General features: G+C 62.3%; 44 protein-coding genes. 16 read left to right on the top strand and 28 right to left on the bottom strand.

Annotated features, from left to right (window positions below):
* Positions 1-3,618, top strand: a 3,618-nt coding sequence (locus GJ699_RS32030; RefSeq protein WP_154383477.1) for a beta strand repeat-containing protein, incomplete at its 5' end; no start/stop codon positions are given.
* Positions 3,619-3,662: 44 nt separating this feature from the next.
* Positions 3,663-4,151 carry a hypothetical protein gene (locus tag GJ699_RS32025; RefSeq protein ID WP_154383476.1) on the top strand — a complete coding sequence of 163 codons (489 nt, stop codon included), beginning with the start codon at positions 3,663-3,665 and terminating at the stop codon, positions 4,149-4,151.
* Here GJ699_RS32025 and GJ699_RS32020 read toward each other — a convergent pair.
* Complete coding sequence (locus GJ699_RS32020; protein ID WP_229262395.1) at positions 4,148-4,936, bottom strand: alpha/beta fold hydrolase; 789 nt, start codon at positions 4,934-4,936, stop codon at positions 4,148-4,150. The two genes, GJ699_RS32025 and GJ699_RS32020, sit on opposite strands and share 4 nt — an antisense overlap.
* A gap of 79 nt (positions 4,937-5,015) precedes the next feature.
* Between GJ699_RS32020 and GJ699_RS32015 the strand changes: the two genes are divergently transcribed.
* Together GJ699_RS32015 and GJ699_RS32010 are read left to right on the top strand one after the other, a co-directional pair.
* Positions 5,016-6,320 carry a M24 family metallopeptidase gene (locus tag GJ699_RS32015; RefSeq protein ID WP_154383475.1) on the top strand — a complete coding sequence of 435 codons (1,305 nt, stop codon included), beginning with the start codon at positions 5,016-5,018 and terminating at the stop codon, positions 6,318-6,320.
* A gap of 143 nt (positions 6,321-6,463) precedes the next feature.
* The gene (locus GJ699_RS32010; RefSeq protein WP_154383474.1) at positions 6,464-6,955 is read left to right on the top strand and encodes a phasin family protein; all 492 of its coding nucleotides are present in this window, start codon (positions 6,464-6,466) and stop codon (positions 6,953-6,955) included.
* A gap of 24 nt (positions 6,956-6,979) precedes the next feature.
* On the opposite strand, the gene GJ699_RS32005 is transcribed toward GJ699_RS32010, so the two are convergent.
* Positions 6,980-7,642 carry a glutathione S-transferase family protein gene (locus GJ699_RS32005; protein WP_154383473.1) on the bottom strand — a complete coding sequence of 221 codons (663 nt, stop codon included), beginning with the start codon at positions 7,640-7,642 and terminating at the stop codon, positions 6,980-6,982.
* Positions 7,643-7,773: 131 nt separating this feature from the next.
* Between GJ699_RS32005 and GJ699_RS32000 the strand changes: the two genes are divergently transcribed.
* The 7 genes from GJ699_RS32000 to GJ699_RS31970 are packed head-to-tail and all read left to right on the top strand — an operon-like array spanning position 7,774 to position 13,740.
* On the top strand, positions 7,774-8,550 hold the full coding sequence (locus GJ699_RS32000) for a MipA/OmpV family protein (protein ID WP_154383472.1): 777 nt from the start codon (positions 7,774-7,776) through the stop codon (positions 8,548-8,550).
* A 41-nt stretch (positions 8,551-8,591) separates the two neighbouring features.
* Positions 8,592-9,470 carry a CPBP family intramembrane glutamic endopeptidase gene (locus tag GJ699_RS31995; protein ID WP_154383471.1) on the top strand — a complete coding sequence of 293 codons (879 nt, stop codon included), beginning with the start codon at positions 8,592-8,594 and terminating at the stop codon, positions 9,468-9,470.
* Entirely contained in the window at positions 9,463-11,340 is a 1,878-nt protein-coding gene (locus tag GJ699_RS31990) for an AI-2E family transporter (protein WP_371867730.1), read from the top strand. The genes GJ699_RS31995 and GJ699_RS31990 overlap by 8 nt, the downstream gene beginning before the upstream one ends.
* Positions 11,337-12,560, top strand: a complete 1,224-nt coding sequence (gene aroQ, locus GJ699_RS35185; protein ID WP_371867729.1) for a gamma subclass chorismate mutase AroQ — start codon at positions 11,337-11,339, stop codon at positions 12,558-12,560. The genes GJ699_RS31990 and aroQ overlap by 4 nt, the downstream gene beginning before the upstream one ends.
* A gap of 46 nt (positions 12,561-12,606) precedes the next feature.
* Complete coding sequence (locus tag GJ699_RS31980) at positions 12,607-12,948, top strand: type II toxin-antitoxin system TacA family antitoxin (RefSeq protein ID WP_154383470.1); 342 nt, start codon at positions 12,607-12,609, stop codon at positions 12,946-12,948.
* Positions 12,936-13,469, top strand: a complete 534-nt coding sequence (locus GJ699_RS31975) for a GNAT family N-acetyltransferase (protein WP_154383469.1) — start codon at positions 12,936-12,938, stop codon at positions 13,467-13,469. Before GJ699_RS31980 ends, GJ699_RS31975 begins: the two co-directional genes overlap by 13 nt.
* 1 nt (position 13,470) lies before the next feature.
* The gene (locus tag GJ699_RS31970; RefSeq protein WP_371867728.1) at positions 13,471-13,740 is read left to right on the top strand and encodes an acylphosphatase; all 270 of its coding nucleotides are present in this window, start codon (positions 13,471-13,473) and stop codon (positions 13,738-13,740) included.
* 2 nt (positions 13,741-13,742) lie between these two features.
* On the opposite strand, the gene phoR is transcribed toward GJ699_RS31970, so the two are convergent.
* From phoR to pstS, 7 genes are all read right to left on the bottom strand, one after another.
* Positions 13,743-15,056 (bottom strand): phosphate regulon sensor histidine kinase PhoR, encoded by a 1,314-nt coding sequence (gene phoR, locus GJ699_RS31965; RefSeq protein ID WP_154383467.1) that lies wholly within the window; start codon positions 15,054-15,056, stop codon positions 13,743-13,745.
* Between the two features lie 7 nt (positions 15,057-15,063).
* Positions 15,064-15,756: a phosphate regulon transcriptional regulator PhoB gene (phoB, locus tag GJ699_RS31960; protein ID WP_154383466.1), complete on the bottom strand. Its 693-nt coding sequence runs from the start codon at positions 15,754-15,756 to the stop codon at positions 15,064-15,066.
* A gap of 8 nt (positions 15,757-15,764) precedes the next feature.
* The gene (gene phoU, locus GJ699_RS31955) at positions 15,765-16,472 is read right to left on the bottom strand and encodes a phosphate signaling complex protein PhoU (RefSeq protein ID WP_154383465.1); all 708 of its coding nucleotides are present in this window, start codon (positions 16,470-16,472) and stop codon (positions 15,765-15,767) included.
* A 36-nt stretch (positions 16,473-16,508) separates the two neighbouring features.
* Positions 16,509-17,312 (bottom strand): phosphate ABC transporter ATP-binding protein PstB, encoded by an 804-nt coding sequence (gene pstB, locus GJ699_RS31950; RefSeq protein ID WP_195763698.1) that lies wholly within the window; start codon positions 17,310-17,312, stop codon positions 16,509-16,511.
* Positions 17,313-17,334: 22 nt separating this feature from the next.
* Complete coding sequence (pstA, locus tag GJ699_RS31945) at positions 17,335-18,207, bottom strand: phosphate ABC transporter permease PstA (protein WP_154383464.1); 873 nt, start codon at positions 18,205-18,207, stop codon at positions 17,335-17,337.
* On the bottom strand, positions 18,207-19,205 hold the full coding sequence (gene pstC / locus GJ699_RS31940) for a phosphate ABC transporter permease subunit PstC (RefSeq protein WP_154383463.1): 999 nt from the start codon (positions 19,203-19,205) through the stop codon (positions 18,207-18,209). The genes pstA and pstC overlap by 1 nt, the downstream gene beginning before the upstream one ends.
* A gap of 150 nt (positions 19,206-19,355) precedes the next feature.
* Positions 19,356-20,402 carry a phosphate ABC transporter substrate-binding protein PstS gene (pstS, locus tag GJ699_RS31935; RefSeq protein WP_154383462.1) on the bottom strand — a complete coding sequence of 349 codons (1,047 nt, stop codon included), beginning with the start codon at positions 20,400-20,402 and terminating at the stop codon, positions 19,356-19,358.
* Positions 20,403-20,630: 228 nt separating this feature from the next.
* Between pstS and ppk1 the strand changes: the two genes are divergently transcribed.
* Both ppk1 and sixA read left to right on the top strand, forming a co-directional pair.
* Positions 20,631-22,778, top strand: a complete 2,148-nt coding sequence (ppk1, locus tag GJ699_RS31930) for a polyphosphate kinase 1 (protein WP_371867732.1) — start codon at positions 20,631-20,633, stop codon at positions 22,776-22,778.
* Between the two features lie 61 nt (positions 22,779-22,839).
* Positions 22,840-23,307 carry a phosphohistidine phosphatase SixA gene (gene sixA / locus GJ699_RS31925; protein ID WP_154383460.1) on the top strand — a complete coding sequence of 156 codons (468 nt, stop codon included), beginning with the start codon at positions 22,840-22,842 and terminating at the stop codon, positions 23,305-23,307.
* A gap of 268 nt (positions 23,308-23,575) precedes the next feature.
* On the opposite strand, the gene GJ699_RS31920 is transcribed toward sixA, so the two are convergent.
* The 14 genes from GJ699_RS31920 to GJ699_RS31855 form a co-directional block, all read right to left on the bottom strand.
* Positions 23,576-24,685 (bottom strand): polyamine ABC transporter substrate-binding protein, encoded by a 1,110-nt coding sequence (locus GJ699_RS31920; protein WP_154383459.1) that lies wholly within the window; start codon positions 24,683-24,685, stop codon positions 23,576-23,578.
* 83 nt (positions 24,686-24,768) lie between these two features.
* A complete protein-coding gene (gene fliD / locus GJ699_RS31915; RefSeq protein ID WP_154383458.1) occupies positions 24,769-26,145 on the bottom strand; it encodes a flagellar filament capping protein FliD in 1,377 nt (458 codons plus the stop codon).
* A gap of 79 nt (positions 26,146-26,224) precedes the next feature.
* Positions 26,225-26,554 carry a hypothetical protein gene (locus tag GJ699_RS31910; RefSeq protein WP_154383457.1) on the bottom strand — a complete coding sequence of 110 codons (330 nt, stop codon included), beginning with the start codon at positions 26,552-26,554 and terminating at the stop codon, positions 26,225-26,227.
* A 72-nt stretch (positions 26,555-26,626) separates the two neighbouring features.
* Positions 26,627-26,875, bottom strand: a complete 249-nt coding sequence (locus GJ699_RS31905; protein WP_154383456.1) for a hypothetical protein — start codon at positions 26,873-26,875, stop codon at positions 26,627-26,629.
* A 595-nt stretch (positions 26,876-27,470) separates the two neighbouring features.
* Positions 27,471-27,776 (bottom strand): hypothetical protein, encoded by a 306-nt coding sequence (locus GJ699_RS31900; RefSeq protein WP_154383455.1) that lies wholly within the window; start codon positions 27,774-27,776, stop codon positions 27,471-27,473.
* A 68-nt stretch (positions 27,777-27,844) separates the two neighbouring features.
* Positions 27,845-28,297: a hypothetical protein gene (locus GJ699_RS31895; RefSeq protein ID WP_154383454.1), complete on the bottom strand. Its 453-nt coding sequence runs from the start codon at positions 28,295-28,297 to the stop codon at positions 27,845-27,847.
* Positions 28,298-28,476: 179 nt separating this feature from the next.
* Positions 28,477-28,815 carry an immunity protein Imm33 domain-containing protein gene (locus GJ699_RS31890; RefSeq protein WP_229262394.1) on the bottom strand — a complete coding sequence of 113 codons (339 nt, stop codon included), beginning with the start codon at positions 28,813-28,815 and terminating at the stop codon, positions 28,477-28,479.
* A gap of 76 nt (positions 28,816-28,891) precedes the next feature.
* Entirely contained in the window at positions 28,892-29,224 is a 333-nt protein-coding gene (locus tag GJ699_RS31885; RefSeq protein WP_154383453.1) for a hypothetical protein, read from the bottom strand.
* 391 nt (positions 29,225-29,615) lie between these two features.
* Positions 29,616-30,164: a demethoxyubiquinone hydroxylase family protein gene (locus GJ699_RS31880; RefSeq protein ID WP_229262393.1), complete on the bottom strand. Its 549-nt coding sequence runs from the start codon at positions 30,162-30,164 to the stop codon at positions 29,616-29,618.
* A 250-nt stretch (positions 30,165-30,414) separates the two neighbouring features.
* Positions 30,415-31,038 (bottom strand): pyridoxamine 5'-phosphate oxidase family protein, encoded by a 624-nt coding sequence (locus GJ699_RS31875; protein WP_371867731.1) that lies wholly within the window; start codon positions 31,036-31,038, stop codon positions 30,415-30,417.
* Between the two features lie 200 nt (positions 31,039-31,238).
* Positions 31,239-31,904 (bottom strand): hypothetical protein, encoded by a 666-nt coding sequence (locus tag GJ699_RS31870; RefSeq protein WP_154383451.1) that lies wholly within the window; start codon positions 31,902-31,904, stop codon positions 31,239-31,241.
* Positions 31,905-31,984: 80 nt separating this feature from the next.
* Positions 31,985-32,311, bottom strand: a complete 327-nt coding sequence (locus tag GJ699_RS31865) for a hypothetical protein (protein WP_154383450.1) — start codon at positions 32,309-32,311, stop codon at positions 31,985-31,987.
* A 75-nt stretch (positions 32,312-32,386) separates the two neighbouring features.
* Positions 32,387-32,686, bottom strand: a complete 300-nt coding sequence (locus GJ699_RS31860; RefSeq protein ID WP_154383449.1) for a hypothetical protein — start codon at positions 32,684-32,686, stop codon at positions 32,387-32,389.
* 171 nt (positions 32,687-32,857) lie between these two features.
* Entirely contained in the window at positions 32,858-34,219 is a 1,362-nt protein-coding gene (locus GJ699_RS31855; protein WP_154383448.1) for a CoA transferase, read from the bottom strand.
* Positions 34,220-34,313: 94 nt separating this feature from the next.
* Between GJ699_RS31855 and GJ699_RS35060 the strand changes: the two genes are divergently transcribed.
* Positions 34,314-35,603 (top strand): citrate synthase family protein, encoded by a 1,290-nt coding sequence (locus GJ699_RS35060; protein WP_154383447.1) that lies wholly within the window; start codon positions 34,314-34,316, stop codon positions 35,601-35,603.
* On the opposite strand, the gene GJ699_RS31845 is transcribed toward GJ699_RS35060, so the two are convergent.
* From GJ699_RS31845 to alr, 3 genes are all read right to left on the bottom strand, one after another.
* Positions 35,584-35,904 carry a PilZ domain-containing protein gene (locus GJ699_RS31845; protein ID WP_371867727.1) on the bottom strand — a complete coding sequence of 107 codons (321 nt, stop codon included), beginning with the start codon at positions 35,902-35,904 and terminating at the stop codon, positions 35,584-35,586. The genes GJ699_RS35060 and GJ699_RS31845 overlap by 20 nt on opposite strands.
* Before the next feature lie 63 nt (positions 35,905-35,967).
* A complete protein-coding gene (gene radA / locus GJ699_RS31840) occupies positions 35,968-37,344 on the bottom strand; it encodes a DNA repair protein RadA (RefSeq protein ID WP_154383446.1) in 1,377 nt (458 codons plus the stop codon).
* Between the two features lie 3 nt (positions 37,345-37,347).
* Positions 37,348-38,439: an alanine racemase gene (alr, locus tag GJ699_RS31835; RefSeq protein WP_154383445.1), complete on the bottom strand. Its 1,092-nt coding sequence runs from the start codon at positions 38,437-38,439 to the stop codon at positions 37,348-37,350.
* 133 nt (positions 38,440-38,572) lie between these two features.
* Here alr and lplT point away from each other — a divergent pair, with 133 nt between their 5' ends.
* Both lplT and GJ699_RS31825 read left to right on the top strand, forming a co-directional pair.
* Positions 38,573-39,835 carry a lysophospholipid transporter LplT gene (gene lplT / locus GJ699_RS31830; protein WP_154383444.1) on the top strand — a complete coding sequence of 421 codons (1,263 nt, stop codon included), beginning with the start codon at positions 38,573-38,575 and terminating at the stop codon, positions 39,833-39,835.
* 2 nt (positions 39,836-39,837) lie between these two features.
* Entirely contained in the window at positions 39,838-40,047 is a 210-nt protein-coding gene (locus GJ699_RS31825) for a DUF6447 family protein (protein ID WP_154383443.1), read from the top strand.
* 10 nt (positions 40,048-40,057) lie between these two features.
* Here GJ699_RS31825 and GJ699_RS31820 read toward each other — a convergent pair whose 3' ends face one another.
* A complete protein-coding gene (locus tag GJ699_RS31820) occupies positions 40,058-41,002 on the bottom strand; it encodes a DUF1853 family protein (RefSeq protein WP_154383442.1) in 945 nt (314 codons plus the stop codon).
* A partial coding sequence (locus tag GJ699_RS31815; RefSeq protein ID WP_154383441.1) for a uracil-DNA glycosylase occupies positions 40,995-41,721 on the bottom strand: 727 nt, incomplete at its 5' end. The genes GJ699_RS31815 and GJ699_RS31820, both read right to left, overlap by 8 nt.

Raw genomic sequence — 41,721 nt, 5'->3', positions numbered from 1 at the left:
GGCAGCGCGGGCGCCGATGGCAGCGCCCTGGCCAGCGCCAGCAGCGGCGCCAACCTCGGCGCCACCAGTTACGGCTACGGCGGCCGTGGCGGTAACAATGCCGCCGGCGGCAACGGTAGCGCGCAAAGCTCGGCCGTGGTCAGCGGCGGCGCCAACGCGACGGCCACGGCCAACGCCTATGGCGGCGCCGGCGGCGATAGCGATGCCGGACACGGCTTCCAACTGGCGGCCGGCAATGGCGGCCAGGCCAGCGCCAGCGCCTGGGGCCAGTCCGACAGCGGCAATGTGACGGTGACGGCGACGCTGAGCGGCGGCGCCGGCGGTTACGGCAATCAAGACAATCAGGGGGGTGACGGCGCTCAGGCGCTGGCGCTGAATCTGGTTGGCGGCCACACCAGCGGCACGCTGACGCTGAGCCAGAGCGCCGTGGGTGGACGTGGCGGCGACAGCGCCAGCGGCCAGGGCGGACGCGGCGGCGATGCGCAGTCCAGCCTGACCCTGAGCGACGCGGACGCCAGCACGCTGAGCGCGGCGGTCTCCGCCACCGGCGGCAGCGGCGGCGCCACCGCGCTAGCCGGCCTGGGCAGCAATGTCGGCAACGCCAACAGTGAACTGGTGCTGGCGTCGACCCATGACGGTGCCAGCGTCTACGGCACCAGCCAGGCCACCGGCGGCAATGGCAAATATGGTTACAGCGGCGGCGTAGCGGCCGACGGCGGCACGGCCGACGCCAGGCTGCAACTGAGCGGCTTGGGCAATGTCTATGGCACGACCGTCGCGCGCGGCGGCCAGGCCAATGACTATAACTACTATGGCAATGCCAACGGCGGCAATGGCGGCAGCGCCAGCGCCAGCGGTGAAGCGCACGCCAGCGGGACCTACCAGGCCAGCCTCGGCGTGTCCGCCGCCGGCGGCGACGGCGGCAACTCTGGCACCACGCTGACTGCGGGCAATGGCGCCGCAGCCAGCGCCAGCGGCAGCGCCAGTTCCGACAGCGGCAGTGTGTATGTCGGCGTCAGCGTCAGAGGTGGCGCCGGTGGCACCAACAGCTATAACGACAGCGGGGCCAGCGGCGGCAACGGCGCCAGCATTGTGCTGACCAACGCCGTCCAGGGCAGCACCAGCGGCGCGCTCAGCCTGGAACAGCAGGCTACCGGCGGCGCCGCCGGCGCCAGCTACTACGGCAGCGCTGGCCTGGCCGGCAACGCCAGCTCGACGCTGACGCTCAGCGACAGCATCGCATCCAGCCTCAGCCTGACAGCCGGCGCCACCGGCGGCAGCGGCGGCAGCAGCTACTATGGTTATCAGGCCAGCGGCGGCGGCCAGGCGACGGCGTTGGCCGACGGCCAAAGCAGTGGCGCGGTCAGCATCTACAGCCGCGCCAGCGGCGGCGATGGCGGCAACGCCCTCACCAGCGGCACCGGCCAGGGCGGCGACGCCAGCAGCACCGCGCGCGGCAGCGGCGCCAATGTCAGTGTGAGCGCCTATGCCTACGGTGGCACCGGCGGCAGTTCAACCTATGGCAGCGGTGGCGCCGGCGGCGGCGCCACCGCGTCGGCCTACGGCAGTTCGCTGGCCGGCAGCGTCTACGTGCGGGCCGATATTACCGGCGGCAACGGTGGCTACGGCGCCAACGGCGATGGCGCGCCCGATGGCGTGGGCGCCGACGGCGCGGCGGCAACGCTGGTCAACGCGGTCGGCGGCAGCACCAGCGGCACGTTGTCGCTGACGCAAAGTGCGCGCGGCGGTAGTGGCGGCGGCGCCGGTTATCACGCCGCCGGCGACGGTGGCGCCGCCAGTTCCAGCCTGGTCGTGAATGACAGCCAGGCCAGCCAGTTGCAACTGACCGCCAGCGCCACCGGCGGCTATGGCGGCAGCATTACTTACGGCCAGGCCGGCCAGGGCGGCAACGCCACGCTGCTGCTGGATGGCACCGGCAGCGGCACGGTGCAGATCAGCGGCAGCGCCAGCGGCGGCTACGGCGGCTACGCCAGTGGCAGTGGCAGCAGCAGCGGCAACGGCGGCAATGCCAGCGGCACGGCGCGCGGCGCCAGCAGCGGCGTCAACAGCGTGGACGTGACGCTGAACGTCAGCGGTGGCGACGGCGGTGGCACGGTGCAAGCCGGCTACGGCGTGTTGCAGGCCGGCGCCGGCGGCCTGGTCGGCGACAGCAGCGCCTATGGCAGCTCGGACAGCGGCACGGTCACGGTGCACCTGACCCAGAGCGGCGGCAATGGCGCGGCCGGCTACTACGGCGCGGCCGGCGGCGATGGCGCCGATTCACTGCTCAACAATGCGGTCGGCGGCAGCACCCACGGCAGCCTGTCGCTGTTCCAGACCGCCAACGCCGGCAACGCCGGCAGCGTTTGGGGCGGTGACGCCGATACCGTCATGGGCCTGGCCGGCAATGCGCAGTCCTGGCTGGAACTGAATGACAGCAACGCCACCAGCGTGCAGGTGCAACTCAGCGCCAGCGGCGGCTCTGGTGGCGGGTCCTGGGGCGCCACCCTGCCCGGCGCCGGCGGCAGCGCCAACAGCCGCCTGATTCTGCAGGCGCTCGGCAGCGCCAGCGGCAGCGCCAACGCGAGCGGCGGCGCCGGCGGCTACGACCCGAGCAGCTATGGCCTGGGCGGCGACGCCAGCGCGCATGTGGAGGTCAGCGCGCCGACCTCGGCCAGCGCCAGCGCCACCGCCTACGGCGGCTACAGCAATTCAAGCTACGGCAATGCCGATGCCTATGCGCTGGCGCGCAGCAGCCAAGCCGGCAGCTATACCCAGGCTTACAGCCGGGCCGAGGGCCATGTGGTGACTTCGCTGGCGCGCGCCGAGGGGGTTGGCAACAGCACCATCTACGCATCGGCGGCGGCGCGCGGCGACAGCGGCAGCGCGCAGTCGGTCAGCAGCGCCAGCGGCGCCGGTGGCGCGCTCTCGACCGCCAGCGCCACGGCGCCGGTCAGCAACAGCAATTACTACAGCTATGCCAATACGCAAGCCAGCCACGGTGGCGCCACCGCGCAGGACTTGTGGACGCTGGGCACGCCGCAGGCGCTGTCGCGGGTCACCGGCGCGCCGGCCGACAGCGCCAGCTTGCTGGCCGCGACCACCAACGTGGCGGCAGCGTTTGCCGAGGGCGCGGTGTACGGCAGCGGCATCCAGGGCGCGTCGTATGCGGCCACCGGCGTCAGCCAGACCTTCCTTACCAGCGGCGAGTTCCAGTTCCAGACCACGCAGTCCGGCCATTTGATCGTGGGCTGGCTGTCCAGCTATGGCCTGGGCAGCGGTTTCGATGAATTCAGCCTCAGCATCAACAGCCACGGCACGCTGGTCTACACCCACACCTTCAGCACGCTGGGCGAGGCGCAAAGCTTCTTCAGCGATGGCGCGCTGGACCTGGGCGTATTCAGCGCCGGCACGCAAGACCTGGAAATCGCGGCGGCGCTGACCACCGATGGCACCGACAGCGGCGGCTTCGGCTTCCGCTACCTGGTCGGTACCGGCACGGTAACGGCGGTGCCGGAGCCGTCCACCTGGGCCATGAGCCTGGCCGGACTGATGCTGTTGTTGCTGCAGCGCCGCCGCAGCCAGCAGCGTAATTTTGACGCGCGGGAGGCCGCATGAACGCGCAGCTTGATGACACCCTCACTTATACGGGAGTAGCTGAGATGAAGATGGACACTCTGGAATTGCGGCCGGCGGTGCAGGTGCCGGTCTGGAAATCGTGGCAAGTGACGCTGGCCTTGGTGCTGGGCCTGGTGACAGCGGCGGCGCTGGCCGCGCTGGCGGTGGGCGATTGGCGCCGCAGCACGGACCAGGTGATCGTGCCGGGGCCGCTCGGCGGCCTGTACAGCGTGCAGCTGGTCAACGGCCAGGTCTATTACGGCGTGCTGCTGGAGGCGCGGCCGGCCTATCTGCGGCTTGGCGAGGTGTATTACATTCAGTCCTACCAGCAGCCCAACGGCCAACCGGGCAATCGCGTGGTCAGCCGCCGCAAGAATGACTGGCACGGCCCGGACACCCAGACCATCCCGGCCGACAAGATCCTGACGCTGGACGCGGTGGGGCCGCAATCGCAGCTGGCGCGCCTGATCCAGCAGGATCAGGCCGGCGCCGGCGCCGCAGCTGCCGGCAACCCGCTGGCCGGCCAGCGTTAAGCCGGGTCCAGGCAGGCTTCCAGGCTCAGTTCCAGCAGCGGGAAGTGGCCGGTTTCCACCGTGAAGAAGCTGGCCTGCGGGAACACGGTTTCCCACAGGGTGCGGTCCTTGTCGGCATCGATGATCGGATCGTACGTGCCGAACAGCACCGACACTGGCCCAGTGAACGGACTGGCCACGGGCGTATGATCGAGCGCCGCAAAGTCGTCCGAGATGGCGACCGAGCTGGGGCCGTCAAACGCGCCCGGTTGCTGGATCAGGGCGCGGAAGTCGCTGGCGGCCTGGGCGCCGCCGGTGGGGCCGAAGTACAGCTCGGTCACGTCCGGCAGCAGCGTCAGCGCGCCAAACACGTCCCAGAAGCGCGGCCGGCCCGGATCATGTTCGTACATCGAGAGCGCGGCGGCCAGCTTGCCGGCGTGGTGGTCGTGGCTGTGGACGCGGAAGGCGCGCCGCGCCAGCCGCAGCGAGGCGTCTTCCGGGTTATAGGTCGGCGCCAGCAGCACGATGTCCTTGACCAGTTGCGGCGCCTGGCGCGCCAGGTGCACCGCCAGGTGGGCGCCAAACGAGCTGGCCATCAGCGTCAGCGGCTGGCCGCCCTCGCCGGCCACGCGCTGCAACTCGGCAAGCGCGGCGTCCAGCAGGTCGCGATAGGGACGCTCGGCGCAAGGCTTGGCCAGCGGCTGGTGCCACCAGTGGATGTGGGTCGCTTCCGGATAACGGGCGCGCTCGAACACGGGCGCCAACGCCGGACCGCCGTGCAGATATAAAACCGTAGGTGCTGCCATGTGTTCTCCTTGGGGTGTGCAACAGCCATTATAAATATTGTTGGTTGACATTGCCAAAATCCCGGCCCAAGATCGCTGCATGAAAAAATTCCTGTTTGCCCTTTCCCTGCTGCTGGCCACCAGCGCTCAAGCCCAGGTTCTGTCGCTGCGCGATCAGGCCGTGGTCGTCAACCAATTGCTGGCCGAGCGTTTCGACACCGTGCTGCCGGACGCCATGGCGCAAACCGGCATCGATCTGTGGGTGCTGGTGTCGCGCGAATACAATGAAGACCCGGTGCTGAAAACCATGCTGCCGGCCGAATGGCTGAACGCGCGCCGCCGCACCATCCTGGTGTTTTACCGCGACGCGAAAAGCGGCAAGGTGGAGCGGCTGGCGGTGGCGCGCTACAACGTCGGCAACAGTATCAAGGCGGCGTGGGATATGCAGAAATTCCCCGACCAATGGCAGGCGCTGGTCGACATCATCAAGCAGCGCAATCCGAATAAAATCGCGCTGAATACCTCGCGCCACTTCGCGCATGCCGACGGCATCGATCACACCGAGTACGACGAGCTGCTGGCGGCGCTGCCGGCGGCACTGAAAAGCCGCGTGGTGTCGGCCGAGCCGCTGGCGCTGCGCTGGCTGGAAACCCGCACCGCGCGCGAGATGCAGATTTATCCGCAGCTGGTGGACGCCACCCACAAGATCATTGAGGAAGGTTTTTCCGAGCGCGTGATCACGCCCGGCATCACCAGCAGCGAGGATGTGGTGTGGTGGTTCCGCCAGAAGATCCGCGACCTCGGTTATGACACCTGGTTCCATCCGTCGGTGGAAATCCAGCGCGCCGGCAAGGGACTGGCCAATCCGGACATCATCGTGGCCGGCGACCTGCTGCACGTCGATATCGGCATCACCTATCTGCGCCTGAACACCGACATCCAGGAACACGCGTATGTGCTGCAGCCGGGCGAGACGGCGGCGCCGGCCGCGCTGAATCAGGCGTTCGCGGCCGCCAACCGCTTGCAGGACATCCTGACCGCCAACTTCGCGACTGGCCGCAGCGGCAACCAGGTGCTGGCGGCGTCGCTGCAACAAGCCAGGGCCGAGGGCATCCAGCCGACCATTTACACCCATCCGATCGGCTACCACGGCCACGCGGCCGGGCCGGCGATCGGCATGTGGGACATGCAGGGCGGCGTGCCGGGCAGCGGCGACGATGTGCTGCGGCCGCACACCGCCTATTCGATCGAGCTGAACGCGGCCGGCACGATTCCGGGCTGGAGCGAGCCGGTACGCATCATGCTGGAGGAGGATGCCTATTTTGATGCAAGTGGCGTGCGCTACATCGGCGGCCGCCAGAAATCGCTGTTCCTCCTGCCACGGCGGGCGCCTACTATTGAGTAGAGAAAACAAATAATTCCGGCAAGCTCTGGAGTGCCATAAAGCGGCGACATTTGCGATGATAGCGGGGTGGACGACAGGCCAAAGCGTCCCCTTCCGACTATCTGTTCGCCTCTTTTGGCCCTACCAAATCAGGAGCACGCAATATGAATTCGTTTGTGGAAACACTCTCCCCCGCCGCCCGCAACCATGCGGAAGCGCGCATCGATTACTACACCGACCTGAGTCAGGCCGTGCTGCGCTCGCTACGCGAGCTGTCCGACGTCAATCTGCAATTCAGCCGCGATCTGCTGGAGGATTCGACCAACGCGTTGCGCACCGCGCTGCTGACGCCGCCCAACGAACGCGACGCCAACGCCGCGCCACAGCGGGCCGAGGCGGTGACGCACAAGCTGCAGAGCTATCAGCAGAAGCTGGCGCAGGTGGCCAGCGATTTCCAGGCCGAGCTGACCCAGATCGCCCAGCAGCGCGTGCCGGAAGCGGCGCGCACCGCGTCCGAGCTGGCCGACGCCGGCCGCAAGGCCGCCGGCAAGCATCTGGTGGATGAGGCCAGCCGCTTCACCTCGCTGGCGCAGCAGAATCAAGCTTTCCCGCAAGCGGCCTCGATGCAGAGCGCCGACGAAGGCAACAAAAACTAAGGCTGACGGCCAGCGGCCAGCGCTCTACAGAAAGCGCTCGGGGATGTCGCTGGCGAACGGGTACATGCTGAAATACGGCTTGGCCTCTTCCAGTACGCGCTGCACCGATGGCCGCGCGATCAGGCGTTCAAAATAACTTTGCAGGTGGTGGTATTGCTCGGGGAACGGCACCAGCGTGGCGGCGTAGAACAACGCAGGCGCCGCCGCGCAATCGGCCATGCTGAAGCTTTCGCCGCACAGCCAGCCACGGCTGGCCATACGCTTTTCAATCATCTTGTAGGCGGTTTTGAGCTTGGTGCGCTCCTTGGTCTGGTCGCAGCTGAGGCCGCTCAAGTGGGCGCCGACGATGGTTTGCACCGGGCCTTGCACATACAGGTCGAAGAAGCGGTCCCACAGTCGCACATCCAGCGCCGCCTCCCAGTCGGCCGGCAGCAGGCGCGCGGCGCCGGGATAGCGCTGGTCCAGATATTCGATCAGGATCGAGGTTTCCGGCACGTCACGACGATGTTCGCTGTCGCGCAGCACCGGGAATTTGCAGATCGGCCAGATCGCCTCCAGTTCGGCGCGGTCGGCCTGGTCGCCCAGGTTGATGATGCGTTTGTCGAAGGCGGCGCCATTTTCATACAGCGCGATCAGCGCTTTTTGGCAGAACGAGGACAGCGGGTGGTAATACAAAGTCAGGGACATGGTCGGCTCCAGAGGGCGTACTGCGCTACCTAAGATGGCACGCCATGATACTTCAGCGGCGGCGATGGCGGTGCAAGGTTTTTGCTGGGACACTGCCGCGCGTTCCCACCACCTGATCCCACGGAGTCTTCATGCGCCCTGCCCTCACCTTGATCCTGCTATCGCTGTGCGCCGTCGGCGGCAACAGCTATGCCCAGGCCGCGCCGGCCACCGACAGCCTGTCGGCCGGCCTTGGCCTGGCCTATGTGCCGGAATATGCCGGCGCCGATGACAGCCGGCTGGTGCCGCTGCCCTACCTGGAACGGACCTGGGCCAACGGCTGGTTCGCCGGCACTCAGCGCGGCCTCGGCTACCAGACCACGGCCGGCGGCTTCACGCTGAGCGCGGCGCTGGGCTATGACGGCGGCCGCGACGACCACAAGCGCAGTTTCTTTTCCGGCTCGGACGCCTTGCGCGGCATGGGCAAGATCGACAGCTCGGCGCAAGCGGTGCTGAGCGTGGGCTATCAGCTGGGCGCGGTCGGGCTGGGCCTGACCACCAAACAAAACCTCAGCCACCGCGAGTACGGCGCGACTTATACGCTGGGCCTGAGCGGCTCGCTGTACGCCGACACCAGTGACCAGATCGGCTGGGGCGTGTCGGCGCTATATGGCGACCGCAAGCACGCACAGACCTGGTTTGGCGTAACGGCAGCGCAAAGCGCTGCCTCCGGCTATCGCGCCTACCGCGCCGGCGCCGGCTTTGAAAACGTCACCGCCGGCGTCAACTGGACCCATGTCCTCGATGCCAACTGGGTGGTGCGCAGCGGCGCCGGCCTGACCCGCCTGACCGGCGATGCCGCCGACAGCCCGCTGACCAAGCGCCGCACCACGCCAATGGTGATGACCGCCCTGATTTACCGGTTTTAAATGCCATGGAGTATCATTGACGAAAACTCATCGTTGAAGCAATGACACTCCAGTTCCCCGCCTTTCTCTTCCTCGCGCTAGCCCTGTGTTCGGTCTGGGCGCCGCCCTTGCCGCTGGGCCGGCGCAGCGCGCCGTTGTGGCTGATGTTGTTCGTCATGGCGCTGGCGTGGGGACTGGTCGGCGGCGTGCTCGATCCGGTCGCGATCAGCGCGCTGGTGGTGCTGGCCGGCGCCGCCTATGCCTGCATGGCGGCGCCGCAGCGCTGGCTGCGCGCCGTGTATGGCGTGGCCGCCGCCGGGCTGGCGTTGGCGCTGGCGATGCACAAGCTGCCCGGCTTTCACAATCCGCTGCTGCTCGACCGGGTGGTGCTGTCGCCCGGCGCGCTGCCGTTCAGTCTGTACGCCAACTTCGACAAGGGCGCGGTCGGACTGATTCTGCTGGCCCTGCTGTGCCAGCGCGTCGCGTCGTGGGGCGAGCTGGCCGGGCTGCTGCGCCGCACCGCGCCGCAGCTGGTGCTGACCATCGCGCTGACCATGGGCTGCGCGCTGGCGCTCGGCGTGGTCGGCATCGACTTCAAGCTGCCGGCGCAAACGCCGCTGTTCATCGCGCTCAACCTGCTGTTCACGGTGGTGGCCGAGGAAGCCTTCTTCCGTGGCTTGCTGCAGGCGCGGCTGGCGGCGGCGCTGGCGCGCTTCCGCTGGGGCGCGTGGCTGGCGGTGGCGCTGTCGGCGCTGCTGTTCGGCGCCGCCCACCTCGGCGGCGGTCTGCGGTATGGCATACTCGCGGGGATTGCCGGTCTCGGCTACGCCTGCGCCTACCAGCGCACGCAGCGCATCGAGGCAGCGATAATGGTTCACATCGCGCTCAACGCGGTGCATTTCATCTGCTTTACTTATCCTGCCAGGATTGACAGTGTCTGATTCTCTCACTTCCCGCACCCTGCCCGGCGCCGTCACCGGCCTGGTTGGCACCGCCACCGTGCTGGTGCTGTTGTACTTCGGCCGCGACGTGCTGATCCCGATCACGCTCGCCTTCATCCTCAGTTTTGTGATCGCGCCGTTCGTGCGCGCGTTGCGTCATGTGGGGCTGGGTCAGACCACCTCGGTGTGCACCGGCGTGTTGCTGGTGACGGTGTCGCTGCTGGGCATCGGCGCGGTGATCGTGCAGCAGGTCGGCGCCATGGGCGCCAGCCTGCCACGCTATCAGGACACCATCACCAGCAAGCTGGAGGCGTTGGACGAACTGACGCGCGGCACGCTGGGCAGCCTGGGCGGGCCGGCCGGACAGCTGATCGAGCACTTCACCAGCGACAGCGCCGACGGCGCGCAGGCGGTGCTGCAAAACGATGGCAGCATCAAGACGCCGGTGCTGGTGGAAATCCACGAGCCGGCGCTGAAGCCGTTCCAGCTGCTGGGCAAGATCGTGGCGCAGGTGTGGCCGCCGCTGGAGACCGCCGGCATCGTGTTCGTGGTGCTGATCTTTGTGCTGCTGGAACATGAATCGCTGCGCGACCGCTTCATCCGGCTGGCCGGCGGCGGCGATTTGCGCGCCACCACCATCGCCGTCAACGACGCCGGCGAGCGGCTGTCGCGCTTCTTCATTTCGCAATTCCTGGTCAATCTGGCGACCGGGCTGGCGGTCTGGCTCGGCCTGGCACTGCTGGGCGTCGGCCAAGCGCTGTTGTGGGGCACCATGACGGCGGTGCTGCGTTTTATTCCGTATGTGGGCGTGTGGATGGCGGCGTTTTGCGCCACGCTGCTGGCGGCGGCGGTCGATCCCGGCTGGTCGCTGGCGCTGATGACGCTGGGGCTGTTCCTGGCGGTCGAAATCATCGTCGCCCAGACCATCGAGCCCAAGCTGTATGGCCACACCACCGGGCTGTCGCCGCTGTCGGTGGTGGTGTCGGCGATTTTCTGGAGCTGGATCTGGGGGCCGGTCGGGCTGGTGCTGTCGACGCCGCTGACCTTGTGCCTGGTGGTGGCCGGCCGCTACATCCGCGCGCTGAAGGTGCTGGAGATTATGTTCGGCGAGCTGCCGGCGCTGACCCTGCCGCAGAATTTCTACCAGCGGGCGCTGTCCGGCGACGCGCACGAAATCGTCACCAGCGCCAAGCGCTATATGCAGCACAAGTCGCTGGCCGAGTACTGCGATGGGGTGCTGCTGCCGGCGCTGCATCTGGCGCATTTCGATCTCAAGGACAATTCGATCACGCCGGTGGAGCGGGAAAAAGTGGCCAGCTCCGTCATTGCCGTGATCGAGGCGCTGAGCGGCGCGCAGAAATGGTGGAAGCGGCGCAAGCATGCGAGCGTGCTGGGTGGCGGCATCGGTCGCCAGCTGCGCGAGCGGCGCATTTCCGACAGCGGCGAATGGCAAGGGTCGTTCGACGTGCCGCCGGGCAGTCTGGTGCTGAGCATCGCGCTGGGCACGCAATATGGCGAGCTGGCGACCGAGATTCTGGTGCGCATCTTGCGCGAGCAAAAAATCGATGCCCGTAGCAGCAGCCTCGACGAGCTGGAGCAGGTGCCACCGCCGGGCGCCTCGCCGGAGCTGGTGGCGATCGTGGTGCTGGTCAGCGTCGACCCGCTCAACGATTGCGACAAGATGACCGCCACGCTGGCGCGCTTCCGCGAGCAGGTGCCGCACGCCAAGCAGTTCGCGTTGCTGCTGCCTAGCCCGTTCGAGAATCCGGACCTGAAAACCTGCGTGTTCCCGAGCGCCGACCATGTCGCGCGCTCCTATGACGACGTGCTGCAGCACTGCCAGTTGGCGATGAAGGGCGGCGCCAAGTGAGGCGACATCTGCTGCCGCTGCTATTGATGGCAGCGCTGACCTCGGCGCAGGCCGGCCGGCTGGAGGACATCAGCGCGCGTGGCGTACTGCGGGTTGGCAGCACCGGCGATTACAAGCCGTTCAGCTACCGGCCTGGCGGCGGCGAGGCATTCGTCGGCATGGATGTCGAACTGGCCGGCGCGCTGGCGCAGGCGATGGGCGTGCGGCTGCAACTGGTACCGACCAGCTGGCCAACCCTGATGTCCGATCTGGGCGAGGACAAGTTCGATCTCGCGCTGAGCGGGGTGTCGGTGACGGCGGAGCGCCAACAGCAGGCGCTGTTCTCGCTGGCCTATCTGCACGACGGCAAGACGCCAATCACGCGCTGCGAGAATGTGGCGCGTTTCCAGACGCTGGCGCAGATCAACCAACCGGCGGTGCGGTTGATCGTCAATCCGGGCGGCACCAACGAACGCTTCGCCCGCGCCCAGGCGCCGCGCGCGCAGTTGAGCGTGTACCCGGACAATGTGACCATCTTCGGCCAGATCGTCGACGGCGCGGCCGATCTGATGATGACCGATGCGATTGAAACCCGCTTGCAGCAGCGCCTGCATCCGCAGCTGTGCGCGGTGCATCCGGAGGCGCCGTTCGACATGGCGGAAAAAGCCATTCTGCTGCCGCGCGATGCGGCGCTGAAGGCGTATGTGGACCGCTGGCTGCAACAGCGGCTGGACAACGGCAGCGTGCGGCAGAGCATGAAGCGCTGGCTGGACTTTCCGTGGGCACTGGAGCCGCTGCGCCAGGCCATCGACCAGCGCCTGCTGTTGGCGGAGGCGGTGGCGCGCGCCAAATGGAATGTGCAAGCGGCCATTGAAGACCTGCCGCGCGAAGAGCTGGTGATCGCGGCCGCAGTGCGGCAAGGCGCCGCGCTGGGCTTGCCAGAACAGTGGATACGCGCCGTATTCCGCGCCCAGATCGAGGCTTCCAAGACGGTGCAGCGCGCACTGTACGCGCGCTGGCAAGCCGAAGGCGCCGGCCATTTCTCCGACGCGCCAGACCTCGCCAAGACCATCCGCCCCGAGCTGGACCGCATCACCACGCAACTGCTGCGCTCCATGGCCGACAATCAGGCCGTACTACATGACCGCACCCGCAGCGCCGAGGTGGCTGCCGCCATGCGTCCACTACAAGCACGCGCCCTCAACCCAATCGCCGCCGATCAGGCGCTGGCGCCTTTTTGAGCCACAGGTATTGACATCGCAAAGACTGCGGGCAGATACTGTACTCATGCCTAAGTCACGTACATCAATCGTGGAAAGTTCCGAGTCGCTGGCAACTACCGCCAGCGGAGAGGCTTTGGCATCCACTGCAAAAGCGAGTGTCAACCTACGGCTTGATCATGAGACTCGCTACCTGATCGAGGAAGCAGCGGCAATTCTTGGCAAAAGCCGAGCTGACTTCATGGTGGATAGCGCGCGGCGCCAAGCATTGGATGTGCTGTTAGATCAGCGCTTATTTATTCTGGACAAGGAACAACACCAGACTTTCGCGCAAGCACTTAATAACGCGCCGCCGCCCGGCCCGAAACTGAAATCGCTATTGCGCCGAGTTCCGGCATGGAACAGATAGAAGATAGCGCGCCACTTGCGATATCGCCCCCTGTGCCATTGACTCCGCAGCACGGTCTTTCTGATTTCGACTGCGGATCTGAAGCACTAAACAATTGGCTGCTGCATCGTGCGATCAAGAATGAAAACCGCTTCTCCCGTACCTATGTGGCATGTCTCGGCTCCAAAGTTGTTGCCTACTACAGCATTTCGGCAGGAGCGATCGACCGTGCGGCTGGACCGAAAAAAATACGCCGCAACGCCCCAGACTCAATCCCAATCACAGTGCTCGGAAGATTAGCTGTCGACCGTGATTATTCCGGCAAAGGCTTGGGTGGTGACATACTTGCCGATGCGCTGGTTCGCGTCGCGGCTGCATCACGAACCATAGGCATCGCTGCCATACTCGTACACGCAAAAGATGAGCAGGCGAAACGCTTCTACATGAGACATGCTGAATTTATCGAGTATCCCGCAGACAGCCGCATTCTGTTTCTCCCTATTGAAACTGTGTTGGCAGCGCTTGTAGATGAAGAAGGATAATGTGGCGAAACGATTATTGATAACAGGCGTGGTGCAAGGCGTGGGCTATCGCGCCTCGTTCGAGCGGCAGGCGGTGGCGCTGGGTTTGCGCGGCTGGGTGCGCAATCGGCGCGATGGCGCAGTGGAGGCCGAGGTGGATGGTGACGCGGCAGCAATCGAGGCCATCATCGCCTGGGCGCACAAAGGCCCGCCGGCTTCGCGGGTGGAACAGGTGAAGGTAGCAGAGGCGCAGCCGGCCGGCGCAGGATTCAAGATCCTGCCGACCGTCTGAAATCAACCTGCCAGCAGCTCCGGTTGCGGCTTGACGATGGCGGCCTTCGGCATGCAAACGATGAAAGTGCTGCCCGTGCCCGCCTCCGACTTGATCTGCAGCGTGCTGTTATGCCGCAGCAGCACGTGCTTGACGATGGCCAGCCCCAGCCCGGTACCCTGGGTCTCGCGCGAACGGCTCTTGTCGACGCGGTAGAAGCGCTCGGTCAGACGCGAAATGTGTTCCGGGCTGATGCCGATGCCAGTATCTTCCACCATGAACTTGACACCGTTGTCGAATTCCTTCCACACCAGCTTGATCTTGCCGCCGGCCGGCGTGTAGCGCACCGCGTTCGAGGCCAGATTGCCAAACGCGCTGTGCAACTCCTCATACGAACCCTGCACATTCGGCCCAGTCACCTCCGCCGTGATCTCGTGCTTGCCAGACGACAGCGCACGCGCCTCGCGCAGCAACTGGTCCATCAGCTGGCTGACATCGACCGGATCCGGCCGCATCGGATAATCAACCGACTCCAGCCGCGACAAGGTCAGCATGTCCTCGATCAAATGCTGCATGCGGTGGCCCTGCTCCGTCATCAGCTTCAGATGGGCGGCGCGGGTGGCCGCGTCCAGCCCTTCCTGGGCGGCGATTTCAAGGAAACCAACAATGACGGTCAACGGCGTGCGCAACTCGTGCGAGGCGTTGGCGATAAAGTCGCGCCGCATTTCCTCGATGCGCTCGGTCTCGGTCACATCGTGCGTGACCAGAATCTGGCGCCGGTTTTCAAACGGAATGATATGCACGATCAGCTTGCGCTCGCGGAAACTGATGGTCAGCGGCTGCTCGTAACGTCCCAAGATGATGTAATCCATGAAATCCGGATTGCGCACCAGATTGGTCACGCGCATGCCCTTGTCGCGCTGGTTGCTGAGGCCCAGATGCTGCTCGGCGGCTGGATTGCACCACTCCAGGAACAGTACATCGTCCATGATCACCACGCCATCCGGCAGCAGATGCATGGCCTGACGGAAGCGGGTCAGCCACTCGGTCAGCTCGGTCTGGTTTTTCTCGTCGTCGCGGCGCATGCGGTACAGGCGCGAAAAGATATTGGTCCACTCGCCCCAGCCATCCGGCAGCTTGGCGCTTTGCGGATCGTCCAGCCAGTTGCTCAGCTGGTACAGATAAGACAACTGCGTGAACACCAGCGCCAGCATGCAGACAAAGGCCAGCATCAGCCCGGTCCACCAGCCCGCGATCCAGCCCGCCAGCGCGCACCCCGCCAGGATCACAGCCGTGCGCAGCGCCGCAGGCACCCAGAACACCAGTTTTGGATTCATTTGAAACTCAGTTTTTTTCCGACAGCATATAGCCTACACTACGCACGGTCTTGATCAGGTGTTCGGCCTCTTTCAGCGCCTTGCGCAAGCGCAGCACGTGTACGTCCACGGTGCGCTCCTCGATCACCACATGATCGCCCCACACCTTGTCCAGCAGCTGGCTGCGCGAGAATACCCGCTCCGGATGCGCCAGCAGGAATTTCAGCAATTTGTATTCGGCATGGCCGATATCGATCTTCTGATCGTCCATCGACACCGTGCAGCTGACCGGATCGAGCGCGATATTGGCGGCGCGCATGGTCGACTGCGCGTGTTCCGGCGCCTTGCGCCGCAGCAGCGCCTTGGAGCGGGCCAACAGCTCGCGCGGCGAAAACGGCTTGGTGACGTAATCGTCGGCGCCGGTGTTGAGGCCGGCCAGCTTGTCCTCTTCCATGCTCTTGGCGGTCAGCATGATGACCGGGATGTCGTTGAACTGACGGTCCGAGCGGATCCGCGACAACAGCCGCAGGCCGGTCGAATCCGGCAACATCCAGTCCAGCAAAATCAGCTGCGGGGTCCGGGTCTGGATGAAATCCCAGGCTTCGCCCGCGCTTTGCACGTTGCAGCAGTTCCAGCCCGCCTCGCGCAGTGAAAACGTCACCAGCTCGACAATCGCCGGTTCGTCCTCAACAATCAATACCGTGGTTTTATCAGATGCCATTTCTTCTTTTATTCAGCTTGCTCGGGCTCGTTGGCGGCCACCGTCTTGGTGTGACGGATATCCTTGCCTTCAACTACATAAATCACATACTCGGCGATATTCTTCGCATGGTCGCCGATACGCTCGATGGCCTTGGCCACCCACAAGGTGTCCAGCGCGGCCGAGATTGTACGCGGATCTTCCATCATGAAGGTAATCAGATTGCGCATGATGGAACGGAATTCGTGGTCGATCACCGCGTCCTGGGCGATCAGTTGCAGCGCCTGCTTGCCATCGTTGCGGGCAAACGCGTCCAGCGCGTCGTGCAGCAGGTCGGTGGTATTGTTGGCGATGCCGCGCACCATCTCGTAATGGTTGACGGTGACCGCGCCGCGCGCATGCAGCGCCTTGGCGACGCGGGCGATCTTGGTGGCCTCGTCGCCGATGCGCTCCAGATCGGTGATGACCTTGATGGTGGCCATGATGGTGCGCAGGTCGTTGGCGGCCGGCTGGCGGCGCACGATCAGGTGGCTGCAGGCGTCGTCCAGCTGCACTTCCAGCTGGTTGACCGAGTCATCCTCGCGCATCACGCGGTCGGCGCGCTCGGAATTACCAATGCGGAAGCAAGTCATGGCGTCGAGGAACTGGGTCTCGACGATGCCGCCCATCAGCAGCACCTTGCTGCGGATGGCTTCCAGTTCGTTATCGTACTGCTTGGATGAGTGTTCACCGATCATGCTGGGCTCCAAATGTGAGTAGTATTATAAGATGGATCAGCCGAAACGGCCGGTGATGTAATCCTGGGTTTCCTTGCGGGCCGGATTCATGAAGATCTGGTCGGTTTCACCGAACTCCACCAGCTCGCCCAGATACATATAGGCGGTGTAGTCCGAGCAACGCGCGGCCTGCTGCATATTGTGGGTCACGATGGCGATCGTGTAATCCTGCTTCAACTCGGAAATCAGCTCTTCCACTTTGGAAGTCGAGATCGGGTCCAGCGCCGACGTTGGCTCGTCCAGCAGCAGCACGTCCGGTTTGACCGCGACGCCACGGGCGATGCACAGACGTTGCTGCTGACCGCCGGACAGCGACAGGCCGCTCTTGTTCAGCTTGTCCTTGACCTCGGTCCACAGCGCCGCCTTTTTCAGCGCCCATTCGACGCGCTCGTCCATCTCGCCCTTCGACAGGTCTTCGTACAGACGCACGCCAAACGCGATATTGTCGTAGATCGACATCGGGAACGGGGTCGGCTTCTGGAACACCATGCCGACCTTGGCGCGCAGCATGTTCAAATCCTGGTCGCCGTCGAGGATGTTACGGCCACGGTACATGATGGCGCCTTCGGCGCGTTGACCCGGATACAGGTCATACATGCGGTTCAGCGTGCGCAGCAGGGTCGACTTGCCGCAGCCCGACGGGCCGATGAAGGCGGTGACCTGCTTTTCATTGATGTCCAGGCTGACGTTGTGCAGGCTCTGGGTTTTACCGTAGAAGAAATTCAGACCGGCGATCTCAATCGCCTTGCGTTTACCGGCGTTCATGGCGACGACGTTTTCCTGGTTCAGTTGCGTATTCATTGTATGGATTCGCTTTAATTAATTAGTTCGGGGCTTTTTGGGAAAACACGGTGCGCGAAATCACGTTCAGCGCCAGCACGCTCAGGGTCAGCAGCAGCGCGCCACCCCAGGCCAGTTCGCGCCAGTTGTCATACGGGCTCATGGCGAAGTCATAGATTTTGCCCGGCAGGTTACCCATCGGCGCGTTCATGTTAAAGCTGAGGAACTGGTTGTTCAGCGCGGTGAACAGCAGCGGCGCGGTTTCGCCCGAGACGCGGGCCACCGCCAGCAGCACGCCGGTGATGACGCCGGCCTTGACCGCGCGCAGACGCACCGTCATCGCCACTTTCCAGCGTGGCGCGCCCAGCGCGAACGCCGCTTCCAGCAGGCTGTTCGGCACCAGTCGCAGCATATTGTCGGTGGTGCGCACCACCACCGGAATCGCGATCAGCGCCAGCGCCACCGAACCGGCATAACCGGAATAGTGCTTGGCGGTGGCGACGTACAGCGCCCACACAAACATACCGATCACGATCGACGGCGCTGACAGCATGATGTCGGTGACGAAGCGGGTGATGCTGGCGATCTTGTTTTCATCGCCGTATTCGGCCAGGTAGATGCCGGCCAGGATGCCGATCGGGGTCGAGATCAGCGTCGACAGGGTCACGATCAGCAGGCTGCCGACGATGGCGTTCAGCAGACCGCCGCCTTCGCTGCCCGGGGCCGGCGTGGTTTCGGTGAAGATGCTCAGGCTCAGCGCGCCAAAGCCTTTGATCACCAGCGTCAGCAGAATCCAGGTCAGCGCGACCAGGCCGATGGTCATCGCCGCCACCGACATGAACATGCCGACGCGGTGCCACAGCAGACGCTTGCGATACACAGGGTTCATCTGTGCTTGTTCGGGAGTGAGGCTCATTATTTCAGACCTTCCTTGCGGGACATGCCAGCCAGCATCAGCTTGGCGGCGGACAGTACGATAAAAGTGATGACAAACATGATCAGCGCCAGCGCGAACAGCGACGAGGTGTGCAGCACGGTATCCGATTCGGCGAATTCATTGGCCAGCGTCGAGGCGATCGAATTGCCCGGCGCGAACAGCGACCACGACAGCTTGTTGGCGTTACCGATTACAAAGGTCACCGCCATGGTCTCGCCCAGCGCGCGGCCCAGACCCAGCATGATGCCGCCGACCACACCGTTCTTGGTGTACGGCAGCACGATCTTGCGCACCACTTCCCAGCGCGTGCAACCCAGGCCGTAAGCCGATTCCTTCAACACCGCCGGCACGATTTCAAACACATCGCGCATCACCGACGAAATAAACGGGATGATCATCAGCGCCAGGATCAGCGCGGCGGTCAGCATGCCGATGCCCATGGTCGGACCGCTGAAGAACGGACCGATCACCGGCAACTGGCCCAGGGTCGATTTCAGCAGCGGCTGCACGTAATCGCCAAACAGCGGCGCGAACACGAACAGGCCCCACATGCCGTAGATAATCGACGGGATGCCGGCCAGCAGCTCGACCGCCGTGCCGAGCGGACGGCGCAGCGGCACCGGGCAAATCTCGGTCAGGAACAGCGCGATGCCGAACGACAGCGGGAACGCGATCAGCAGCGCCAGGCCTGAGGTCACCAGCGTGCCGACGATGGCGATCGCCGCGCCGTACTGGTCGTTGACCGGGTCCCACTCGACGGTGGTGATGAAGGCCGGGCCGAATTCCTTGAACGCCGGCCAGGCGCCCATGAACAGCGACACGATGATGCCCAGCAGCGCCGCCAGCACCGACAGCGCGAAGATCATCGTGGTTTTATGGAAGAAGAAATCCTGAATGCGCTGGTTGCGCATGACGCGGAGCATGTTCTGCATAGCAGCCTGTTCCGCGGCGGTGGCTTGTGCGGTGCTGATATGCATGGCTGGCTCTTGCTTGGGGAGTGGCGTGGAAGTGATATCTGCGCTCATAATTGTTCTCGGTGGAAGTAAGCTAGCCTGCGGTGCCCGGTCGGGCCTCGCAGGCTAACCCCCTCGCCGCCGTTGCTGCCGGCGACGAAGGGACAATCCGGATTAGTAGATGGCCTTGCCCGAAGCGTCTTTCAGGTTGGCTTTCCACGAGTCCTGCACCAGTTTGACCACGGTGGTTGGCAGTGGAACGTAGTCCAGTTCGGTAGCAGCGGCGCCACCGTTTTTGAAGGCCCAGTCGAAGAACTTGACGACTTCCTTGCCTTTGGCGGCGTCAGCCTGTGCTTTGTGCATCAGGATGAAGGACACGCCGGTGATTGGCCACGAATTTTTGCCAGCCTGGTCGGTCAGCACCACGCCGAAGCCTGGGGTCTTGGTCCACTCGGCGTTGGCGGCGGCGGCTTTGAAGAACTCGTCGTCAGGCTGCAGGAAGTTGCCATCCTTGTTTTTCAGCTGGGTGTGCGACATTTTGTTCTTTTTAGCGTAAGCCCACTCGACGTAGCCGATCGAACCCTTGATACGCTGCACGTTGGCCGCCACGCCTTCGTTACCTTTACCGCCGACGCCGACGATCCATTTCACCGCGGTCGACGCACCGATCTTGGTTTTGAATTCAGCATTGGTTTTCGACAGGAAGTCGGTGAACAGGAACGAGGTGCCCGAACCGTCGGCGCGGTGTACCACGGTGATGTCATCGGCTGGCAGCTTGACGCCTGGGTTCAGCACGGCGATCGCTTGATCATTCCACTTGGTGATTTTGCCCAGGTAGATATCCGCCACGACTGGGCCGGTCAGTTTCAGCTGGCCTGGGGTGATGCCGTCCAGGTTCACCACGGTCACCACGCCACCCATGATGGCTGGGAATTGCATCAGGCCTTCCGCGTCCAGGTCGGCAGCCGACAGCGGCATGTCCGAAGCGCCGAAATCGACGGTCTTGGCTTTGATCTGCTTGATGCCGGCGCCCGAACCCACCGATTGGTAGTTCAGACCGTTGCCGGTAGCGGCTTTGTACGACTCAGCCCATTTCGCGTAGATTGGGTAAGGGAAGGTCGCGCCGGCGCCGGTCATATCGGCGGCGTGAGCGGCCGGCGAGAAAGCCATCACGGCTGCTGCGCCAACCACCAGGGAAGAGATCAATTGTTTGAGTCGCATTTCAAGTCCTTTGTTATGACAGGTTAGGATGCTGCGCAGTCTAACGGCCGAATATGACATGTTTATGACATCGCCAAAATATTTCAAAAAATACCCGCCGCACCGCCCCTCCCTCTGTAAATCCGGGGCATCGTCACTCTGTGTGACATCTGCTTGTCATAATTCGCGGCCATTTATGACAGGATTTGTCACGCCGCTGTCATATTTCTTCTTTACACTGTTGCAATCATTTCTGGCCCAAACACGCTAGAATGGAGACAACAGCAAAGTGATCAAAAAAACATGAAGCCTGACTTGCATGTGGAAGTAAACAAGAACTCGGCCTTCCTCGACCGGGAACTGTCGCAACTGATGTTCAACCGCCGCGTCCTGGCGCAAGCGGAAGATAAAAGCATCCCCTTATTAGAACGGCTGCGTTATCTGTGCATCGCCAGCAGCAACCTCGACGAATTCTTTGAAGTGCGCGTGGCCAGCCTGCTGGCGGCCGGCGCCGCCGACGGCGCGCTGTCCAGCCACCCTGCCCTGGTCGCCACGCTGTCCCGCATCAGCAATGAATGCCACCTGCTGGTGAGCCACCAGTACGAAATCCTCAACAACGAAATCCTGCCCGAGCTGACCGCCAACGGCATCCACCTGGTGCGCCACAACGAGCGCAACGAGGCGCAGCGGGCCTGGGTCAAGGAATACTTCGACACCGAAGTACGGCCGCTGCTGACCCCGATCGGTCTCGACCCGGCCCACCCGTTCCCGCAAGTCGTCAACAAAAGCCTGAATTTCATCGTCCAGCTCAGCGGCAAGGACGCGTTCGGGCGCGGCACCGGCATCGCCATTGTCAAGGCGCCGCGCGTGCTGCCGCGCGTGATCCGGCTACCCGACCATCTATCGAAGAGCGGCGGCATCTCGTTCTGCCTGCTGTCCTCGGTGATCCACGCCCACATCTCCGACCTGTTCGCCGGCCGCGAGGTGATCGGCTACTCGCAGTTCCGCGTCACCCGCGACAGCGATCTGTGGGTCGACGAGGACGAGGTCAAAAACCTGCGCCAGGCCCTCAAGGGCGAGTTGGTCGGCCGCCAGTTCGGCGCCTCGGTGCGGCTGGAAGTGGCCAAGAACTGCCCGCCCGAACTGTCGCAATTCCTGCTCGACCAGTTCGGCCTGCACCACAGCCGGCTGTATGCGGTCAACGGCCCGGTCAACCTGGTGCGGCTGAACGAGATCATGGACCACGTCAACACCGCGGCCCTGCGCTTCCCGCCGTTCTTCCCCGGCCTGGCGCACAAGACCGCCAGCCAGGATATCTTTGCCGCGCTGCGCGAAGGCGACATCCTGCTGCACCACCCGTATCAGTCGTTCCAGACCGTCATCGACTTCATCCGCAGCGCCGCCCACGACCCAAGCGTGGTGGCGATCAAGCAAACCATCTACCGCACCGGCATGAACTCCGACCTGATGGAATCGCTGATCATTGCCGCCCGCGCCGGCAAGGAAGTCACCGTCATCGTCGAACTGAAGGCGCGCTTCGACGAAGAAGCCAATATCAACTGGGCCGACAAGCTGGAACAGGCCGGCGCCCAAGTGGTGTACGGCGTGGTCGGCCTGAAGACCCACGCCAAGGTGGCGCTGGTGATCCGCCGCGAAGAAGGCAAGCTGCGCTACTACGCCCACCTCGGCACCGGCAACTACCACCCCACCACCACCAAGTTCTATACCGACTTCGGACTGCTGACCTGCCACCCCGGTATCAGCCAGGAAGTCAACGAAGTGTTCATCCACCTGACCAGCCTGACCAAGCCGCACCGGCTGTCGCACCTGTGGCTGGCGCCATTCGCGCTGCAGAACGAAATCATCAAGGCGATCCGCAACGAAGCACGCATCGCGCGCGCTGGACGACCGGGGCGGATTATTGTTAAAGTCAATGCGCTGGTGGACGAATCGGTGATCCGCGCGCTGTACGCCGCGTCCAAGGATGGCGTCAAGATCGACCTGATCGTGCGCGGCGCCTGCACCCTGAAGCCGGGCGTGCCGGGACTGTCGGAAAACATCAAGGTACGCTCGGTGATCGGCCGCTTCCTGGAGCACAGCCGGATTTACTACTTCCGCAACGACCTGGCACACGACACCTACCTGGCCAGCGCCGACTGGATGAGCCGCAACCTGTTCCGCCGCATCGAAGTCGCCTTCCCGATCCTGGACAAAGCGCTGAAACGGCGGGTCATGGCCGAGGGCCTGACCCCTTACCTGAAGGACAATATCAACGCCTGGGAACTGGAAGCGGACGGCCACTACCAACGGCGCCGGGCCCGCGCCAAGCAAGCCGGCTTCAGCGCCCAGCAACACCTGATGGACACGCTGGGCACGCCGCAAGGCCATCTGGAATAAACGCGGCGCGCCGGGAGGCGCGTGCGCCGGGATCTGTTTGCAAACTAGTCAGGAGAAAAGCATGGATCTCATTTTATGGCGGCATGCCGAGGCCGAGGATGCCGGACCGGGCATGACCGATCTGGAACGCGCGCTGACCAGCAAGGGCCAGAAGCAGGCGCGTCGCATGGGCCAGTGGCTCAACACCCAGCTGCCGGACAGCTGCCGCATCCTGTCCAGCCCCGCCGTGCGCACGCTGCAGACGGTGGAAGCGCTGGGCCGCAAATTCAAAATCCACACCGACCTGGCGCCCGGCGCCGACCCGGCCGACATCCTGAAAGCCGTCAACTGGCCGGGCAACAAGGACTCGGTGCTGGTGGTCGGCCATCAGCCGACGCTGGGCCAGGTGGCCTCGCTGCTGCTGACCGGCGACGACCTCGAATGGGACATCCGCAAGGCCAGCGCCTGGTGGTTCGCGCAGCGCGATCCGGGCGACGCCATGAGCGTGTATCTGAAAGCCGTCATGGCTGCAGATTTGGTAGTCAAATAGCTTGTAAAGCGATTCGCATCTGCTAAAGTTTAATTGTATCAACTAAGGAGGGGGAGGCCATCATGATGTTCACCTTGCTCACCATGGGGATGTTTGGCGGAATGATCGCCCTGGTTGTTTACGAACTGGTGCAGGAGATGCGTGGCAGTAAACATAAACTCAACGACCGCTATCACGAATAGCAAAGCGCTTCACAGAAGCTTACGGCGCCAGCGGCGTGCCTTATCCGGGCAACGCCACTCGCGCCGTTCAACGTTTACAGCGCTTTTTATACGCCGGTTTTGAACTTGGTAAAGATACGGGTGATATTGCGGCGAATGTCGGCCGGCACCGCTTCCGGCGGCGTCATGCGCTTCTTATCCTCTTCCGACAGGAACACCGTCTTGTTGCCGGCGATATCCTTGCGCACCAGCTTGACGCTGGCCGCGTTCGGGTTGGCGTAAAACACCTTGTTGGTCAGGCTGGCGTGCACTTCCGGACGCATGATGTAATTGATCCACAGATGCGCGTTGTTCGGATGCGGCGCGTCGGCCGGAATCGCCATCGTGTCGAACACCAGCGCGGCCGAGGTTTTCGGCACCAGCACCTCGATCACATTGCCGTTCTTGGCATCGATCGCGCGCTGACGGGCGATATTGATGTCGCCCGACCAGCCCAGCGCCACACACACGCCGCCGTTGGCCATGTCATTGATATAGCCCGACGAGCTGAACAGCGTCACATACGGACGGATCGCCTGCAGCACCTTGGCCGCCTCGGCGTAATCGGCCGCGCTCTTCGAGAACGCCGGCTTGCCGGCGTAGATCAGCGCCGCCGGCAACACTTCCGACGGCGAATCCAGGAAGGAAATGCCGCACGACTTCAGCTTGGACGCGTATTTCGGATTGAACACCAGCTCCCAGGCATTGTCCGGCAGCGGCATGCCGCCCAGCGCGGCCTTGACCTTGTTGACGTTGATGCCGACCGTGGTATAGCCCCACAGCCAGTCGACCAGATAATCGTTGCCCGGATCGATATTGGCCAGCTTGGCCTGGATCGCCGGGTCGAGGTTTTTCAGATTCGGCAGCTTGGACTTGTCCAGCTTGCGCAGCTGCTTGGCATCGATCTGCAGCCGCGCCCATTGCGCGGTCGGCACCACGATATCGTAGCCGGATTTGCCGGCCACCAGCTTGGAGTTCAGGATTTCGTTGTTATCGAACAGGTCATAGCGGACCTTGATACCGGTTTCTTTTTCAAAATTCTTAACCGTATCCTCGGCGATATAGTCCGACCAGTTATAGATATTGAGGACTTTCTCCTCCTGCGCCACGGCCACCTGCGCCGCGCCCACCATCAAACCAGCAGCCAACAACGCCGCACCAACGAACTTCCCTGCCATAGCACCTCCGAAATGGGATTCATCACATAAGCCGTGATGATCGGACATCCATCGCCCGGATGCAAGGAATTCGTATAGAAAACTCAACCTAACATATCGAACAAGGTCCCGGTGCCGCTGCTGGTGCCGTTGATGGCGCTGCCCGAGCCGGTTTCGGACTGGGCGCTGTACAGCGCGGCCAAGGCGGTGGCCTGGGTGGTCATCGCAGCCGTCATCTTGGTCTTTTTGGCGGTCAGCGTGGCGATTTCGTTGGTGGTCTGCGTGGTTTCCTTGGTCAGCACGCTGTTGTCCCCGGTCAGCGCGGCGGCCTTGGCCGACAGCAGATCAGCAATCCCGCTGCCGTCATTGGTGAACAGCTTGGCAATGCTGGCCGAATCCGTGCTCAACGCGGTTTGCAGCTTGCCGTCGTCCAGCACCAGGTTGCCCTTGGCGTCCTGGCTGACGCCGGCCTTGGCCAAGGCCGTGACCGAGACCGAGCCGCCGCCGGTCTTGATCAGCAAGCTCATCTGATTCATGGCTTGCTTGAGCGCGGTGTCCGATTGCAGATCGCCGCTCTGCAGCTTCAGCATCTTGGCGTTGAGGTCGTTGTAGGCGCTGACAAAGGCTTTCAGATTGGCGCCGATCTGACTGCTATCCTGGGTTACCGTGACGTTGCTCTTGCCGGCCGCCGTCAGATTCAGCGTCGCGCCGCTGATGGCGCTGTCCTTGACGGTATTGCTGGCACTGGTGACCTGCTTGCCATCGACCGTCAGGATCGCATCCTGGGCGGCAGCGGTCTGGGTCAGGTTCTGCGTGCCGTCCGGATCGTAGGCCAGCAGATTCTTCACCGACGCATCGCCGCTGACGTTGATACGCATGCTGTTGGCGGCGCCACTCTGGCCGGCGATATTCAAGGTGTACTGGCCATCACTGCCCTTCACCACACTGGCATCCACACCCGCAGTCTTCAGCGCGGCGGCAATGCCGTCCAGCGTATTGTTGCTGCTGTCGATGGTGATGGTCTTGCTGGCGGTACTGCCGGCCTTGAAACCGCCGTCGCCATCGGTGCCAAACTCGATCTTGACGGTGGTGCTGGCGCCGCTGCCGATGGCCGCACTGGCGCTGCTAGACGCGGCGCTGGTCAGGAACTGCCCCTGCGCCAGCTGCTGAACCTCGACCGCATAGGTGCCGGACTTGGCCGAACCGGTCGACGTCGCGCTCAGCACACTGCTGGCCGAGCTGGCAGCGGTGGTGCTGAGGCCATCGCCAGTCAAGCCGGCCGCGATTTGCTGGAAATTCGCCAGCGCGCTTTGCAGCTGGCCGAGCGCGGACAGCTTGGTCTGGTCCGACGTCAGACTGGCATTAAGCTTGTTGGCCGCCGTGGTTTGCGACGACATCACTTGTTCGACGCGGTTGTAAACGTCGGTCGACACCGTGCTCGTGGTGGAGCTGGTGGTGGAACTGATGCTGGAAGTGGCCATAATAAGGGTCCGCCATGTTGATTACTTACCTAGTATGCAACATGAATCATTGCACCAAAGCGGTGAATAAAGGCCGATTCTACCCTCTTACTTCGCGCCGCAGCGCCCACGCCAGGAAAATCGCCGTCGCCGCAGGCGGACAGATTACGTCAACCAGCGTAATCAGCAGCTGGTTTTCAAAGAACGGCAGCGGCCCGGTAATGAACCAGGACGCGATTACGCCGGCAACGCACATCAGCACGCCGCCGATGAAGTAAGGCCTGAAGCGTCGGACTATGCACAACGACAGCACGGTTACGATCACAGACAGCAGCTGCAACATGATCGGCACCAGCACCTCCTCCCCGTGCGCCAGCGCAATCGACGGGAAGACCGATAATAACGATAGGACAGCGAGTTTTCGAGTCATGGAAAAATTAGGCAAGTTATCGTTTATCGTCGTTGTGACGTGCCAAATTCCAGATGGCGTCACCTCCCTGGCTTAGCGCTCAAAGTACTGTACGAGCGCCTGGAGTTCTGGGTGCATCGGCGTGCCCGGCTTAATATCAAATGCCCCGCCATCCATCAGCCCAATGACGCGCAGACAAACCTCCATCTTCTCGCCTTTCCTGAAAAAGTCAGCCACGGTGGCAGCCCCATTATTGCGAACCGCCGCCGTGTAAGTAGATAGCACCGCATCTTTCGCAGCAGGACCACCCGACTGCTCCGCCTCCTTCAACCGCTGCCCCATGTAAGCAACCGAAGCAGCGTAGAACGATGCATTCCGCTATCGCCACTGCGCAGCGTATTCCTGAGGCGGCTGAGGACGCTCCAACAGACCAAAACACTCAACCGCCATGCGCCCCACAATAAAATTGTTGGTCCCGATATAGGCAGACGCCGCATCGCGCGACTCTGTCGCGATTGCACCGCTTAATTCCGCACCGGCAGACAACGGCGACAAGACCAGCGCGAGAAATATCATCAAACGTGAACGAGCCACTCAACGACCTCTTTCCAAAAACGATCCCCCCCAATAAAGCGCCAGAACACCACACCCGACCATCGGTATGACAAAGACTGCAGCTGCGGCCACGAATGACTGGATTCCACATAAAACAATCAGAGCTATGCCTACCAGAGCGCCAAGAATGGCACCACAAACAAACCGCGTAACCTGCTCCGGCTCTTCGACTATGTGATCGTCCTGTATCTTCATGTCGCTCAACGTTTCAAAATAATATGGGGGCAAACGTGATTGCTCAGTGCCGCGAGGAAGTGGACAAGGCCTGCTGCATCGCGTCCGCTTGATTTTAAAATCAGATATTGAGTACGCAAAATGACGCTTACCATTCATGGGCCTTTTGAAGAATGCCAAGTACCGCAGGATTGTCCTTATAGCGCCTACGGACTACGGCCTCGTCTTTTTCGAGCGTCTCGCAGCGGTACTTCTTCATTGCTGCAGCGATCTCCCGCCGACGCGCGGTGTCGTACGATTCCTCACCGGAGAAATGAGCGCATGTGGCGATACGTGCAGCAATGGCAGCCACATCCTTCGGTTGCCCCTTAGTTAGATCCGCCAGCAAATCGGCCTCAGCATGTCCAATTGAAGCCGCCAGGGCCAAAACGATGAGCATAGACAGGCGCAACATTTTGCCTCTAACAGTTGGCATAACCGGAGTGCGTTAGCGCGTCCGCGTTGATGAAGTGGTTAGGCATTTTAGGGTAGTTTAGTTTTCAGGTTGGCCCAGCCCTGAAGGTCATTCCTGCACTCCATAGATAACTCATCCCAGATAACAGCAAGCACAGACAGTACATTTTTTATACGGCGAAGTTTGCGCATTTCGTCGATTGGTAGTGTTCTCCAATCTTGGACTAGTACGGTTGCCTCGACCAATGAAAAACGACGCTCGCTTTCAAACCAATCTAAAACATCCTGCGAATCCCGAACAGGGTGCCCCGCATGCGAACCAAAGCTACGGATTTGGCGCGCGCGAATCATCATTTCAGATTGTTTGAAACTAAAACTAGAACTAGCATGCGTATCGGCCTGTTGCGCGAGCCATGAATAAACAGAAACTGATAGCTGTGCCCACTCACAAGCATCTGCAGAAGCCCCTGAACGAAGACCCGCCGCCTCTGCGAGCCCGTGCCAGTTGAAGTTCGGCTGCATGGGTATCTCACCAGCGAATTGACGCCGAACCCAGACCAATAGTTTGCTGGGATCTGACTTCAAAATGTGTTCAGATGGATTGTTCATGACGCCGAGACCTAACCCAACGCTGGACGTAACCGGACGCTGCAGCCCGAAGCGATGCAGTGGCCCGATTGAGGGAATAGTTGAGCAAATAGCTATTCACTCGCAGTGCTTTCATCAAACCAAACATCTTCATGCCCTGGCGCCAATTGCACACGCCAACCGGGCGCCAGCCCGAGGTAAGGAACGATCAACGCGCAGTAATCTTCAATATGCGCAATATGGAGCGGTAAAAAGAAATCACCAGCGGCGGAATACTCGCCACCCCAAATGTACCAACCCGACACCCCGTCCAGCGGCTTGACCCTAAGTGCATTCAAAGGAAGCTCAGACAAGGTCGCAAGCGCAATCCCGACCTTCTCCATTTGATCGTAAGCCACGAAGGCAGCGTCAAAACGATGGCAAGTCTCTTGTTGTACGGCGAAGTCACTCATGTGGTCCAACGCGTGTGATAAACGGCGGCTGGAGCGCGCAGCGCGTAAGCCGTCCGGTTGCTTGAAAGATTAGACTTCATTTCGGCCACCCAGCGTCAACGCGCTCGCAAACCACACCGCTTGCAAAGAAACCACCATCCCACAGTTCGAATTCGACTCCGGGCTTTACCACTGAGGAGAACAGGTCAGGCGCGATCACGACACAACGAACGCGTACAGACTCCCCGGCATGAAAGGTATGTGCTTTATCGACCCACATCCCCACGGTATTCAGACCATCAACGCCAGCCATTTGCATTGGCACGCGACGATGAAGCGATTCGTCAAACAGAAACCAACGACGACGATCGACCCCGTGTCCTCGGAAATGGAAGGACAGATCTGCAGTGAATTGAGGAGTCGGCAGCATGTACGGTCTAACGATTCAGAGTAGCCGGCGGACTTTAACGCGTCCGGGTTGATTGTCTGGTTGGGCTTTGGCGGCGCGTTCCTCAGTGCGTTGTGCAGAATTACGCACTGTGAGCGTAGCGTCGGCTTCCGACGCCGAAGGCAAAGTGCGCTCGGTTCGAATCGTGTGCCAAGCACCACAATTAGGATCGGGGCAGCCACACATCGTCGTCGTAACGGGATGATTTGTCCCGTTACGCTTTTGAATGGCGTTGGTACGCTCTTCACTCTTGATCGTATCAATCACCGCCGCGCGCCGCATGAACTTCCCAACCATTACAGCTCCCCTCCTATCTCTCAACCCGGTTATTCAGCGGCGCCGGCAGGCGCTCACTGGAATTGATTGTTATGCATTATAGGCGCATGCCGAGCCATATAACGACCTCTGTAGATCCAGCTACGAAAGGAGTTAGAACCTTAGGCCAAAATTGATCATGTTTGATATACGCTGCAGATTGTTCGTGATGTAGCCTTTCCTCTTCGACTATGGAGGAAATTGCCTCATAGGCGGCAGAATCTATATCGCGGAGCAAAATAAGTTGTTCCTCCAAATGCCCCAGTACGACACGCTCGACTGTGACGGTTGTTGCAGCGATGGCCCGACTACCGAAAAAACCAGTGACAAGTCCCAAGAAAAAACCACCAATCCCGCACAGGAAGTAGCTCTTGCAGCGAGGCCTCTCACGGCGTTGCAACTCGGACCAGAAAATCGCGCGATGCTTTTCTTCGTGAGACTTAAACTCCCTCAACTCGTCGAGCATGTCCGACGCCGTGATACGGGCCGCAAAAATTTGACCGCGATAAATGTTCACTGCCCCGTTTTCACCGGCATGGTTAACCTTCAGAACGCGATTGGCGTAATCGGAAGCGGAAAGCAAAGATACCGTCATATCAAAAGGCATAATGTTTGACTGAAGCGGACCGCCGTCGGCGCGTCGGCCTGAAGGAAGGGTTAGGCTGCCTGGTCATCAATTGGCTCCAGCAGATCAATTGCACTTTTGGCGCGTCCGTCGTTTCCAATACCCTTTTTCCGGGACGAATGAGCTGCCAAGGTCAATTAGTGACTCCATTGCTGCTCATTGAGCCCATGGCATCACACAAAATGCCGCGACAAATCGGCACTAAGTGCACGAATCAGCGACGCTGCCGAGATCAATAAAGAGTTGTGGATAAACGCCGGGGCAAATCGGCATCATATTTGGGGCCATCAATTTCGTCATTACTCAAATCCCCCAGGATTGTTCCAGGGCTCGGCAAATCTCCACGATCCCGATGCTTGGACGGGTCCCAGAGATGCGAACGCAGTATCGCGCGTGAGCACTGGAAAAACACCGCGTTGACTTTCACGACCAATACGGAAAGCGGCGGTTTGCCGTCGATACTGAAGGTTGACAGCAAATCCGGATCGACTTGAATCGATGCAGTACCGTTGACCCGCAACGTTTCCCCAATCCCGGGTATCAAAAAGATGAGAGAGACCCGGGAATCATGCAGGACATTCCGCAGACTGTCGATTCGATTGTTCCCGCGACGATCGGGAAGGAGCAAGGTGAATTCGTCGTGGACCCGGACAAAACCAGCGGGGTCACCTCGGGGCGACACATCGAGACCGTCCGATCCGCTTGTTGCCAGGAGGGCAAACGGCGCCGCCTCGATGAATTTTCGATAGTGCGGATGAATGTATGCCACTTCTTTTTTTATCGACGCTGCGGCAGGCGTTCCGTAAATCCCTTCAAGCGTCGCGATATCCGAAACGATTTGGCTGTCAAGCTGGATCAAGCTCTACTCCCTATGCTGATTGATGGGCTCTTGCGGTCACAAGAGAACCTCCGGCGATCGCCCCTAATGGCTGCTTGGATATCGATTTTACCCGAGCACATCTTCATTGAGCACGGCATAACACCCAGCTTAACCGGCAAAAATGCAAAGCATTTTTTGTCCGCGTTGAACCTACCGTTAGGCCTTGCAGGGTTTCTTCATCTTGGGTACACACTATCCAGTGCGTCTCTCCGTCGGGCGGTGTGTGGACTCCTGCTGGCGTAGGCCTCCAACGTAGGCTCTGCTTCCCACTTCAGCTTGCCCGCCAGCGTTTGAAAGCCCTCGCTGCCGGATGAGTTTGCAATACTCAAAGCGATGCCAAGCTGGCGGGGTGTGGTCCAACCGTGCGCAAGCGCAGTCTCGATGGTTGGTTTCATCATGCGCGCCCAAGCCTTGTTCTGAACCGTCTTTGCATCTTCTGAGGACAAAAATGCCGACATGCCTTGGCGCCACCACTTCTGCGAAAAGCAGCCCCAACCCGTATCGTCTCCAGACTTTCCTGTAGGTCGACAGCCAGAGGAATACTTTGCAATCATCTCTTTTGTGGGTTTGGCAAAGAAGCGCTGCGTGTTCATCTCGCGATAGAGATTGGAGAGGCCGCCAACGGCAAAATGTGCAATCCCAACCGTGCCGCCATCGAGAGGGAGAAGATCGGTGTAGGTCTTCGACTTCCCGTCTCTGGCGATGACTCGCTGTAAGATGGTGGCAGGGACGTCCGACGACATCACTTCGGTGTATGAACTGAATGCAGTGGGCTGCGCTGAGGCAGTCATGCTGACTGCAAGGCTCAAACACAGGGCTGCGAGCGGTGGATAGGTGTTCATGGGTAACCTCTCAGTCGAGGGGACACGGATCGGATGGCGCCTAGGGCGCGTGCGTGGGTAGTGCGAGGCTTAACGTGCCACTAACCGGCGCGCATAGCGCGTCCGGTTGAGTTGAATGTTAGAAAACACTTGCAACACCAAACAAATAGCGCACCAGAAGCAAGCGCCCCAAAACCAAGAAACGCGAGATAGCCAAGAGCCTGCTGCCCATTGAGCGCGGGGCCAACACCAATAACGAGGGCGGCGAGAAGAACTGAAACTCCACCGCCAACGACCGCACCGACCGGGAAAGCCAGTGCAATCAAAAACGGATGTGTCAGGTGGAAAACGCGCGCCGTTGTAAAAACGGCCGCGCCCAACGCCACAGTGACGATGAGAATAAGAGCGAATGAGTAGAGCGGTCCCATGGATTCTAACGTGTATGCTCAGCGGCGTGCGGAAGCGGGCAACGCCCGTGGTAGCACGGCCGCTGGAGCTTATGGTTATGCACGAGACTCAAACTCATGAGCGGCCTCTCTAGCCCTAAAAGCGACGCTTTCATACTGAGAATCGAGAAGTTCATACACCAACTTCCTCTCAACTTCAGAAGGACTGTCACCTAGCAGATAGGCTAAGTTCTCAAGCCGGTTCTCTGGCCACTGACGCCAGCAGTTGAGTACGGAAGACAAAATTCCATCGATATTTTTATCAATAATTTCTCGCGCTTCCGACGACAGCACGTCGCCCCAGTAATTGTCGTCCGGGCGGTCCAGTAGCTCTACCAATTGATTCAGGTCATTCATACGGAAAACGCATAACAAAAATTAGGCACCCTAAATGTCGCTTAACATCCCGCCAGAAAACTACTTTCTGGCGAGACAGCGACGAGAAATTCCCATGTTATTAAATAGTTACTTGAATTTATCACACCCTAATCAAGAACACAAAGTCCCCCGGTCATCGCATAGGAGGTGCTACCAACTGGCGGTGGCGCTGCCTAGGCTGGAGGCGGGACGCGGCCAGTGCATGGGCGTACCTTCGATGATTGCTGGCGAGCGATAGCGGCGGGCTGGTCCCCATTCGGTTTGTTCCAGTTGCGGCGCGTAGTCTGCGTCGCTCGTGGCGGCCAAGGCTGGGGCGGGCCTTGCCGCTGGCGCGTCGATCAGCAGCTTTGCGGTTCGGGCTAAGGACAGGCGGGCTTGCAGGGTGCGGCCTTGGTTCACGCGGGCGATCAGGGCGCGGACGACGGCGGCGGCGATCAGGTAGCCGGTGGCGTGGTCGAGGGCTTGGACTGGCAACGGGACGGGTTTGTCGGCGCCCTGCTGTTGCATGCCGTGGTGGGCGATGCCGCTGCTCATTTGGACCAGGCTGTCGAAACCGCGCCGGCCGAACCAGGGGCCGGTCCAGCCGTAGGCATTGAGGGCGACGTCGATCAGTGTGGGGTTGAGTTGGCGGCGGTATTGTTCGCCGTAGCCGAGGCGCTCCAGTGCGGCTGGGCGGTAGCCGTGGACCAGGATGTCGGCTTGGGCTAAAAGGCTTTCGAAGATGGCGCGGTCTTCGGGGCGCGTCAGGTCGAGGCGCGCGCAGCGTTTGCCCAATGTCACTTCGGGGATGACGCCTGGTTCGCTCCAAGTGGGCGGGTCGATGCGCAGGACGTCGGCACCGTAGCCGGCGAGGAAGCGGGTTGCTACCGGGCCTGCCAGTACGCGGGTCAGGTCGAGGACTTTGAGGCCGGCCAGTGGGCGGTCGCTGGTCCATGCCCACGGACGTGCGACGGCAAGGCTGGTTTCGCTGAATGCGATCAGGGGCTCGTTGGCGACGCTTTGGCCTTGTGGGTGCGTGTTCCATTCGGCCATGGAGCGCATCATGGCTGCGCAGCCGCTTTGGGCGATGATGGCGTCTTCCAGTTCTTGTCCGCGCCACGCGGACACGGCTTGGGCGACGGCTTCGCGTTCGGCGGCGCAGCCAAGCACGGCCAACGCGGCGGTGCGGTGATGTGGGGCGTTGGTGTGCAGGCGTATCCAGCCGTCGGCGGTGGCGTAGTCGCCGGCGACGGCGTCCCATAGCGGAGGGCGTTCCCAGCCGACGGGGTGGATCGACCAGCTGAACCACATGGAGGCTAGTCGCTGGTCGACTGTTACCGATGCTGGTGCGCCGCCTTGGGCGGTGATCAGTTCGCGCACGGCCAGCGCAGCGGCGGCGACCGAGGCGGCGGCCAGGCCGGTGGTGGGGAAGTAGGATGGCAGTTCGCCTTCGCCGGTCCAGCGTACGGCGTCGATGGCGGTGATTGGCAGGTCGAGCGCGCTCCAGGCGGCGCGCAGCAGGCGGTCAGACATGGTGGCTCCAACTAAGTTATGCTTGCCCGCAGCTTAGGACTGCTGGTCCGTAAGCGTCAATCTTGACTTGATGTGTCAACATAGGAAGCTGGTTATGGTCTGGATGACTGCCGCTGAGGCGCTGGATGTGTTGAATGTTCGTCCGCAGACGTTGTATGCCAATGTGAGCCGGGGGAAGATTCGGGCGCGGCCGGATGAGGTCGATCCACGGCGCAGTTTGTATCATCGGGATGATGTGTTGCGCATGGCGCGGCGGGCGAATGGGCGGCGCAAGGTGGAGATTGTCTCCAGTGAGGCGATGCAGTATGGCGATCCGGTGCTGCCGTCTTCGATTTCGACGATTGCGGATGGGCGGTTGCTGTATCGCGGGTATGATGCGGCTTTGTTGGCCGAGCGCGCTAGCTTGGAAGAGATTGCGGTGTTGTTGTGGCAGTGTGAGGCGGCGGAGGTTTGGCCGGGCGCACGGCTGGCCGTCAGGGAGGATGGTGGTGATAGCAAGGCCGGCGGCAACGGCGCGATCGGCGGCGGGGACGTCAGCGATCGCGGTGGCGCTCTCGGTCGCGGCGGCGACGGCGACGGCAGCGGCGGCGCGCACGGCGATGGCTCTGCGCTGGCGGCCGGGCTGCTTGCCCTCGCCCGCCGCAGCGCGGTGGATGCGGCTTCGTTGGGCCGGTCGCCGGCGGAGTTGCGTGCGGAGGCGGCGCAAGTGCTGGTCACGCTGGTCGGCGCCATGACTGGCACGCCAGATGGCGGCGGCGAGGCGATCCACTTGCGGCTGGCGCACGCCTGGCATGCCGAGCCGCATGCGGATCTGATCCGCCGTGCACTGGTGCTGATGGCGGATAACGAACTCAACGCCTCCACCTTCGCCACCCGCGTCGCCATTTCGACTGGCGCTTCGCTGGCGGCCGGCGTGCTGGCTGGCTTCACTACGCTGACCGGCCCGCTGCATGGCGGCGCGGCCAAGGAGTTCGCGCAGTTGGTGACGCAGGCACAAGAAAGCAGCGCGGACGAGGCGGTGCGCGCCTGGCTGGCCAGCGGCAAGCCCCTGCCCGCCTTCGGCCATCCGCTCTACAGCGCGGGTGACCCGCGCGCGCAAGCGCTAATCAAACTGCTACCAAAAATTCAATTATATGAAGCGCTAACCGCGAGCGCGGCACAGCACGCGGGCGAATTGCCCAATTGTGATTACGCGTTGTCGCTGCTGACCACCGCCTGCGGCCTGCCGGACGATGCGCCGTTTATGCTGTTTGCCATCGGTCGTTGCGTCGGCTGGCTCGCGCACGCTTTGGAGCAGGTGCAAGCCAACCGTCTGATCCGGCCGCGCGCCCGTTACACCGGGCCGGCGCCGCTCAACGCAGGCATCAACGCAGAAATTTATTGATAGTGGCCATGGTGGCCAGATCCGGATTCATGAACTGGAAGCCGATTTTGAAGTGATCGCCACTGAAAATACAGTAGTTCACCCGCGAACGGCAGCTCAGTATCTGCGCCCTGCCCTCGACAAACAACTCAAACGACACCATTCCGATATCGCCCGTCGCCAGCTTGTGGTCAAACGTGAGCGACAAGCCACTCGCGCTGATGTCCAGCGTGCGCCCCTGCAGTGGCGGCATGCCATCCATCACCACCACCGCCTTGGAACGCACGATTTTACGCGCACCTGACCTTTGATCGACTAACACTTTCCTATCCCTCTAGTTACGTTATTGCCATTATTAATGATTACAACACGTAACAATACAACGTTATTGGATTTCGCGCAGCTTATTGAAGGCATCATCGATACGATCAACACCAATAATCGTCATGCCTTCAATCGGTTGCTTGGGCGCGTTGGCGGTCGGGATCATCGCCACCGAGAAGCCCAATTTGGCCGCTTCGCGCAGCCGTTCCTGCCCACGTGGCGCCGGCCGGATCTCGCCCGCCAGGCCAACTTCGCCAAACACCACGAAGCCGCTCGGCAGCGCCTTGTTGCGCATGGATGAGTTAATTGCCAACAGCACCGCCAGATCGACCGCCGGTTCGCTGATCTTGACGCCGCCCACAGCGTTGATGAACACGTCCTGGTCAAACGCCGCGATGCCGGCGTGGCGGTGCAGCACCGCCAGCAGCATCGCCAGCCGGTTCTGCTCCAGACCGACCGACAGCCGGCGCGCGTTGGGCAGATGGCTGGCGTCGACCAGCGCCTGGATTTCCACCAGCAGCGGCCGCGTGCCCTCCTGCGTCACCATCACACAGGAACCAGGCACTTGGTTATCGTGCTGCGACAGGAACAGCGCCGATGGATTCGATACGCCCTTCAGGCCCTTCTCGGTCATCGCAAACACGCCCAGCTCGTTGACCGCGCCGAAACGGTTCTTGATCGCCCGCACCAGACGGAAGCTGGAATGGTTGTCGCCCTCGAAGTACAGCACGGTATCGACAATGTGCTCCAGCACGCGCGGCCCGGCCAGCGCGCCCTCTTTGGTAACGTGGCCGACCAGGATGATGGTAACGCCGGTCTGCTTGGCGGCTCGGGTCAGCTGCGCCGCGCACTCGCGCACCTGCGCCACCGAGCCCGGCGCCGAACTTAGTGCGTCCGAATACAGCGTCTGAATCGAATCGATGACCGCCACTTCCGGCTTCAGATCGGCCAGCGTGCCGAGAATTTTCTCCAGCTGAATTTCCGCCTGCAACTTGAGCTCGCGCGCATCGATATTCAAGCGCTTGGCGCGCAGCGCGATCTGCGCCCCCGACTCCTCGCCGGACACGTACAGCACCTTCTTCATATGCGACACATTGGCCAACGCCTGCAACAGCAAGGTCGATTTACCGATGCCCGGATCGCCGCCGATCAGCACCACGCCACCCGCCACCAGGCCGCCGCCCAGCACGCGGTCGAATTCCTCGATGCCGGTGCCGAAGCGCGGCACGTCGATCGCATCGATATCGGCCAACGACAGCACCGGCGCGGTCTGCGCCAGCGACATATGCGCCGGCTGCGAGTAGCGGTTATTGCCGCCGGTCTCGATCACCGTCTCCACCATGCTATTCCACTGCTGGCAGGCGGCGCACTGGCCGGTCCACTTGGTGGCGGTGGCGCCGCACTCGTTGCAGGTGTAATTGGTCTTCGCCTTCGCCATCGATCAGCCCTCCACCACCGGCACGCGTGGCGCCAGCGCGCACATCAGCTCATAGCCGATGGTGCCGGCTTGCTCCGCCACCTCGTCGATCGGCAAGCCACGGCCCCACAGCACCACCGGGCTGCCGATGCGCGCCTGCGGCAGATCGGTCAGATCCACGGTCAGCATATCCATCGAGACCCGTCCCACCAGACGAGTGCGCACGCCATCCACCAGCACCGGCGTGCCCAGCGGCGCCACGCGCGGATAGCCATCGGCATAGCCGCACGCGACCACGCCAACCCGCATCTGGCCTTCGGCGCGGAAGCGGCTGCCGTAGCCGACCAGCTCGCCGGCGGCAATGTCCTGCACGCCGATGATTTCGCTACTCAGCGTCATGGTCGCTTGCAGGCCGAATTCCTCGGCGCTGCCGCCGCCCGGCGTGCCGCCGTACAGCATGATGCCGGGACGAATCCAGTCGTTCTTCAGTTCCTGATGCAGCAGCACACCGGCCGAATTCGACAGGCTGCGCGCGCCCGGCAAGCCGGCCGTGCCGCGCTCGAAGCGGCGGATCTGCTCGCGGATCGGCAGCAGCGGATGGTCAACATCGTCGGCATTGGCGAAGTGGGTCATCATGGTGATGCTGCCGACGCAGCGGATCGCGCTCAGGCGCGCATGGGCGGCGGCAAACGCGTCCGGCATGAAGCCGAGGCGGTTCATGCCGGTATTCATTTTCAGATGCAGGTCGAAACGGATGCCGCGCGCGGCCAGCTGATCCTGCGCCGCCTCCAGCCATTCCAGCTGCTGGTTGCAATGCACCGCCGCCTGCAACTCGTAGCCGGCCATGGTGTGCAGGTCGGCCGGACCGAAGAAACCCTCCAATAACAGGATCGGCTTCTTCCAGCCCATTTCGCGCAGCTTGACGGCGTTGTCGAACTCGATCAACGCCAGCCCGTCGGCATCGGCAAAGCCGCGCATCGCGCGTTCCAGACCGTGGCCGTAACCATGGGCTTTGACCACGCCCCACGCCTTGGCGCCGGGCGACTTTGCCTTGGCCACCGCCAGATTATGTTTCATCGAATCGACGTGAATAGTTGCTAAGATCGGCCGTGGCATGGGTCTCATTTCTGCGGAATAAATCAAGGCGCTATTCTACCAAGAGCCACCCCCGCCGCCCTGCTCAATTCTTGGGGATACGAACAAAGCATGGTATAAAGCAAGCCAGATAAGTTTTCAGGCATATCCCAGAATGAATCGTGGTTTCTACACCATCATGGCAGCGCAGTTCTTTTCGTCCTTGGCGGACATCTCGCTGCTTTTTGTCGCGATCGACTTGCTGGCGACGATGAACTCTCCAGGATGGTTAACCCCGCTCCTGAAGCTGTCATTTATCCTCTTTTACGTGCTGTTGGCGCCATTTGTCGGCGCTTTTGCCGATTCGATGCCTAAAGGCAAGGTCATGTTCATCTCCAACCTGATCAAGGTTGCGGGTTGTCTGCTGATTTTTGCCCACGTCCATCCGCTGCTGGCCTACGCCGTGGTCGGTTTTGGCGCGGCGGTATATTCGCCGGCCAAATATGGCATCCTCACCGAATTACTGCCAGCCGAAAAACTGGTGGCCGCCAATGGCTGGGTCGAAGGCTTGACCGTGATTTCAATTATTCTCGGCACCGTGCTGGGTGGCGCGCTGGTCGGCACCCGCGTGTCGTCGGCGCTGCTGAGCATTGACGTGCCAATGATCGATACCGGCATCAACAGCCCGGTGCAAGCCGCGCTGTGCGTGGTGGTCGGCATTTATGCGGTGGCGGCACTGTTCAATACGCGGATTCCGGACACCGGCTGCGTGTACGGTCATCAGCAGCACAATCCCGCCAAGCTGATCGGCGAATTCGCCAATTGCAACAGCATGCTGTGGAAGGACAAGCTGGGCCAGATTTCGCTGGGCGTGACCACGCTGTTCTGGGGCGCGGCGCAAACGCTGCAATTCATCGTGCTGGAATGGGCTAGCCGCTCGCTGCATCTGAGCTATGAAAAGTCGACCAGCCTGGTGGGCGTGGTGGCGATTGGCGTGGCGCTGGGCGCGGTGATGTCGGCGCGCTTTATTTCGCTGCGCAAGTCGCTGAGCGTGATCCCGGTCGGCATCGCCATGGGTGTGGTGGTGATGAGCGTGACGCTGATCCACTCGGTGCCGCTGGCGTATCCGATGCTGATCGTGGTCGGCCTGATGGGCGGCTTCTTCCTGGTGCCAATGAACGCGCTGCTGCAACACCGCGGCCACGTGCTGATGAGCGCAGGTCACTCGATCGCGGTGCAGAACTTCAACGAGAACCTGTCGATTCTGACCATGCTGGCGGTGTACTCGCTGATGCTGCGCGCGCATATGAATCTGAATCTGATTATTCTGGCGTTTGGCCTGTTCCTGGCCGGCACCATGTTGTACATCCTGCGCAAACACAAGGCCAACCAGCGCGAGTTTGACTCGGTGGCGCTGATTGGCGAGGCCAAGCACTAAACATGAGCACCAAGGACACCGTCAATATCAACGGCATCGACTACTTCCTGGCGGAGTTGTCGGAAGCGGCGCAGCGCGAACTGTCGATGCTGCAGGCGACCGACGCCAAACTGGTGGAATTGCAGCGCGATGTGGCGATTCACCAGACTGCGCGCAATGCCTACGCCAAGGCGCTGGCGGACCTGTTGCCTGCCGCACCGCTGCGGCACTGACAGCAACGCGCTAGGCTGGCAGCACGCCCTCGTGGCGGCGCTGCGCGGCTTGTGCGCGCCAGCCATCCGGCACTACGAAGCCCCTGCTTTCTTCCACCAGCCATTCTCCTTTTTCCACTAGCGCGGCGATCATTACCGGCGTGGTTTGCGTCGCCAGCGTGGCGAGCAAGGCGTTGCGGTCGATGCCGTCCGCTGCGGGTGCTTTGAGCGGCGCCAGCCATTGCAGGCGCGGCATGATGGCGTAGCGCTGCTCCGGCAGTGTTGCGGCGGCCTGTTCCTGCGTCATCCAGAAACCGTGGCAGTGTTGAGGCGAGATGCCAGGCATGTCCGGCGCGGCGCCCGGATAGAACAGCCAGCCTTTCACCAGTGCTTGCGCGCGGCTGACCGGCATCGGCAGCAGTGCCTGAGCGGCCGGATGATCGGCCAGCGTCAGTTGCTTATCGAAGATTTTGCGCATTTTGACGCCCAGCGTGTCGGCCAGATTGGGGCCGATCAGGCCGTTGAAATCGGCGGCCGGGCTGTCGAGAAGATAGAACTTGGTGGCGAATTCAATGTGGGTCAGGCCGTTGCCGTTGTGGAGCAGGAAGTCGAATTCGCCGACGGTATCGGTGCGGTCGGCGCGGACTTGCAGGCCGTGGGCGTAAAGCTGGCCGTGTTCCGCAAAGTAGAACGCCATCAGCTTCTCGGCGTACAGGCCGAGACGGGTGTAGTGGCGGCTGCCGAGGGCGACGTCCAGGCGGGATTGATCGCGTTCCAGCGCGTGCAGCCAGTCGACGGTGGCTGGCGTCAGCGCGCCGAGGGTGGCGATGCGGTTTTGCCAGTGCGGCGCGGCGGGGTCCAGCAGATCCGGCGCGTCCAGCAGCCAGGCCAACGCGCGCACGTGCGGGTTGGCCAGCTGCGGCCAGCGCTGCTCAAACTGGGCTTGATAGCTGGCGCCGGACGTGGGGTCAGGCATGGCTGGCTTTCGCCAGGCACAGGTCGGCCCAGGCTTTGGCCTTGTCTTCCGGTTTGCGCAGCAGATCGTCCGGGTGATAGGTCGCCACCACCGGCAGCTGGTTGGCGCCGTAGTGCATCACCTTGCCGCGCGCGGCTGGCCCCATCATCAATCCCTTGGCGGCGAACTGGCCGAAGGTCATGGCCATGGTGGCGCCGGTCAGCGCCAGCTCGCGCTCCAGGAACGGACGGCAGGCGATGACTTCGTCGGCGCTCGGCGAACGGTCGACCGGACGGCATTTGACCAGCGTGGCGACATACACCTCGCTATCCGGTTTGAGCTCGATCGCTTTCAGCATATTGTTCAGCAGCTGGCCGGCTTCGGCGGTGACTGGCTCGCCGGCCTCCTCGTCCTGTTGCGACGGCGCGGTGGCGATAGCGATCCAGCTGGCGCGCTCGGCGCCACGGCCGTTGACGGCGGCGCGGCGGGTTTCGCACAGCGTGCAGCGGGTGCAGGTAGAAACGGCGGCGCGCAGTGCGTCCCAATCCATTTGTGCGATGGCCTCGTCGCTGACCGGCTCCGGGCGTACCGGAGCGACGGCTGGCGGTGGCATTGGCGCATCGTCGAACCATGCGGTCGATTCGTCTTCCAGCGGCGCCAGGTCCAGCGGCGCGGCCGGGCGGGACGATGGGCGCGATGCCGGCCCCTGACCGCCCTGCGGCGACGGACGCGCGGGAGCA

Origin of the sequence: Duganella guangzhouensis, from assembly GCF_009674535.1 — a bacterium.
GTDB classification, from domain to species: Bacteria; Pseudomonadota; Gammaproteobacteria; order Burkholderiales; family Burkholderiaceae_D; genus Rugamonas; species Rugamonas guangzhouensis.
The sequence above is the reverse complement of the archived record's forward strand: the minus strand, read 5'-3'. Positions and strand labels throughout refer to the sequence as shown.

What these genes read in the sequence shown, in the direction of transcription:
- GJ699_RS31900 (WP_154383455.1), bottom strand. Translation starts at nt 27,776, where the DNA reads ATGTTGCGCCTGTCTATGCTCATCGTTTTGGCCCTGGCGGCTTCAATT.
- GJ699_RS31975 (WP_154383469.1), top strand. Translation starts at nt 12,936, where the DNA reads ATGGAACAGATAGAAGATAGCGCGCCACTTGCGATATCGCCCCCTGTG.
- radA (WP_154383446.1), bottom strand. Translation starts at nt 37,344, where the DNA reads ATGGCGAAGGCGAAGACCAATTACACCTGCAACGAGTGCGGCGCCACC.
- phoR (WP_154383467.1), bottom strand. Translation starts at nt 15,056, where the DNA reads ATGAATCCAAAACTGGTGTTCTGGGTGCCTGCGGCGCTGCGCACGGCT.
- GJ699_RS31905 (WP_154383456.1), bottom strand. Translation starts at nt 26,875, where the DNA reads ATGGGGCAGCGGTTGAAGGAGGCGGAGCAGTCGGGTGGTCCTGCTGCG.
- pstS (WP_154383462.1), bottom strand. Translation starts at nt 20,402, where the DNA reads ATGCGACTCAAACAATTGATCTCTTCCCTGGTGGTTGGCGCAGCAGCC.
- GJ699_RS31895 (WP_154383454.1), bottom strand. Translation starts at nt 28,297, where the DNA reads ATGCAGCCGAACTTCAACTGGCACGGGCTCGCAGAGGCGGCGGGTCTT.
- GJ699_RS32010 (WP_154383474.1), top strand. Translation starts at nt 6,464, where the DNA reads ATGAATTCGTTTGTGGAAACACTCTCCCCCGCCGCCCGCAACCATGCG.
- GJ699_RS35060 (WP_154383447.1), top strand. Translation starts at nt 34,314, where the DNA reads ATGGTCTGGATGACTGCCGCTGAGGCGCTGGATGTGTTGAATGTTCGT.
- GJ699_RS31980 (WP_154383470.1), top strand. Translation starts at nt 12,607, where the DNA reads ATGCCTAAGTCACGTACATCAATCGTGGAAAGTTCCGAGTCGCTGGCA.
- pstC (WP_154383463.1), bottom strand. Translation starts at nt 19,205, where the DNA reads ATGCATATCAGCACCGCACAAGCCACCGCCGCGGAACAGGCTGCTATG.
- phoB (WP_154383466.1), bottom strand. Translation starts at nt 15,756, where the DNA reads ATGGCATCTGATAAAACCACGGTATTGATTGTTGAGGACGAACCGGCG.
- phoU (WP_154383465.1), bottom strand. Translation starts at nt 16,472, where the DNA reads ATGATCGGTGAACACTCATCCAAGCAGTACGATAACGAACTGGAAGCC.
- GJ699_RS31870 (WP_154383451.1), bottom strand. Translation starts at nt 31,904, where the DNA reads ATGAACACCTATCCACCGCTCGCAGCCCTGTGTTTGAGCCTTGCAGTC.
- pstB (WP_195763698.1), bottom strand. Translation starts at nt 17,312, where the DNA reads ATGAATACGCAACTGAACCAGGAAAACGTCGTCGCCATGAACGCCGGT.
- lplT (WP_154383444.1), top strand. Translation starts at nt 38,573, where the DNA reads ATGAATCGTGGTTTCTACACCATCATGGCAGCGCAGTTCTTTTCGTCC.
- GJ699_RS31920 (WP_154383459.1), bottom strand. Translation starts at nt 24,685, where the DNA reads ATGGCAGGGAAGTTCGTTGGTGCGGCGTTGTTGGCTGCTGGTTTGATG.
- GJ699_RS31860 (WP_154383449.1), bottom strand. Translation starts at nt 32,686, where the DNA reads ATGAATGACCTGAATCAATTGGTAGAGCTACTGGACCGCCCGGACGAC.
- GJ699_RS32005 (WP_154383473.1), bottom strand. Translation starts at nt 7,642, where the DNA reads ATGTCCCTGACTTTGTATTACCACCCGCTGTCCTCGTTCTGCCAAAAA.
- GJ699_RS31880 (WP_229262393.1), bottom strand. Translation starts at nt 30,164, where the DNA reads ATGCCTTTTGATATGACGGTATCTTTGCTTTCCGCTTCCGATTACGCC.
- GJ699_RS31820 (WP_154383442.1), bottom strand. Translation starts at nt 41,002, where the DNA reads ATGCCTGACCCCACGTCCGGCGCCAGCTATCAAGCCCAGTTTGAGCAG.
- GJ699_RS31890 (WP_229262394.1), bottom strand. Translation starts at nt 28,815, where the DNA reads ATGAGTGACTTCGCCGTACAACAAGAGACTTGCCATCGTTTTGACGCT.
- GJ699_RS31855 (WP_154383448.1), bottom strand. Translation starts at nt 34,219, where the DNA reads ATGTCTGACCGCCTGCTGCGCGCCGCCTGGAGCGCGCTCGACCTGCCA.
- GJ699_RS32000 (WP_154383472.1), top strand. Translation starts at nt 7,774, where the DNA reads ATGCGCCCTGCCCTCACCTTGATCCTGCTATCGCTGTGCGCCGTCGGC.
- GJ699_RS31825 (WP_154383443.1), top strand. Translation starts at nt 39,838, where the DNA reads ATGAGCACCAAGGACACCGTCAATATCAACGGCATCGACTACTTCCTG.
- GJ699_RS31995 (WP_154383471.1), top strand. Translation starts at nt 8,592, where the DNA reads ATGACACTCCAGTTCCCCGCCTTTCTCTTCCTCGCGCTAGCCCTGTGT.
- fliD (WP_154383458.1), bottom strand. Translation starts at nt 26,145, where the DNA reads ATGGCCACTTCCAGCATCAGTTCCACCACCAGCTCCACCACGAGCACG.
- GJ699_RS31910 (WP_154383457.1), bottom strand. Translation starts at nt 26,554, where the DNA reads ATGACTCGAAAACTCGCTGTCCTATCGTTATTATCGGTCTTCCCGTCG.
- alr (WP_154383445.1), bottom strand. Translation starts at nt 38,439, where the DNA reads ATGCCACGGCCGATCTTAGCAACTATTCACGTCGATTCGATGAAACAT.
- GJ699_RS32020 (WP_229262395.1), bottom strand. Translation starts at nt 4,936, where the DNA reads ATGGCAGCACCTACGGTTTTATATCTGCACGGCGGTCCGGCGTTGGCG.
- GJ699_RS31865 (WP_154383450.1), bottom strand. Translation starts at nt 32,311, where the DNA reads ATGGGACCGCTCTACTCATTCGCTCTTATTCTCATCGTCACTGTGGCG.
- pstA (WP_154383464.1), bottom strand. Translation starts at nt 18,207, where the DNA reads ATGAGCCTCACTCCCGAACAAGCACAGATGAACCCTGTGTATCGCAAG.
- GJ699_RS32025 (WP_154383476.1), top strand. Translation starts at nt 3,663, where the DNA reads ATGAAGATGGACACTCTGGAATTGCGGCCGGCGGTGCAGGTGCCGGTC.
- sixA (WP_154383460.1), top strand. Translation starts at nt 22,840, where the DNA reads ATGGATCTCATTTTATGGCGGCATGCCGAGGCCGAGGATGCCGGACCG.
- GJ699_RS32015 (WP_154383475.1), top strand. Translation starts at nt 5,016, where the DNA reads ATGAAAAAATTCCTGTTTGCCCTTTCCCTGCTGCTGGCCACCAGCGCT.
- GJ699_RS31885 (WP_154383453.1), bottom strand. Translation starts at nt 29,224, where the DNA reads ATGCTGCCGACTCCTCAATTCACTGCAGATCTGTCCTTCCATTTCCGA.